The sequence below is a fragment of the Streptomyces sp. NPDC060028 genome (assembly GCF_042736725.1).
GTDB lineage: Bacteria > Actinomycetota > Actinomycetes > Streptomycetales > Streptomycetaceae > Streptomyces.
On record NZ_JBHWVJ010000016.1, the window covers coordinates 1 to 56,441 of the forward strand.

Sequence of the window (56,441 nt, forward strand, 5' to 3'; positions counted from 1 at the left end):
GCTCACCCTCGCCGCGTGATCAACGAAGCGTGTCCACCACCACGGGGGAAGGCCCCAGGGCACTCAGGAGGTGGGTGGCGCGGGTGGGGTCGGTCCGGAGTTTGGTGAGGTTCCGCCAGTTCTTGAGGTGCGCGAAACCACCTTCGACCGGGGCGATCAATGAACCCGGGATGCTCTCTCTTTGGTCATCAGTACGCACCCAGGGGGAGCAGTGAATCATCGCTCAGGCCGTCTACTCGGTATGACTGTCGCCGCGTTAATCGGCTAGTCGGCTGCGGCAGCGGTAAGCCCTTCGACGGCCCTGCGCCCGAGTCCCGATCGTCTGCCGTACCTGAGTACGTTGCCGCCTACCGTGACGGATACACCGCGGGCAAGGCCGTTTACGACTCCTTGGGGAAGGGGGCGGCCGTGCGCGAGACCGTATGGGGCGGCTGTACGCGCCGGGCCCTGCAGGCCGGCAGCGCCGCCGAGATGGATCGTGGCTCCTGGGTGCGAGGCTGCCTCAACGGCGTCGCCAACGCCCCTGAGCAGTTGCCCACCGGCTCCGTGACCACGCGGACCACGGATGCAGAAATGCTGGAGCGGTTCCGAGCCTGGGCTCGCACCAAGGGTGAGGCGGAGCAAGTCGACCACGTCCGCATGCTGGCCATAGTCCAACTGACCGAACAGGACTATGACGTTGAGTTGAGTACGGACTACTCGGCAGGGTCCGGAAACCCTGGATCTGAATCGCTTGCCCTGAGTTTCGTCGAGTGGTTGGACGGCGATCATGGCCGGGAAGGTACCGCCAGGAACATTCTGGTCCTTGGCGCAGTTGGAGAGAGGCTGACCGCACAGCGCATCTGAGGAGCGTCAACGGACCCGTAGCGCTGGCTCTCCGAAAGTGCCGAAGAGCCGGTCCTGCGCGCTGTACCCGGGTTCAAAAAGATTGACGCACCGGGGGTCCGGTCGCTCTGCGTAGCGGAGGGGCGGGAAGAGGAGCCAGACTCGTACTGATGAGCAGCTGGCCGGGCTTGCCGTGCGGCGAGCCGTCGGTGTCCGGGGGGCTGCTGGCATGCCGGCGGCGCTGTCAGCCTCCCGAGGCGCGTGTCAGCTAGTGCTGTGGCCGGGAAGGTTCACCGGGTTGAGCGGTCAGGCCGCGATGGGTAGTGGTCGTCCGCCCCAGCGGATGCCTTTCTCGCTGCGGATACGGGCGCGTTCGCGTCGTTGTGCTGCGAGGACGTCGGGGTGGCGGGCGTTCTTGTTGCGCCAGCGCAGGTATGCGTGCAGGGCTCGGGTCTGGACGGTGTGGTTGGGATGGTTCGAGTTGGCCAGGGTGAACTGCCGTAGCGGTCCGAAGTGGGCCTCGATCGGGTTGGCCCAGGACGCGTAGGTCGGGGTGAAGCACAGCTCGACCTTGTTCCGGGCTGCCCACCTGCGGATTCTCCAGTTCAGGTGGGCGGAGAGGTTGTCGAGGATCACGTAGATCGGGGCGCCGTCCGGTCGGGCCGCCCGGATCGTTCTCAAGGCGGCCCAGGTGTGGTCGATGCTCTTGCGGCGCCGGTTGATCCCCCACATCTGATCGTCGCCGATGGAGTAGCAGCCGTGGAAGTAGGTGATGCCGTGGGTGCGCCGGTAGGTGGCCGGCAGACGGTTCGGCCTTGTCTTCTCGGCCCAGCAGGAGCCGGCGGTGGGGCGGATTCCCAAGGGGCCGAACTCGTCGAACGCGAAGGTGCGGTCCGGCCGCTCGTTGATCGCGTAGTCGATCCGGGCGAGCTTGGCGTCGAAGTCGGGGTCCGGGGACTCCTTCCAGGTTTTCGTGCGCTGGAAGGAGACCCCGCGGCGGGCGAGTAAGCACCGCAGTGCCTCCCGGCCGATGAGGACGGGGCGGGCACGGTTGCGCCGCAGGTGATCGGCGAGCTTGCGGATCGACCAGCGAGTGAAGGGCTTGCCCAACACGGTCGGGCGGGTGGTGGCCGTCTGGACGACGAAGTCCTCGTCGTCACGATCGAGAAGGCGGGGACGGCCTCCCGCCCATCGAGGGTTCAGGCATGCGAGCCAGATCTCGTTGAACTTGTGAATCACATCGCGGACGGTGTCCTCGTCCGCCTGGACCAGGCGGGCCATGACCGGGACCGTGCTTCCACCAGCCGAGGCCAGTAACATCATCGCCCGCCGAAACCGCACCGAACTCGTACTACCCCGCCGGACGATGTGCTGGAGTTTCTGGCCCTCCTGCTCGGTCAGCCCGCGAGCCCGGACCGGTTGCGCCATCCCGCCTCCCCACGCTGGTTGGAGAAGTCATTTCCAACCAGCACAACGAGCAACCCGGTGAACCTTCCCGGTCACAGCACTAGTCGATGTTGATGTTGAAGGTGGACGTGCTGCCATCCGCAGCGGTCAGGGTGACCGGCCCGAACGTGATGATCGCGACGGAGTTGCCTCCCGGGCCCTGATAGAAGCCGGTTGCCCTGGTGATCCGGACGGCCAGAGCCGCGAGGGTTGCCGCGGCCTGCTCGTCGGCGTCGACCTTCGGTTGGGCCAGAGCGTGATGGCCATGTGCTTCTGCCCAGTCCCGAACTGTTAGGGCGTCGCGACTCATCTCCGAGAGGATGCTCTCGTTCGCCCAGGCCCACAGCCACGAGCCCGACGAAGGGCTGAAGCTGGCCAGGATCTGCGCGGGCGCCGTCGCGGTCTTCTCGGGGAAGGTCCACGTGATGAGGCCCGTCCTCTGATCCAGGCCCCAGCGGTCCGCAGAGCCCAGCCCCCAGGACACGTGCGCCCGAGCCAGCTGGTCGATGATGTCTTCGCCCTGCAGCAGCAGCGTGCTCAGGTCCGCCGGATCCACTCCCTGAGCAGGGCTCTCCGACTTCCTGGCCCGCTTGAACAATCCCATGCGGCGAAGTCTGCCAGAGGCCGCTGATCAGCCGACGACCCCCTCATGCCCAGGCCCCCCGCCAGCCGACCAGGTGGGGAATTACGTGAACTTACCCCTGGGGAATTACGCGATCGTCCACAACGTGGTCGTGGAGTGCGACACGCTGACCGGCAGCACCTCGTGGCGCTGGTCGGCCCCGCCTGATGGTGGGCCGACGCAGCAATACCGGCCCCTCAGAACCAGCGGCTCTCTGACAGCCTCGCTGCCGCCAAGCACGCGACGGCCGAGGCGGCGGCGGTGCGCAGCGAATCGGCGAGGCGGTTGGGTTTGACCGTGCCCAGGTTCAGGAGTTCGCTCAGGTCCCCGCCCAGGCGCCCTGCGTCCAGCTCCTCCCTGGCTCCGAGGGTGAGCAGCGCGTCCACGGCCCGTAGCCGGTCCTCGGGGTGGTGGGCGCCGAGGCTGGTGGCTACGACGAGGTGCAGGGCTGGACCGGCCGGCCCGCCGACGGCGGCAAGCCCCGGGAGCGCGGCGAGGCCGCCGCGCGCTTCGTGGATGGCACAGGCTGTGACCTCGGGGAACCGCCATGCGGCCACTGGCGGCCGGCACCAGCTGGTCGTCAGCCCCTTCACGGATGGCTACGTGACCGTGCCGCCGACCGAACACTTTGCCAATAGGACGGCCCCCTCGGCTCCACAATGGTCATTTTGCCGTGCGATCTGAGCATTTTTTCCCATGATCGGTCATATGTGACGGTCGTCCAAGGCTCGGCCCTCTGGCCTACCAACTGTTCTCCCGGTCCCGCCGTGATCGGTCACGGGCTCAAAGGGTCTCGGTGTCTGACGCCGACTTTTCCTGCTTCTCCTCGCTCAGGGCATGGAGTTCGCGCATCCGACGGTGAACGGCCTCACGCAGGCTTTCCCCGCGAGGCCCTGTCGGCGCGGGAGCATCAGGGGAGGCCGCACCGGCTGCGAGCTGGTCGATTACCTCATGCAGCTGATCAGCGCGGTCCTTGCCGCCCTTCTCTTCTTCGGCCATGGTGCGCCTCCTTTCGTGGGGTGAGCTGAGACAGATGCTGCTCCCCATTGTCCTACTCGCTGTCCTCCCAGGTTCCCTCGATGACCGGCTCGGCCTGCAACTGCTCGATGCGACTGCGCCACCCGTTGGCCCGGGATGACGTGGATTCTTTGACTGCGGCGGTGAGGGTGCGGGCGGCGGCGAAGCGCTCGGACTGCGGGCCGCTGTTGGCGATGCGCGAGATAGTGCCTGTGCGAGAGTCGATGGCCGCGCGCAGGCTGCCGACACGAGCGGTCAGCTGGCCCAGGTCGATGAACTCGGGCTCATCGGTGCCGAACCAGACCTGTTGCCACCAGTGGTCGCTGACCGGGTCGTGCCAGCTGATGTAGCCGCCTGGAAGGATCTTGCGTGGGCCGTCCAGCTTGCCGGTGAAGCTGTAGCGCACGCCAGGGGAGGCGACTGGGTCGTAGAAGTGGGGAGTGAAGAAGTCCGACATCAGCAGCCCGTTGATGGTGTAGCCGTACTCCGGGGCCTCGGACGGGTCGGCGACCTCGACGAGGAACTCCACCACTCCCTGGTCGGGCTTGGGGGACTGGCCGGCGACCAGGCGGTTGCCTCCGGGGTCACCGAGCATCTCAAGCATTTCGTGGCTGGCGGTCAGCGACCAGCTGTCGCTGTACTCGATCAGGGAGAAGGGCTGTCCGTTTTTGTCGAGGTGGACGCCGGCGGCTCCTGCCTGCTGAATGTCGTCCATGACGATCAGGGGCCAGTAGCCGACCGGGACGTCGTTGAGGTTGTCGAAGGCGTCGATGGTGGCCGGAATCTTCCAGATGGGGGAGAAATCCCGCAAGGCCTGTTTCTGCAGGGCGGCGGCCACCCGGTTGAGCTGGGACGGGGTGATCTGGCGAGTCTCAGAGACGAGAGCGAGCTGAGTAGGGAGCATGCCAAGTTCCTGTTCTGTCGTTGCGGGTGCTCGAAACGGTTGCACCGGATGGCAAGGTCGGGTCAGTAGCTGGGCGCGGAGTCGGGCAGGTCGCCTTCCTGGGCCAGCGCGGCCAGGAAGGCGGTTCGGCGCTGGCTGTCAGGCTGCCGAGCACGAGGGGAGCGAGGGTGCCGACTGCCGCTGTGAGCGGCTCCAGGTCGGGGCCGGTGGGATGGGCTCGCCCGGCAGTCAGCAGAGGCAATCGTGGGCGCTGCTCGGCGCCGGTCGGGGCGAGTTCGTCCAGGGCCAACTGCCAGCGCACGCTGCCCGCGGCAGCTCCGGTCAGGGACTGTCTGGCACGGGCTGCGAGAGCCGGCAGATCAGCCAGTGCAGTGGCCAGCCGATCGGTCGCTTCGGCCAGGGACAGCCCGGCCACGATCGGGTCGGCCACGGCATCGTGCAGGTTGACGACCCGCTCGTCTGCTCCGATCGAAGACAGCTCTCCCAGAGTTGCGTCGGACGAGATGGCCTGGACGAGGTGGCGGATGCCGTAGCGGGCAATGCCGTCGATGACGACCAACCGGATGTCGGTGTCTACAGCCTCGACGAGACCCGTGTAGGGGTCGCTGGCCGTGCCGGCGGTGACCAGTAGGTCGGCGCGCAGCCCCGGCTGGAGCGAGCCCGGGGCTTGGTCCCAGCGCAGAATCCGCGCGGCATCCCGGGCAACCATGGCCACCAACTCACGGTTGCTGAGGTCCACTTCGCTGGCATTGGCAGCCAGCCGGGCGGCTTTGAGCTCACTCAGCAGCCCCTTGCTACCCGAGACCGACCAGTGCGAGCCCAACCCGATGAGCTCGCCGACTCGGCCGGCGGCGGCAATGTCGGCGGTCTGCCCGTACAGCAGCAGGTTAGACAACGGTGACCACACCATCGAGCCGCCGTGGTCGGCCAGGACCTTGAAGTCCTGGCCCTTGAGCCCAGTGCAGTGAATGCCTACCAGGTTTTCCGTAATCGCCCACCGGCCACGCCCGATCTTGAGGGCGAGCAAATGATCCCGAGCTGCTTTGTCCGTACCCTCCGCCAGGTGGAGGAGTAGCCGGTGCGGCTGCTTGAGACGGGCCAGGAACTTCTCAGTGTTCTTGGCCTCCCGTCGGCGATCCTGGAGGCGGCCTCTGGCAGCTCGGGGTCGTCGGTCTCCTCCACGTTGCGGACGATCCCCCGGTGCATCCGGTGCATCCGGCGCGCCCCGGCGTTGCTGAACAGCGCAATCCCCTGCGTGGTCGTGGTGCCGTTGGGCAAAGCCTTGGCCTCGGCATACCGCACCACGGCCGGCATCAGCTGCGGATCTTGCCCGAGCATGCGAATCGGTCCGGTGACCAGGGCGCGGTAGGCGGGATTTCGAATGCCGCCCCACTGCGAGCGGTTGCCATATTTCTCCGGCACGGCCCACAACGGAAGGACGTCGTACGGCAGGTGATTGTGGAGTTCAATCAGCCCCGGATACACCGTGCCCTCGGTGGCAATCGGCATGACATCCTCGAAGCCGGGCGGGGCCAGCTCAGCGGCACGGAGCACCGCGGCATTGCGGCCGCCATCGACGTACAGCACACCGTCGTCGATCACTCGGTTGGCTGCGTCAAGGGTGACCAGGCGGCACCGCTGCGCGAAGGACTCCGTCCTCGGCTTGTCGATTGCAGGCGGCATCAGCGTCCCCTCGCCCAGCCTTACAGAGGCCCGTTGACCGGTGAACGCCACCTAACAGGCTTAATGACGTAAAGTCATCTCCCGACTACCGTGAGTCATTGGTGATCGCTCGCCTGGAGTAGGGACCCGCATGCATTTTCGACCCCGGCTACGCCCACACCCCATACGCCACTCTGGTCAGCGAATACCCCGGCCCAGAGACCTACCCGGCCAAACACTTCCGCACCGAATGGGGTCCGATCTTCCACCGCGGCCGGCTCGACGGCACGGCCCGGGTTCTCGTTCTTGACCAGGATCCCGCCGCCCACGAAAGCATCGCTCGCCGAACCTTGGCCGGTACCGCCGGCCGCCGGTTTCAGGGGTTCCTCAACAAGCTCGGCATCGACATCAGCTACGTGTTGGTCAACACCTACGTGTACAGCGTCTACGGCCAACATGGCGGCACCGCCAACGCTCATGACCCTCACATCGCCCGTTGCTGGTGGAGCGTTGCACACCGCCTCGGCGCCGATCCCGCGATAGTCCCCGGAACCCTGCTGCGCGACTACGCGGACGAGATCGACGGGGTACGCGTCATTTACCTCATTGACCGCTGCGGATCTCGTCGATGCGCTTCGCCAGAGCCTGTGTCTCCGCGACCAGCCGCCCGTGCGCCTTCTTCTGCTCCTCGGCACCCTGGGCCCTGAACGCCCCGCTGAAGTGGGGTTGGAGCTGGGTCCACCAGCCGTAGTCCAGCATTGCCCACGCCTGTGGGCAGAGGGGGGCGCGGGTCTTCGGGAGATAGCCGCTGTCGACCAGGGACTGCTGGTACTTCTTCGGGTCGCTGCCCTCCAGGTAGCACAGGAAGTTGAAGGCCCGCTGCTGGGTAACGGGGTGGTCGCTCGACATGCCCTCCAGGGTCGGCGTGCCTTCCTTGCGTGCGATCTCGTCGAAGAGGATCGCGGCGGCCAGCGACGGGCCCGGCCCGACCTCGTTGACGGTATAGAAGGACGCGAAGCCGTCCGCCGCGTCCTCTTCGAGACCGAGGTTGGCCAGGAGGAGCTGGCGCTGCAGGGCATGGCCCATCTCGTGGCCGAAGATGAATTCGGTCGACAGCACGGTCAGGCCGTCGGTGTTGTACTCGGACGCGGGGAACGGGGCGGGCCGTTCGACGGTCTTCACGACGTCGGCGAGGGCCTTCTCGATCTCGGTCAGGAACGGTGGCGGGACGAAGATCGTCCTGCCGTCGGGCTGGGTGACGGCGTCGGTGACGCCGGGCGGCACGGCGGCGGTGACCTTCACGACCATGTCGTGCGGGAGGGTGAGTGATCTGTTCACCCAGTCGGCCGTACGCTCCAGCACGCGGGAGTTCCGGATCAGTGCCACGGCCTCCCGGTCCTCCGGTTTGACCGTTTGGGCCTCGTAGACGACGGTGACCCTGCCGGAGCGCGCCGCCTGGGGGCGGGGCCCTGCTCCAGGCCCCTGCGCGGCGTCGCGGGCCTCGCCGCTGCACCCGGTCGAGACGACCCCGGCGAGGAGCAGCACACCTGACAGGACGATGCGCGCCCTCTTCGAGCGACCGGCGGTGTTCGGCATCCTTGATCGGCTCCCGTCGCGTGTCCCCGCACTGATCCTCCGGCCGTCCGGAGGCGGGTGCCCGTCGAGCCGCCCGTACGGGGGACCGTTCGCTGTGTGGGCGACCTTCGGGAGGCCGCCTGGTTCGACCCGTTCGACAACCGCAGCATCAGGGATCCCCGACGAGGACGACCAGGTACGCGCCGTCGCAGTGAGCGACATCATTCCTGGATGGTGTCAGCAATCAGCCCAGGCAGATGTTCCATGGCCCGTTCGAGGATCTTCTCGATGGGCACCGCGTGTCGGCTGCCGTCCACGTTGATGTGGTTCGCCCACTGGGCGGGCTGGTATCGGGCGAGCATCGACAGCGCGTACAGCACTGCCCACCACGCCATCAGCGGGTGGAGTTCACGCGGCAGGTCCGCGACGGCGGGGAAGAAGTAGCGATGCCCGGCGTACTTCCGGGTCATGGCGGATAGGCGTCCAGGCGCTCCTCTCGGGTGCCTGTCTCCGCTGGCATCTTCCAGTGCATGGCCAGCCAGCCGGCGTCCGGGTGGTGCCGCTCGTAGTCCGGCAGGGCTGATTCATAGTCCTGGCGGCTTCGAGAACCAGCAGGTCACAGGGATGTGTCGAACCTTCACTACGAAAGTTCCGCACGCAACGAAGCTCCGATGATCAAGGGGACCTCCAAGTCGCCCGACCACCGGAGCCCCGATGTGCCGCCCGTCTGCCACCGTCTGTCTGGTCAAGCCGCCCTCGCGTGAACACCGTGAACTTCCCGGCGCGGCGGCCCGGCTGGCTGTGCTGCCCGATCCCCGTGACCGGCGGGGACGGCGTCATACCCTCGCCTCGGTGTTGTTGACTGCCGCCTGCGCCGTCCTGGCCGGTGCCCGTTCCTACCTGGCCATCGGGCAGTGGGCCCGCCACGCACGCCAGGACACCCTCTACCGCCTGGGATTTCACGCACGAGGGCCCCTCGGGGTACGCCGTCCGGCCTCGCCCTCGACCGTGCGCCGGGTGCTGGTTCTGGTGTGTCCTGGCGGGCTCGCCGACCTTCTCGGCCACGACCCGGCCGGGACGGAGTCGGTCGCGGTCGACGGCAAGACCGCCCGCGGCTCACGAACCGAAACCGCCCCGGCCGCCCACCTCCTGTCCGCTGTCACGGCCGCCGGCCGGACCGTCAGCCAGCTCCGGGTACCGGATAAAACCAACGAGATCACCGCGTTCACCGCCCTGCTGGCCCCCTTCGACCTGACCGGCGCCGTGGTGACCGCCGACGCCCTCCACACCCAACGCGAGCACGCGAAATGGCTGGTGGAGAGGAAGAACGCCCACTACCTGATGGTCGTCAAGGGCAACCAGCCGAAACTGCACGCGGCGCTCAAAGCCCTGCCGTGGAAGGAGGTTACCGCCCGCCGCTACGACCGCGAGGCCGGGCATGGCCGGCGCGAGACCCGCTCGGTGCGCACACTCACGGTCACCGGCCTCGGCCTGGACTTCCCGTACCTGGTCCAGGCCGTGAAGATCCACCGGCACCGCACCGATCTGAAGACCGGCAAGGTCACCCGGCAGACCGTCCACGCCATCACCGACATGACGTCGTCTGAGGCATCACCCCAGCTCATCGGCCGCATCGACTCCGAGAGGTCTCCTACGCGCCGTTCACCCGGCGACTCGACCTACTCGCACTGCCCCTGACCTGCACCGGGACATGATCAACCAGACTATGAATCAGCCCTGCCCCGGGTCCCGGTCCGGGGTGCTCACATGCGTTCCGTCCGCATCGTCGTATCGAAGCGGCCCTCCGATGAGGCAGATTCGGTCGATTCCCCGCAGCTGTCCCTTGGGTGCGAGATCGTCTATCCAGGGGCGGGGATCCCGCCCACGGTGCGGTGTGGAGGTGCTGGTGGAGAAGGACGAGATCTGGACGTCCGAGGAGTACGGGAAGTGGCACGAGGGCCGGGTCGGGACGCTCCTGGAAGACGGAAGCAGTCCCAAGCCGGTGTACTTCGACTCGAACTCCGGCGGCTTCGGTTGGGAGGTCCGCCACTGGTCCGTCTACGACGGCGGTGCCTACCCGCAGCGCCCCCAGACGCATGCCCTGCAGGGGGAGTGCTCGTGCGGCTGGCGGGCCAGCCCCGCATCCTGGACCGGACGACGGCCGGTAATCTGCCCTTCCGTGAGTACGGCTGGGAGACAGCCGGGGAGTGCCAGGACGATTGGGACCGGCACGTCACAGCTGTCAGAGCCACCACCGTCCCCCTGCCCGCCGAACTGGAGACCCTTCTCCGGGACGTCGCCGAGGCGGTCGAGCACTCGGCCAGGACGCACCGACCGCCGCCCTGAAAGCTGCCCGCTCCCTGGAACTCATCGCCGGACGCACCGCGCACGGTCCTGCCCACGACGCTCGTGGGCAGGACCCGGAGAAGGTGGCCGCGGCCTTGGGGCTGAACGTCGACGACTCCCGGACCCTCCTGGCCCGCTACGGCGGCTGGAGCCACTACGGCTGACCACCGCGCCCGCGGCGGGCGGTCAGCCGTAGGCGAGCACGGCCCGCCCCGGGCGGGCTGTGCTCGCCTACGGCGAAGCGCTGGAAGGCCCGAGCACCTCAGTCTTGGTCGAAGAAGGGTTACAGGGCGGGCTCGTAGACGACGGCGGTGGTGGGGCAGTCCTCGGCGAGCCCGAGGAGCGCCTGGCGCTCGTTCTCGTCGACGGCCAGATCCCAGCGCAGCTTCGTGCCGACCCACGTCGCGGCGTACGTGCAGTGGTAGGAGCCGTCCGACGGCATCCACTGCGCCGGATCCTTGTCGCTTTTGCTCCTGTTGGAGGCGGCGGAGGCGGCGATCAGGGTGCCGGGGGACGCCTGGTCGTTCGCGTACGCCTCACGGCGGGCCGCATCCCACGCGTAGCCGCCAGCCGGCGGGGAGCGTCACTCCAGTTGTGCCGTATTCCCGCTGACGGCCCTGTGGGGCGGGGGCGCCGGGTGCCGTGGCTCGTCACTCGGGGCCGTCCGTGTCAGGCGACCAGCTCGTACATGCTCCGGGCCGTCAGCCACAGGCCGGCGAGCAGGGAGAGCGTGACGATCAGCTGCTCCTGGTGCTGCTCCAGCCAGCTCCGCAGGGCGTTCAGCCGGGCGTCCGCGGCCGCGGGCGCCCAGAGCGCGTACATCTCCATGACGATCAGGCTGAGCGTGGCCAGCAGGCAGTAGCCTGTCAGTGCGAGCCAGTCGGTGGGGGTGGAGAGGTTCGCGTCGATGGCGGTCGCGGCGCCGGCGCCGACCAGTGCCCAGGGTTGCAACAGCCATGCCAGGCCGGCTGCGGTGGCCGGGGAGGCGTTGTCGATCCGGGCGGTCCAGCGCGGTGAGCCGTGCGGGCGGGGCGGTCGGCGGTGCCGGTGGGCGCCGTACAGCACCAGAGCCACGCCGATGGCGAGTTTCGCAGCGATCGCGGCGGTCGAGGGCGCGCTGTGACGGGCCGGGGGCTGTCCGCCGGTCAGCAGCACCACGCAGGCGATGACCGCGATCAGGTTGGCCAGCCACGACAACAGGAACGCCAGGCCCTGGCGGACGCCGCGCCGTGAGGAGAGAAGCAGGATGAAGGCGCTGTTGTGCAAAGGCCCCAAGGTGACGGCCGTACCGATCACCACCAGGTCAAGGACCATAGGATCAGCCGCTCCTGGGTGTCAGGACCGTCAGCCACGTGTGGATGGGCGGGACCGGTCAACAGAGTCGGGCGGCGCTGCGGTGCTGCATCCCGACTCTGCAGGTGGCGGCCCGGCTGGTCAAGCAGGCCACGCCCGCATCCTCGCCCGCGTCAATCCGGTCCTCAGACCTGCTTTCGACGGCCATGGGGCAAGGCCGCGCACGACACGGTCGGCGACCGGCTGACCGGCTGACCTCTCAGGCTCCCGGTCCGCTCGGCCTCTCGGTGGCGGCGGAGGCGGAGGCGGAGTCCTCGGTGTAGTAGCGCCGTAGGAGTTCCCGCTCGGCGTCCCGGTGCGGGAACATGAAGAAGATCAGCAGCGCACTCAGGGCGATCGCGGCCAGGCCGACCGTGTACGCCCAGTCGTCGCCGTGGAGGAACGACTGGCGTGCTGCCGCGATGATCTGGTCGGCGTACCGGGGGTGCTGCTGGGCGACCTGCCCGGCGGAGGCGAACGACTTCGTCAGCTCGCTCTGGACCTGGTCCGACACGTCCTTGCTCTCGGGGGAAGCGGCGATCGCCGCGCTGAAGGCCGAGGCATAGCCGGCGGTGAGGAGCACACCCATGATGGACTGCATGATGGCCCCGCCGAGGTCCCGTTGCAGGTCGGCGGTGCCTGAGGCCATGCCAGCCCGTCGCACGGGCACCGATCCGGTCAGCGAGTGGGATGCGGGCGTCCCGGCGAAGCCGGCGCCGATACCGATGAGCACGTAGGCGAAGCCGATCTGCCAGTAGCTGCTGTCCTCGCCCCAGAACAGCAGCATCCAGGCGAAGGCAAGGAAGAGGAATGCGTAACCGATCAGCAGGGTCGTGCGGGCGCCGCGTGTCTCGACCAGCTTCGCGGACCGTGGCGCCACGAGCACCATCATCACGACGAGGGGGAGGATGGCGGCGCCGGCTTCGACGGGGTTGTACTCGAGCACGTTCTGCAGGTACTGCTGACTGATGAATGCCGACCCCATCATGGAGCCGAACACGATGATTCCCGCGCAGGCGGCGACCCAGAATGTGCGCCGGCCGGCGATGTGGAGGTCGTACAACGGGTTGGGAGCCCGGCGCTGACGCCAGAAGAACGCCGCTCCGGCAGCCAGGGCGATCACCACGAGGCTGACGACCAGTGCCCCCTGGTCGGGGACGACGGCGAAATTGATCGCCAGCACCAGTCCCGCGACCAAGAGGACGGACAGGATGCCGCCGAGGTTGTCCACCGGTTCGGCCGACTCGTTGGCGTGCGCGGGGACGAACAGCAGGGCCATGGCCAGCGCGACCACGGCGAGGGGCAGGGTGACCAGGAACACCGACCCCCAGTAGAAGCGTTCGAGCAGCGCGCCCGAGATCACCGGACCGAGCATGGAGATACCGCCGCCCAGAGCTGACCACAGCGCGATCGACTTCGTCCGCCCCGGCCCCGTCCACAGGGCGGTGATCAGCGCCAGGGTGGTCGGGTAGGCCATGCCGGCCGAGAGCCCGCCGAGGACCCGGGCCACCACGAGGACGGTGTCGTTCGGCGCGTACGCGGCGAGCAGGCAGGCGGGGATGGACAGAGCGATGCCGAGGAGCAGCAGCAGCTTGCGCCCGTGACGGTCGCCGACCGCACCCAGATAGAGCACCGATGCGGCCAGGCCGAGGGAGTACCCCACGGCGATCAGGTTCAGCGCAGTCTGGGAGGAGTCGAAGGCCTTCCCGATCGCGGGCAGCGCCACGTTGGCCACCGACAGGTTCAAGTTGGCCACCGCGGCAACGATGATCAGGGACGCCAGAACGAGCGACGCCCGCGCCGGGGCCTCACGCGGAACGTCGATGCGAGGCGCGCCGCTTTTCGACATGGAACCTCCGGGGCGAAGTTGGGCTTCGCGAGAGTCTTGCCTGATCCGCCGTGCCGCACATCGCCCCATTGGGATGACACGCCCACCGTCGCTGACGCGGTCCGCCCGCCCCGCCGGTGCCCGCCGCGGTTTTCGGACCGCAGCGGGTTGTTGACCGGTATCGCGGCCGGTTCCTGTGTCAGCGGTCGAGCAGGCCAGAACGCGCCAACAGCGCCCATCGGCCGAGGACCGGAACGAGGGGACACCGGACGCCCGGTGACGGCCGGCGCATATCCCCTCAGCTCCCGGCCTCGGCCGTGACGCGGCGGGCCAGCTCAAAGCCCTCGTGCTGCGGCCCGCCCGGTGCGGCGGACCGCGACGACACCTCTCGGGTCCCTGCCCACGGCTTGGCCACCTCGTGGGTCCGCGGCGTTCCGCCCGGCGACGTCTTCGACGCCGATACGGCCCACCGCATCGGTCTGCTCCACCGGACCGCCCCGCTCGACCAGCTGGACGAGGTGATCGATTCCTGGACCAGGCCCCCGTCTGACGCTCGCCCGAAGCATTCGTCCTGACCAAACGGATGCCGGCCGGCTACGCGCGGGCGGACAGGACGGCGGACGTCTCCTGCTCGACTCCCATCTCCTGGCAGCCGCCCTCCACCAGCACCCAAGGGGTTGAGCTCCCGGGCTGATGCGACGTCCGGCCCGCCACGGGCTGCCGGGGCACGGGACGGCCGGGTGCCCGGCGCGTGTGGCGGCCACAGTCGGCGCAGCGACGTACCCGATCGATCACGGTCGGGTCGGGCACCTCGTGCCAGGGCTCAACGACCGGGTGCGGTCCTCGTGCTGGAGCGGACGACGAGCCGTGGTTCGACCGAGCGCGGCTCGGGGACGGCGCCGGGGGCGTCGATCTGGCGGAGCAGGTGGGTCACCGCGAGGGCTCCCATGTGCTGGAACGGCTGGGCGATGGTTGTGAGGGAGGGCGAGCAGTACTCGGCGAGCTCGATGTCGTCGAATCCGACGACCGAGATGTCGTCCGGTACGCGCCGGCCCACCTCGTGTAGGGCCCTGATCACCCCGAAGGCCATCTCGTCGCTCGCGACGAAGATGGCGGTGGCGTCCGGGATCCGCGCGAGCACCAGGCCGTTGCGGTAGCCGGAGGCGGGTGACCAGTCCCCTTCCAGTGGTGGCGGAACGGCACGGCCCGCGCTTTCGAGGGCGGATCGCCACCCGTCGCGGCGGTGGGCCGATTCCAGCCACTCCGCGGGGCCGGCGATGTGCCAGACCGTCTCGTGTCCGAGGTCCAGCAGGTGCTGGGTGGCGATGCGGGCGGCCTGGACCTGGTCGAGGGCGAGGACCTCGGTCGCGTCGGTGCGCGAGCCGTCGATGGTGACGGTAGGAGTGGTGCGGGTCAGCTGCTCGATCCTGCTGCTGGTGTGGATGAGGGGCACCGAGAGGATGATCCCTTCGACGTCCTGGTCGGCGAGTCGGGAGAGTGCGTTCTCGATGGCGGAGGTGTCCAGCGAGGCGGTGGTGGCGGCGCTGACGGCGTAGCCGGCCTCGTGGGCGGCCTTCTCGATGCCGGACGTGACAGCGGCCCTGGAGTAGAAGCTCGTCTGGAGGGTGACGACGCCGATGGTCCGGCTCCGGCCCGACGAGAGCATCCGGGCGGCGTTGTTGCGGCGGTAGCCGAGCTGGTCGACCGCCGCCAGGACCTTGGCGCGCGTCTTCTCCTGCACGTTGGGGTGCCCGGCGAGCGCGCGCGAGACGGTCTGGGCGGACACGCCGGCGACCCGGGCGACGTCCAGCATGCCCGGGGGGCGCGCTCCGCCGTTGGTGTCACCGCTCTTCGCCATGGGGTCCTTTTCTCCTGTCCGACCTGGTCAATGATATCGCTCACATGACGGCCCACGTGCCCTTTCCCCTGGCCGGATGCCGCCTCCTGCCCACTATTGGCATCGATAACATTCTCTGCCATAGTTTCGGCAATCAGCACGCCGGACGGACGACTCCGCCGGTGTACGCCGCCGGACACGTGGCTCCCGTGCAGGACGACTCCGTTGCCTGCCGCGGCACTCAGGAGGAGCTGTGAAGCGTAGATTCATCCACCTCGCGGGAGCGGCGGGGGCTCCCGGCCTCGTCCCTGCGGCCCGCGGGTGCGCGGGTCCGGGCTCGCGTGCGGGCTCGACCTCCGGATCGGCCCGAGAAAAGGCATCGATAACATTCCGGGGAGGGCCGCCGGGCCACGAGGACTCACTGGGCCTCGCGCCGCGGCGCCTGCGGCGCGCGGGCACGACCGCCGGAGCCGTCAAGTGACCCCTCCCGCCCTCACTGCCGAGTCCGTCCGCACCGCCCGCCGCGCCCCCGTCGCCGACGCGCTGGTCACGCAGCCCGTACTGAGCTGGGCCGACGACGGCACCTTCCTGCGCCACAGGCGGCCCCACCGGATCCTGTCCGGCTCCCTGCACTACTTCCGCGTCCACCCGGAGCAGTGGGCCGACCGCCTCCAGCGCGTCGCCGCGCTCGGCCTGAACACCGTGGACACCTACGTGCCGTGGAACTTCCACGAGCGCAGACGCGGTGACATCCGCTTCGACGGCTGGCGTGACCTGCCCCGGTTCCTGCGGCTAGCGGAGGAAGCCGGCCTGGACGTCATCGTCCGCCCCGGCCCGTACATCTGCGCCGAATGGGACAACGGCGGCCTGCCCGCCTGGCTGACCGGACGCCCCGGCATGCGGCCCAGGAGCAGCCACCGCGAGTTCCTCGACGAGGTCGGACTCTGGTTCGACGTACTGATCCCGCTCGTCGCCGCCCACCAGGCGGCGCAGGACGGCCCGGTCGTGGCCGTGCAGATCGAGAACGAGTACGGCAGCTACGGCGACGACCACACCTACATGCGCTGGCTGCGCGACGCCCTGGTGGCACGCGGCGTCCGCGAGCTGCTGTTCACGGCGGACGGGCCCACACCACTGATGCTCGACGGCGGCACCCTTCCCGGCGAACTGGCGGCAGCCACGTTCGGCTCACGCCCCGACCAGGCCGCCGGGCTGCTGCGCTCACGGCGCGCCGGCGAGCCCTTCCTCTGCGCCGAGTTCTGGAACGGCTGGTTCGACCACTGGGGCGAGCCCCACCACGTCCGTTCCCCGTCGAGCGCCGCCGACGACGTCGACGGCGTCCTGGCCCTAGGCGGGTCGCTGAGCCTGTACATGGCGCACGGCGGCACCAACTTCGGGCTGTGGGCCGGCGCGAACCACGACGGCACGGCCCTCCAGCCGACCATCACCAGCTACGACTCCGACGCCCCCGTGGCCGAGCACGGCGCGCTCACCCCCAAGTTCCACGCGCTGCGCGACAAGCTCGCCCCCCACAGCACCCGCCCCGTCCCCGAGCCGCCGGACGACCCGCTCCTGCTGGAGCCCGCCACCCTCTGCGTGCACCGCGGGTCCGCGCTGCTGGACGCGTTGAGGTCGGTGTCGACCCCCGTGCACGCCGCCAACCCGCTCAGTTTCGAGGAACTCGGACAAGCCTCCGGCCTCGTGCTCTACACCGCGCACCCGGTCGTACCGCCCGGCACCCACGAGGTGACGGTCACCGGCCTCCACGACCGCGCACAGGTCTTCGTCGACGGCACCCTCGTCACCGTCCTGGACCGGCCGACGGTGTCCTTCGGCGTCACCGGCACGGGCGCGGCGATCCGGCTCGAACTGCTGGTGGAGAACCAGGGGCGCATCAACTACGGCCCGCTGCTCGGACAGGGCAAGGGCATCCTGGGCGGGGTCCGCGTGGAGCGGCGGCTCGTCCACGGATGGTCCATGCACCCCCTTCCGCTCGACGAATGGACCGCCGAGGACCTCACGCGCGCCAGCACGGCCGCCGAGCCCTCTGACGGCCGCGGCATCGCCACCGCGCGCCTGCGGGTCGAGGAGCCCGCCGACACCTTCCTGCGCCTGCCCGGCTTCGGCAAGGGCTTCGTCTGGGTCAACGACACCCTGCTCGGCCGCTACTGGGACGTGGGCCCGCAGACGACCCTCTACGTTCCCCGTCCGCTGCTGCGCACAGGGGACAACGTCCTGACGGTCCTCGAACTCGACCACTTCGGCCACCGCGTCGACCTCGTGGCCGCGCCCGACCTCGGGCCCTGCGAGGAGTACGTCGAGACGTTCGACTGACGCGCCGGACTCAGGCCGTGTCACAGCGGTCCCGAGCACGAACCGACGTCCCGCAGGACGACGGACCATCAAAGGAGCCGGCCCCCACGGCTCCGCCGATCAAGGAGTACCCGTGATCGCTCCTCGAAGCAGACTGGCCGGCGCACTCGCCGCCGCCGCGCTGGTCCTCTCCGGCGGCACCACGCTGCTGATGCCCACGGCATCCGCGGCGCCGGCCGCCCCCGCCCCCGCCTACACCGTCACGGTCGGCGCCAAGGGCTCCTGGACGCACCCCGACGACACCCCCGCCGGCACGTACGTCGACAAGGACGGCACGTTCTACTTCCAGCAGGCCCACGCGCTCTACGGCGCCGACGACCCCCGCAAGTGGACGTTCTTCACGGGGACCAACCTGGACACCGCCACCCGGTCCGGTGCCATCAGCGACGCGGTCAACCCGGCCAACTCCAACGACCGCAACAATGACACCACTTGGCGCTGCGACAACAGCCCGACCGGTCTCGAATCGACACCCGCTCCGGCGGGCTCGGGCTACGCACACCGGAACTACTGCGACCTCGCCGGCGTCTGGGTCGACCCGGACACCGGCGACTGGTACGGACTCGTGCACAACGAGTTCACCCCGCAGCCGTTCGCCGACGGCTTGCACTACGACGGCATCGACTACGCCGTCTCCAAGGACCAGGGCCGCACGTGGACCATCAAGGACCACGTCATCACCTCGCCCTACAGCACCGAGCGCGGCGACAACGCCGCCTTCCCGCAGCAGACCTTCCACTACGGCACCGGTGACCAGCGGCTGTTCGTCGACACCGGATCCGGCTACTTCTACGCCTTCTACGGCTCCCGGATCGTGAACAAGGGCGGTGGCTGGGCCGCGTTCTACGGGCATGTGGCCCGCGCTCCGATCTCGGCGAAGCTGGCGCCGGGCTCCTGGCAGAAGTGGTACGACGGAGCCTGGTCCGAGCCCGGCCTCGGCGGCCGCGAGAGCAACATGGTTCCCGTCGGCTCCGGCAGCGCGACCGGATACACCCCGCCGTCCAAGGAGTACGCCCCGGCCAACAGCGGCTCGGTGAGCCAGCAGGTCGCCGCCGGCCTGATGCCCCCGACGTCCCCGCTGTTCGTCATGGACATCACCTACAACGCCCACCTCGGCCTGTACATCGGCCAGCCCCAGGCGGTCGACCAGAGCGGCAACGCTTCCCAGGAGATCTACGCCACCGCCGACCTGACCACCCAGAAGTGGTTCCGTCTCGGCGATACGGGCAGCTACAAGAACGCCTCCTGGTACCGCTGGTTCCTCGACAGCGGCAACAAGACCAGCTCGACGATCGTCGGCAAGAACTTCCGCTCGTACTGCTCCTTCGGTTGCTCGGGCGGAGCGAGCAGCGAGTACGTCAACCTCGCGATCGACACGACCGCGCCCGCCGCGCCGGTCGACACCTCCAAGGCCTACCGCATCAGCAGCGCCGGCGGCCGGGTCCTGGCCCAGGTCTCCGGCAGCCCGGCCACCACCTCGCGCGCCGCCGCCACCGGCTCCAGCCTCGAGTCGTGGACCTTCGCCTCGAACGGCGACGGCTCCTACCGCATCGCCAACTCCGGCACCGGTCAGCTCCTCGGAGTGGGCACCACCTCCATGGCCACCCGCGCCTGGGGCACCAAGCCCACCGCCACCGCGGCCGGAACCGGCGGGCCCACCGTCGGCCAGCAGTGGTTCGTCATCCGCGGCACCTCACCCGCCAACGGCACCCCGACCGGCACGTACAAGATCGTCAACCGGTACAGCGGCCTCGTCATCGGTCTCTCTGCGGACTCCGCCCGCCCGTCCGAGACCACGCCCGTCCGCAGCTGGACCAACACCACCGGCAACACGGTCGGCGGCACCCGCACGGCTGCCGAGCAGACCCTGACACTGGCCCCGATCGCCCCGGCACCCGAGACGGTGACGGTCGCCAACCCGGGCAACCAGACCGGCACCCTGAGCAAGGCCGTCTCCCTCCAGCTCGCGGCGACCGACTCCGCCGGCAAGCCCGTGACCTTCTCGGCGACGGGCCTGCCCGCCGGACTGAGCATCAGCTCCAGCGGCCTGATCACCGGCACCCCCACCGCCGCCGGCACCTCGGCCGTGACGGTCACCGCGGCCTCCTCCTCCGCCACCGGCACGGCCACGTTCACGTGGGCGGTCACGGCCTTCCTCGACGGAGTCCACACCCTCACCGCCGGGGGTAAGGCACTCGACAACCCCGGCCACAGCACCACCCCCGGCACCCAGCTCATCACCTGGGCTCCCAACGGCGGCGCCAACCAGCGCTGGGCCTTCACCCAACAGCCCGACGGCACGTACCAGTTGAAGAACAGCGAGTCCGGCCTGTGCGCCGACGTCGAGGGAGGCTCCACCAGCCGCGGCGCGAAGATCATCCAGTGGACCTGCGGCAACGGCGCCAACCAGCGCTGGACCATCACGCGCCAGGCCAACGGCACCCACACGGTCGCCTCCGCGGCGAGCGGACTGCTCCTCACCACCGCGTCCTCCACCGATGGCGCACCGATCACCCAGCAGCCTGACACCGGCGCCGCGCTCCAGAGGTGGACCGTCGGCTGAGTCCACGGCGGGCCTCTTCGGTACCGGCTCCGGATCGGGTTAACCAACGGACCGCGAGGCCGCAGTGTCCGGCCGCAGCCACGGAGTGACGTCGGCAGCCAGGACCAGACGGCCGTCCGCGGCTTGCGGCAATGGCAGCCCGGCCGGAGACCGCCGTAACCGGGACACCGCCAGACGGCCTCGGTTGAGAGCACCGTAGGGGGCCCCGTGACCACGGCGGTGTTCGGGAGTGCGGACCCGTCCGACTGGCCGGCCGGCGCAGCGCCTCGCCATCCCGTGGGGGTGGCGGGACGTTTGAGTGTGCGCTGGTTGTTTTGAGGGGTGTGGCCTTGGTCGGCGGGGCGGGGTGTCACATGAGGTTGAAGAGGCGGTGTCCTTGTCGGTAGTCGAAGAGCATGCCGACGATGACGAGGAGGGAGGTGCCGACGATGACGTTCACGACGGGGTCGGGGAGGTCGAGTTTGCTGGCGGTGACTGCGACGAGGACAAAGACGATGGTGGCGATGAGGAGGCGCAGCCAGTCCCAGGAGCGGGTGGGTTCGAGTCCGTTGGTGTGAGTGGGCGGGAGGAGGGCGCCGATGTGTTCGGCGGCGGCGTTGTCGGCGACGGTCATCAGGAGTTGGGCGAGGTCGGCGAGGGCCTGGTGGGGGTCAGCTTCGTCGAGCTGGGCTTCTTGTTGGCGGATCGCGGTGATGACGAGTGCCGCGTGGCGGCGGAGACGCTTCCTGCGGTGGGACAGGAGGGGGACGGAGCCGGAGCGGTGGGCTTGACGCCGTACGGCTCGTTCGACGCCGCGGCACGCGCGGCCGACTTTATGGAAGGCGTCGGCGCGCAGCCAGAAGTCGGTTTGATGGGCGTTCGCGCACAGGGCGACGGTTCGTGTGCAGGCCAGTGTGACGGACAGTCGGCTGCCGGGTGAGGCGGCGAGGCGGACCACGATGGTTGTGCCGAGCACGAGGAGCAGCGACAGGACGGGTATCTCCCAGTTGCCGCGGAGGGACGCGATTCCGTCTCGGAGCCCGAAGGCTAAGTAGAGCGTGGACAGGCCGACGCAGATGAACCTGATGAGCTCCATGGCGCCGAGGGCGGACGACATCCTGGCTATGCGGCTGTAGGCGAGACGAATCTGGGGGGTGAGGGTGCTTTGGCGCAGGTTCAGCCGGACCAGGGCGTCGGCTAGGTCGGCTGTCTCGCCGTCTTCGATGAAGCTTGGAGTCATGAGGGGGATGGGCACTCGGTCCTCCTTCGTGCTGCGGGCCGGGTGGTTGTGTCGCCGTGATGGGGAGAGCGTAGGGGCAGGGCGTGGGGGTTGTGACCGGTTCGGAAATCCGATCCGGCGGGGCTTCGACTCGGTCGTCGGAGTACCGCGGGGTGCTTTGGGCGGGATCGGCCGGGAGTACGAGAACGCCCCGTCATCCGTTGGGATGGCGAGGCGTCTGCGTCTGCGAGGCCGGTGCGGGCGGAAGGGGTCAGGATGCGAACCGCATGGCAGTCCAGCCGATCGTGCTGCGGGCTTCGTCGCCGCAGTCCCGGCGATGCTAAGAGCTCGTAACAGGATCTTGTTGAGATGCCTTGGTTGGGCGTAACCAGTGTGACGATTCGGCCGTTCGTGAGTGCGTGAGCACTCGGCCGTGGATCGTGGACGACGACTTGTGGGCACTGATCGAGCCTCTGCTGCCGCCCTGGCCGACGAGGTCGCCAGGGCCGCGGCCGGTGGCAGACCGGTTGTGTCTGCAAGGCATCCTGTACGTCCTCTACAACGACATCGCCTGGCAATTCCTACCCCCTGAGCTGGGGTTCGGCTCGGGACAGACCTGCTGGCGGCGCCTGGGGCCGGTGGCAGCAGACCGGGGTCTTCGACCAGCTGCACCGGATCCTGCTCGCCGAGCTGAACGCGGCCGGCCGCCTCGACTGGTCCAGGGCTTGCGTGGACGGCTCCCACATCCGGGCGAAAAAGTGCCCCTATGCTTTTCGTCAAGCCGCAGAGGCGGTCGGTGGTTGGTAGAAGGTGCCGTCGCGGAGCATCGCGAAGAGCACGTCGATGCGTCGTCGGGCGAGAGCGACCAGGGCCGCAACGTGGTGTTTCCCTTCGCGGCGTTTCTTGTCGTAGTAAGCGCGTGACTCCGGCTGGGCCAGAGACGCGAATGCGGCCAGGTAGAAGGCCCGTTTGAGCTGCTTGTTGCCGCGCCGTGAGGGGTGCTCGCCGCGGATGGACGACCCTGAACTTCTGGTCACCGGCGCGAGTCCGGCGTAGGCGGCCAGGTGCCCGGCGGTGGGAAAGGCGGTGCCGTCGCCGACGTCGATGAGGATGCGGGCTGCGGTCCTGACCCCGATACCGGGCATGGAGGTCAGGACCTGGGAAAGAGGGTGAGCGTCCAGAAGTTGCTCGATCCTGGCTGCCAGCAGCTTGCGCTGGTGCAGAACCGAGCTCAGCGAGGAGGCCAGGCTGGGGACGACCAGCGCGGCGGCGTCCGTGCCGGGCACAACCACAGTCTGCTCGTCGAGCGCTGTGAAGATGTCCTCGACCAGGCGCTCTGCCATACGGGGTGCTTTGGACCGCAGCAGTGTGACCAGTCGACGGCGGCCGGCCTTTCGGAGCTGGGCGGGAGAGCCGAAGCGTTCGAGCATGGCCAGGACGGCAGGATGGTCGAGCCGCGGGCCCAAGACCTTCTCCAGCGAGGGGTGGATCTGTGTGAGCAGGCCGCGGAGCCGATTCTTGGTCCGGGTCGACTCGGTGGCGAGATCGTCGTCGAAGCCCGCGATCATTTCCAGTTCAGCGACAGTCTCGTCTGCGCCCTCGACGGCCCGAAGGGTGTGCGGCATGGTGCGGGCAGCGTCGGCAATGACGAACGCGTCGCGGGCGTCGGTCTTCGCCTCTCCTGGGTAGAGGTCCGCGATGCGGCGCATCGTCAGGCCAGGCAGGTATGCGACGCGACAGCCCAGCGCGCGGGCCACTGCCAGCGGCAGCGCGCCTATGGAGGCGGGCTGGTCGACGACCACCAGCACGGTCCCGTGCTTGGCCTGCAGCTTCGCGAACACCTCGCGCAGTTTCGGCTCGGTGTTCGGCAGGCGCTTGTCCAGGACCGTTTTGCCCGCGGGGGTGAGCGCGGTGGCGTGGTGTTCGCCTTTGCCCACGTCCAGGCCGAGGTAGACGTCGATGCCGTCGTTGGTCACGTCCCAGCTCCAGTGCTCGAACTTTTCCCCGGCCCCAACTGCGGCATCAGCGTGCCGGCATCCACGTTACGAAGAGACTGCCTCACCCAGGTTCGGGATCAGCGCTCGTGCCCCTAATCAGCGGTCTGCCAATGCCTTCGCGCCCGGTGACACCACTTTTTCGATCATGATCGACAAGGGGGAGCAGTCATGCCGGGCCCGAAGGCCGGGAGCCCCGTTGCAGGGCCACGAAGACGGTAACGGGGGCGCCGACACCGGTCCGTCGCCGGTCGACCGGCGGAAGACGGGCAGCAAACACCATCTGATCTGCGACGGACGCGGCACCCCGCTCAAAGTCATCACGACCGCGGCGAACGTCAACGATGTCACGCAGACCCTCGCCCTGGTCGACGGCATCCCACCAGTGGCAGGTCGTCCCGGCCGGCCCCGCCGACGTCCCGAGGCTCTGCTCGGGGACAAGGGCTACGACTCCAACCCCAACCGCGATGAACTGCGCAAACGCCGGATCCTGCCCGTCATCTCCCGCAAAGGAGCCCCGAACATCAAGGACATGGGCAAGCTCCGCTACGTCGTGGAGCAGACCTTCGCCCTGCTCCACCAGTTCAAGCGACTCGCCGTCCGATGGGAACGCCGCACCGAGCTCCACGACGCGTTCGTCTCCCTCGCCTGCAGCCTCATCTGCTGGCGACGCCTCAACAAGCCCGACTCATGATCGTGTTACGAGCTCTTACATTCGGATGAGGAAATGGGAGCCCGTCGTCCAATTTTGTGGCGGCGGGCTGTCACTCCCGGTTTATGGCAGGGCTGAATTCATCGTGCCCAGAAGGCGATATGGAGCCGCATGGCGTCCACGATGTCCGGCCTGGATGCGATCAACAGTTCGGCGGTCGGGAGCAGGTCGCACGACGCTGTCCAGCGGGCTGAGTTGCCGGGTTCGCTGGTGCCGAAAAGTCGCGCCGTCGAACAGATGACTGCTTGCATCCGGCCAGGGCTGGCCTGCGTCCGCGAGGGGTCTGGCCGTGGATCTGGGCGTGCCGTACCGTCCACGGCGTGGCGAGGACATTGCGGTTGGCGGTCGCGCAGAGCACGGTGCCGGAGGACCCCGCTGAGCGAGGAGCGTTGCGGGCGGCCGGGGAGGAGATCCGGGCTCTGATGGTCGAGGCCGCCGGGGCGGGTGCGCGGCTGGTGCAGTTCCCCGAGGGGGCGATCGTCTATCCGAGCAAGCACGTGATGGCGGCCGGAGCTGATGGAGAGCTGGTCCCGGCCGACTGGAGCCGTGCTGCGTGGGATGTCCTGCGAGAGGAAGCGGAGTCGGTCGCCGCGCTGGCCGGGCAGCTCGGCTTGTGGACGGCTTTCGGGGCGATTCACCCGCTGACGCCGCCGCACCGGCCGCACAACAGCCTCTACATCGGGCGCCACCCATTCTTGATGAATGCCGTTGAAGTAAAGATCATCCGGTGGAAGAGGATCTCACGTCGATCTCTGATGCTGCTGTTCTGTGGCCCGCCCACCGCCCTGCGCATATCGCTTCATAGCCGTACGGCAGGGATCAGGAATCGGCAGGACTCCTCGAGGTGTGTGCAAGTTTAGTTCAACCCTGGTAGTAATTTCCGTGCCGGATATGCGGTGTACGACTGGTCGCTCGTGCGTTCTGATTGCGGGGATGGAGTATAAGCTTTGCCGGTTTACGCGATTTCTGTGGTGGTTCGCTTAGGCCGCTGAGACCCTCCAGGTATTTCTCGATCAGTCCGAGCGCGTCGTCTACTTCGGTTCGGTCCGGTTCCTCGGCGCCGAGTCGCAGGAGGCAACTTCTGACATCCTCACCCAGGCCGCGGGCCTCTTTGGAACGTCCCTGGCCGGCCGTGGCCTCGACCAGCGATACCCGTGCCTGGATCATGTCGAACTTGCTTTGCCATGTGTGTTTATCGATGGCCTCGTAGAGCTTGAGCGAGTCCTTCGCTGCCGCCTCGGCCGGTTTGAAAGCCCGGCTGGGCCGTGCCGGGTGGAAGCGCTTGTCGATGTTTCCCCGGGTCGCCAAGTTCTCGGCTTTCAGTCGACGGGCTGAAGCTTCATCAATGTTTCCCTGGGTCACCAAAATTTCGGCTCTCAGCCGGTGGGCTGAAGCCTCGGATAGACGGTTCGCCAGTCTGTCGTCAGGCCGCATACTCTTGTACAGCGTCAGCGCTTGATCGATTCTATCCCGAGCGTCGTCGAGATCCGCCTCGAGATCCGCCATAGCCTGTTCGCTAGGCATCAGGCTCTCGGGAGTGGATACCTGCGGCAGTTGATGACGTGCCCGCCCTAGATGCCCAGCCGCCAAGTGCCTCAGCGCGTTTGCGTGATGGGGGCGGACAGCTTCGCGATATTGCTGTTCCAGTGTCTTGTAATGTGTGTCCACGGCCTCTTTGTGTAGTTCAATGCTGTCGTTCCACTCCTCTTTAGCTTCATGTTGGGATCCGCAGATGGACAGGGCCAGGGCGTAGTGGCGCCGCCAATGGCCGGGGTTCCGGCCAAATAGATCCCTGTACTTTGCACAGGCATCCTTCGCTGTGGTCAAAGCTTCGTCCTTGACGCCGCTCTTGCCTAGTTGCCAGGCCAAGCCCCGCAGGGCGAACGCTTGTTTTCCCTTAATATCGTCTTCTTCGACTTCGGTAGCTCTTGGCAGTTGTTGGGTCAGCTTGCATGCGCGTATTGCCGCTTGGAGGGCTTCCCGATGCCGGCCGATGTCGTTGGCGGCCGTCGCGTGCGTGCACAAAGCCTTGGCAAGACGGAACGAGTCCACTTGTGGCGGGCTCTGCTGGTGCAGCTCGTCGAACAGTCTCACGGCCTCCCGAGCGTGGTCGTGAGCCTCCTCGAACCGGCCGACGTCGTCGAGGCGGTCGGCAAGATCGCTGTGTGCCTCGGCCAGCCCGAGTTTGTGTTCTGGCGATGGTGCTTGCTGCGCCAGTGCATGGTGGGTGTACACAGCCTCGTAGGCGACGTCGCATGCGCGGTTCCGGAGACCGGAGTTTGCCAGGTACAGGGACCACCGCTGAAGAGCAGTGGCAAGTCCCGCTCTGTTTTCTTCGGTGTGCGGCGAGTCGCTGCGTTGGTAATAGGCAACTGCATGATCCGCTATGGTCGTGGCCAGTTCTAGGAGGACATCCGGACAGGACTCGTCGAGCTCGGTGAGTACCTCCGCAGCGACGGCCTGGGCCGCCCCTTTCTGCAAGGTCGTGTTGAGCGCTACAGCCAGTGAGGCGCCGATGGCTTGGGCGGTTCCGTCCTCATCGTTCATGGCGACCTTCTTCACCAACCGAAGCAAAGCGGTGGCGTGTGCACGGAGTGCATGCTCGAGAACGCCACGGGCGTCCTTCTGAGCCTGTGAACTCGTCCCCGCGATATCGCCGCACGTATCGTGGTTCTCCGTCTCGTTTCCCGCGGTGAGCTGCAGCAGCTGCAACACGTTGAGCACCTGGTGTGACTGGTCAACTGGGCGGTCCGGGATTCCCGGTCCGGTCCCTTCGACATCGAGCAGCTGCGAAACCAACTCGGGGAATGTTGCGAGCACCCTGGCCCCGAGGCGCTCAGCCAGGCGCAGTGGCTGGAGCGGACGCAGGTAGCCCTCGCCAGTGAACTGTGTGTGCTGCCACCGGGCGAATGCGCGTCGGCGCCACTCCGGCTCATCGGCGAGGTCGGGGACGAGCCGCAGCCGGCGGGACGCATCTGTTTCACCGCTCCCGTCTGTCGGACCGGTGGCCACGGCCATGCCCGCAATGGCGATGACACGTTCGAGAAGCACGGCGTCGTCGGGCAGACCGGAAGATCTTGCCGATTCCTGCCACCTCTGCCGCTCCACATCGATGGCATAGTCGAGCAGAGCATCTACCCGAGAGCGCAATGCCGGAGCGGTGGCGATAGCTGGGCCCTTGTCGAGTCTGGCGCGAGCATCGACCAGCGCCTGGATCAAGATCAGAAGATAGCTGTCGAAATCGCGGCTACTGAAGTCCAGCAGAGGACAGGCGCCCGTTGTGTCGGTGGGCCCTTCCTTGCTGGTGGGCGCGGCCTTCTTCTCCGTCTCCGTCGTGTCTTCCTGTGCCTTCTGCTGATACCAAAGGTCCTTCTGCTGGTACCAGAGTCGGAAGGCCTCAACGGCAGCGTCGTAGACTTCCTTTCGACCGATGTGGGCTGGTGGGGTAAGCGGCGGGGGATCACCGCTGTCCATACGAGACTCGTGCCGACGCCGGAGGGCTTGCCACCAGGGTCCCCCGCTGTGTCCCACGACGAGGATCCGCAGCCTATGTGGGCGCTCGGCTTGCCTATCGACTTCGGTAAGGAGAGCCTCCAACTGGCCGACATGCGCGTCGGCGTCGTCGACAACCAGCAGACGGTTCTCGTCCAAAGCGCACACCTGAGCGAAGTCAACGCTCAGAGGGTCGATGATGCCGACGACCCAGCCTTCAGCGCCCATGAGGCGGCACACCTCGCGAGCGAGGCGGGACTTGCCAACGGCGCCACCTCCCGAGAGCAGCCGCATGCGGATCTTCCCTGACGTTCGGCACCAGTCGGTCAACTGGTCGCGTTCACGTTTACGTTCGTCACCACAGAACGGCACGACGTTGTATCGGGCCTGTAGGAGATCGGCCTCCGACCACTGGTCCGGGGGAGGTAGAGGACTGTAGGGCGGCTTGAGCACTCCGTGTCCCGCCCATACCGGATCGGTCAGAGAGTCGTCGATTCTCCGGGTCTGGTGTCGGCGCAAGCATGCCTTCGCCTCCTCATGACCGCGCTCGCCGAAGATCCGCTCCACCGGAACGGCCTGGAGTCGCCCCTCGACCGTCGGGCGATCCTCCACGATCACGCCGAGCAAGTGGTCACCGCTGAACAGAGCCGCACCGGACATGCCGCCCCACAGTGACGCGGCCACACTTCTTACCGGAGTCCCAGTGCTGATCTGGAAGTGCAAGCGCTCCGTTGGCGCTTCGGCGTCCTGAGCAGTCCGGCTGCCGGTAAGGGGGAGTACGAATCCCCGGGCATCTTCGACGTTCATGTACTGCTGGGTGTCCACTTGGGACGTAGGAAAGCCGAGGGCCTGCGCCGGAACTTGGTCCTCGCCTACGAGTCGGCCCAACCGGACCTCGCCTCGCCCCTTGCCGCCCAGAGCCAGAGGATCAGAGGTGGGCCCTTCATGGGTCAGGAGGGCAAAGTCGAGAGCATTCGGGCCGCTCTTCACCGCTACCTTGAAGGCGGAACTCGCGGCCAGGTCGTATCGCCCGTGCTCGTCACGACTGAACCTGAGCACCTCTACCTCGGACCCTTCAGACTCCACGCAGTGCCCAGCGGTCAGAACCAAGTTGGGCGCAAGTAGGTAGCCCGATCCGCGGGTCTTATCCAGCAAAATCGATACCAGGCGCTCTGCATCCGCACCGATCATTTTGCGCGTTCACCTGTGACGAGGGTTCCGGGAGGAACATCGAGATTGAGCTTGATCCGCTGCGTGGTTGCCTTGCTTCGATCCATGCCGGCGGTGGCTTCGATGACCCAAAACCTGACGCCCCCTTTGCCTCCGCCCTCCACCGTCACCTGGACCGTGGCCTCAAGCTCCACCCCAGACACGCCAAAGCGCAGCTGCTTCTCTGAGCTTTCCTGCTGGGCGGTCTCTAGTTCCGTACGGAGCGCCGAGATCATCTGGTGGAGCTGCAGTCCGTTCCGCTGCTCCATGTCACGTTCGCGCGTCATCGCGTATCTCCTCATGCAATGGCGGTCCTAGCACTGTCCGACTGCGCTCTCACCGATAGAACGGGCGTGTAAGGCCACTTGGCAATGGGCGCACGGGGCCGTGCGGGATCTCGTCATGAGCTAGATCTGGCAACCGGAGACTGGGCTGCCGCGGCCATGCACGGTCCAACTGGAGACGCACCCGGCGCCTCACGAATGACCGGGACCTGCGGAAATGTCCTATTTCCCAGTCTTCACTCTTTACTGGGCACTGCAACTCGATCACGAGCCGTGTCGATGCACTCGGTGGCGGCCCAATTGCGCTGTGGGCGGTACATCGACGCTGCACGTGCCGGAAGCGCCATCCTCCCTCATGAAAGTGGATATTCGGGTGACGCGTGTGGGGGGGGTGAAGTAGCCAAGCAGTAATTCACCCAACTGGGCACTCGCTAATTCCAGCACGGGTGTCAGTTACTGACCTTGAAGTCGTCTTGTCGTAGGGGCTGACGGTTGGTGATCGTTGCGGTATGCCGGGTGTATGAGGTATCCGCAGGGTGGGGGTCTGACCGCGGAGAGGCAAGCCTTCCGTGAGCGGGTCCGGATGGAAGCGGTCGGGATGTTCGCCGAGGGGCGGGGCAGTACGGAGATCGCGAAGGAGTTACGGGTCAGCGTCCGGTCGGTTCAGCGGTGGCGGCGGTCCTGGCTCGAGGCCGGCCAGGACGGGGTCCGTTCTCAAGGCCCGGCGTCGCGTCCGAAGCTGAGCGAGGTGCTGTTCGCCGTGCTCGAGAAGGAGTTGGCCAAGGGCCCGGTGGCTCACGGCTGGCCGGATCAGCGGTGGACGCTGGCCCGGATCAAGACCCTGATCGGGCGGCGGTTCCACAAGTCCATGACGCTGTCGGGGATCTCGCAGATGCTGCGGAGGCACGGCTGGAGCCATCAGGTTCCGGCCCGTCGTGCCGTCGAGCGGGACGAGGCAGCCGTGGCCGGCTGGGTGAAGGAGGTGTGGCCGCGCCTGGAACCACCGCGGCGGCGCTCGGGGCCTGGATCGTCTTCGAGGACGAAGCCGGCTTCTCGATGACGCCGCCGACCTCCCGAACCTGGGCCCGACGCGGAACCACCCCCGTGATCCGGGTCCGCGGCCGCTCTCAGCGCCGTTTCTCCATCGCGGCCCTGTGCTGCTACAAATCCGGCGAACGCTCCCGCCTGATCTACCGGCCCAAACGGCATACCGATCACAAGAGCGGCGGCCGCAAGAGCTTCGCCTGGACCGAGTACCGCGACCTCCTCATCGCCGCCCACCAGCAGCTCGGCGGCCCGATCGTCCTTGTATGGGACAACTTGAACGTCCACAAAGACCGCCGCATGCGGGCCTTCATCGACGCACAGGACTGGCTCACCGCCCACCACCTGCCGTCTTACGCACCCGACCTCAACCCTGTCGAGGGCATCTGGTCGGTCCTCCGCCGGACCAGCCAGGCCAACACCGCCTTCACCGATCCTGACGACCTCATCCGTCGGCTACGACACGGCCTCCGTCAGATCCAGTACCGCAGCGACATCATCGACGGATGCCTCACGGCGACCGGCCTCACACTCACGACACCACGCCTACAACCTCAGTAACGGGTTAGGCACCCGGCTCTGCCCCTGCGGCCTCGCCACAACTACGCCGTAGACCTTCGTCGTGGCCTCCCAGCCCAAGCTGTCAATACCCGACCGGGAGTTCCCCGCCCTTCCGGGCGGTTGCGCACCGCTGACCAGCCCATATCCACCGGATTGGAGCTGGCAAGAACTCAAGAGGCGTAACAACGCCGGTTCCTCGCGTATACCTTCCCGTCTCGCTCACCGGGCCCGACCCATCCGGCAGTGCTGGGCCGACCCGACTTTGTCGAGGCTGCTCTCGCCCTCCCCGGCGATCCCCGGTTCAGGCTGCCTCCAGCTTCACCTCGCCGCTACGACGGCGAGGCGACGGTGGTCTTCCACCTCCGTCCGAAGCAACAGCGCCTCGTGGCGCACTGACACGGTTCTTACCGGCACCCCGACACCTACGGCGTCGTCCTGCCCGCCCCGTCCCACCTCGGGCCGAAGACGATAACCGGCTCCCGGCAGACCCGGATCACCGTCTCCGGCGCCCAGCTGCTGTTCCTCCGCGGCCCCCACACCCCCGCTCGGCCGCCACCGGCCCCGCCAGGGCCGCGTCTGAACGTGCCCGCCGCCCGCAGTCCCGGATCCACCCCCGCCCCGGACCACGACACATGAGGCCTCCATGCCTGAAGCGACGCAGAGGTTCTTCGACCACCAGCCCGAATCGGTCCAGGCCGCACGCGACTTCGCCACCCGCACGCTCACTGCCTGGGGCCTGCATGACACCGGCGACATCGGCTGGGGGGCTTGTCTGGGGTTTCCTGGAGGGGTTGGGAGCCGGGGTGGTGTGGGTGTGGGCGGCCCTGGGGGTTGGGGTCGCCTGGCTGGCTGCGTCAGTGACCTGGTGGGGTCGCTGCCGGATGTGTATGTCCCGGATTGTTCGGTGGAGACCGGCAGGTGGTCCTGGATCTTGTCGTGGCGAGGGGTCGGAAGTGTCAGTATTCCGAAGGCGAGACGGTGCTTCCGGTGCCCCGGGCGGAGCCCGTGCTGTCCCGCCCGCCGGACGCTGAGTGCCCGGACCTGCGCGTCTGGCGACTCCCGATGTGCTGGCTATCTTCTTCCTTGACGACGAGGTCCTCGACTTCGACGTCGACCTGCGGGAGTTGCAGGGCCAGGCAGTTCCTCGGCAAGAGGTCGGCAGCAGGGGCGGGGGCCGGCAACGTGCATGACCAGCCCCTTCATCCCTGGCGCGATGGCTGATGGTGCCGCGCGGCCCTATCGCGCGCCACCACCTACTTCCGCAGGAATGTGAAGCGCTGGTCCAGGAGGGCAACACACTCTTTGAAGTCAGGCCGCGGCAGCCCGGCGCGCTCGCGAATCACCGCGATGGCCTGCACGTTGCGCCTGATGCCAACGAGGTGGTCCACCTCTGCTCGCGCTTCGACCGAGAGCCTGTTCCACAGAGAATCATTCACTCGCACATCCAACCGTCCGAGCAGCGCGAACACCACAGCGCCCCCTCTCCAGAGGTCAGTACCCCCCTCGCTTTGAGCAAACTGCAGGCAATGTGCGGTGCCGAGAGCGGGCAGGCCGGGTGGTGAGGGGGTGAGCCACATTTGGGCAGAGCCGTATGGCCGACGTGCCCAGAATTCTTGTGACCCGTGAGGTAGACGGCGGCGGTGGTGGTGTCGACCGTGTACCGGGTGAGGGTCTGGGAGTCGGGGTCGTAGCCATAGGCCCGGCAGTCGCCGGCCCAGGCGACCCAGGGCTTGCGCCCAGGCTGGAGGCGGGCGACGACGGCGACTGCGTTGGGTGCAGCACCGTCGTGTGCGGGGTCGGAGAGCATGCGTCCGGCGGTGAGCAGCCCGGCCGGCGGGAAGGCGAGGGCGGCCAGGCGCGCGGCGGTCACGGCGAGGGCCGGGAGCAGGGAGTGCAGGACGTCGGAGTGGCCGATGCCGTCGATGACCGCGGCCCCGGTGGCGCCGTCCAGGCGCGGGCGGCAACGGCGCTGGTGCCGACGGTGCCGGTGCGCGAGGCAACACCGATGGCAGGCGTGATCAGCATGGTGAGCATTTCGGGTACGCATGTCAGGCTATGAGGAATTGCCCGGCCGTGGTCTGAAGCGGGGGCGCGTCTAGCTGGTGGGGCAGGGAGAGCGGGGTGGCGGATTCGGCTCTCACCGCCTGATTGCCGCCAGATGGGATGCCCGACCAGTTGCTCTGGTCGGTGTACGTGAGGAGCAGGGACAGGAGCAGGCTGGTGGAACGGCCGCCGAGCTTTCGGACGGCGTCGCCGAGGCGGGCGTGGTCGACGGTGGGGAGGGAGAGCGCGACGCATCCGGTCCGGCCGGGCAGGATCAGGGGTACCGCAGCACATTTTTCGCTGTCGTTGTACTCCTTGAGGTCGTACTGGATGCCGCGCTCACCACTGGTGTCCAAACTGTGCAGAAGCCTTTGGGTGTCGGTGATGGTCCTGGGTGTCAGGGAAAAGGGACGGTGCCGGGTGAGGTGGTCCATCCTGCCCTGTGCGTCCAGTTGGGCCAGGTGGGCCTTGCCGACGGCATTGGCGTGTGCCGTGTCGGTGAAAGGCACGTCTTCAAGAACGGGCGGGGTGTCAGGGCCATGGCTGGAATGGGTGATGGTGACTTCGCCGCCTACGTAGGAGCTGAGATAAACGGCGGCCCCGGCGTCGGTGCGCAACTGTTCGAGGAGTTGCGGCAGAACGTTCTCTCCGCTGCGGAGGCCGCGCAGCAGGGAGCCGGGGAGGTACGTCCCGTCAGGCAGGGGGGTGGTGAGACCAACCTGCGCCAGCCAGTCCATCAGCCGTCGGCCTGTTTCGGGCACGAGGCCTGCAGTGCGCAGAGCCCCTTGGGCGGTGATGGGCGAAGGGGCTTCCACGACGAGGTGCATCACGGCAAGGACACGCAGAACCCATTCCGTTTGGCTGTGTCGCGGCGGCCGCACGGCGTCCCGGTCGAACCAGGGCGCGCTGCGTAGCGGTCCGGTATGGCGTGAGGCGCCCACGGGTGACGGTGCTCGGCTTGTGACGGGCGCCTGTGGCACCTTCTTGATCCCGAGGGGCGGGGCCGACCTTGTTCGTGCGCCGGTCGCGATAGACACCGATCCTGATGCTCTCAGCTGCTCCCACAGTGCGCGCAGGTCGTCCGGACTGCCACGCAGCGCGGTGGCGAGACGGGCTACGAACGGCCACTCCGTGAAGTAGGCGGCGGGTTCTTCCGATCCCAAAGCCCCCGCGACCTGCTCGGGGGGGAAGTGGCCATCCCGACAAAGGCTCTCCACGTCCGGCGAGCCGGCGGCCAGCCACATCCCTCGCAGTGTTGTTTGCAGGGCCCGGGCGGCGTGGGGGTAGTCCTCGGGGCTCGGCGGTGGTGACACACGAACGCCACGCGCCTTGTCCCATAGGGGACGCAGATCTGCCGGGTCAGCCCCGCACAGTTCCGCGAACCCTCTGACTACACGCCACTTGGGGGTGCGGTTGCCCAGCAGGATGCGCGACAACAGGGAAGGGGAGATGCACAACTCGTCGGCGATCTTGCGGCCGGTTAAGCCCGAAGACCTCTGGAGGTGCGACAGGGCCGTCGCCAGCGGGTAGCCCGGGTGGCTTGTCAGCGAGACGTCACCCGGTGGCCCTTCATCCTCGTCCATGCGGGGTCCGCGACCCATAGGAGTATGAGCCGGGTCGGAGTGGGGGGGGAGCACGCCGTCCCTGCGACGGGCCCGGTTGGTGACGGCCCGGGCGACCCTGTCATTGCTGAACAAGGTCCGTGTGTGAGCAGGGTGGAGGGAAAGAGCCTCGCCGATGGCGCTCCACGCCGCTCCGTATTCATGGGCTTGCCGCACAGCGACAGCCTTGAGGTCTATCAGGTCGCGCTCCATCCTCTGTACTTCCGCGACGAGGTCCAGAGGATGAGCCGGGATCGGGTGTCGACTCAGTCGCACGGCGCTTGTCGCCCGCGCCTGCAGAGTTTCAGCGATCTGACGGACATCGTCATCGTGCGCGGCGGGGGACCTGCGAGCAGGCGCCTGGCGTCCCCGGTAGGCGGCTGAACGGCAGGAGGGCGAGCAGTACGACGGCGGTCGGCCGGTCCGCTTCGGACGGGCGAACCGGTCTTTGCAGTGGCCGCAGACCAGGGAAAGCGCGGCGGTATCCGACATCGAAAATCCTCGGCAGAGAAGGGGCGTCTACGCCCGGACCGAGGACCCGGCACTCAAACGTTTTGTGACCTGGGCCCATACATCACGGTGCTCCGGACGGACGAAGAAAGGGCTCCCGGCTACGGTGAAACGAACTGTAGCCGGGAGCAGAAGTGCAGACGTTAGAGAGCAGCCGCTGCGGTCGTGCGCCCGCGCGTCTAGCGGTGCGTTCGCACAGTGCTCCAGGTAGAGCGGCGTCCGGCCACCAGCATCGGAGGCACCAGAAGGACGAGATGCTCAGCTTGCTGCGGCGCGTAGATCAGAACCACCCCCGCGAAAAGGACCACGAGAAACGGCATCATGTGCACGTTGACACGACTGTCAATCCTCTTCGAGGACCGGGTGGCCGCAGGCGAGGTCATGTTACGGTCGAAACCGCTGCTCAGCGCCGTGAGGCCCTGAGTCGGGATTCGGATAGAGGACATAGTTTTCCTTTGTTCGAATTTTGCTGGAACAGCAGCCCCTCGGCCTTGGTTGGAGCCCTGTTCGGGGGGCGGCTGCACCGCCGACACTAACCCGCGCGCTAGCCGGGATCCGGCGTGCCAGCCGAAGAAACGTGTAGATCCAGCGGGTTCGCAGATAAATAGATGATGCGAACAGCGAAACGATCGAATCCTGATCAGAACTGCTCCGAGTGCGTCACTAGGTTCCCCCTCCAGCCCCTCTCCCGCTCGCACGCCCAGCCGTGCAGGTAGGCGGCCCGGCTGCTGGGTACGGCGTTCAGGTTCACGCCGGGGCTCGGGCAGAGCCGGGCTGCAGTCACCCACGTCTCGTACTCAGCAGGCACTGCGCCGCCGCCCACGGCCTCTGCCGCAGAGGCACGCCGACGCAGCTGCGCCGCTGGCGCACCGGACGGGCCCTGGGGGAGATCCGGATGGCGACCTCGGTGTCGGTGAGCGAGGACGGCCTGCGCACGATGCTGGCCGAACGCAGCGGCCTGGACAGGGACTCGCTCTGGTATCCCGTCCACGACGTACCGCGCGCTCTTGGCCTGTCCTGGCCCCACACTTCGTCATGCCGGGGGGCGAGGTGGCGGTGGCGCGCCGCGCGTGCTCATCGCAGGGGTCTCCTCAAAACGGGGCCGGGGAGCCGGGGGCAGGTACGAGGCGGCAGGGAGCCGGCCCGCTTCGCCGCGCCGGTGCCTGCGGGGCGACTGTCATGCACAGTCCCAATCCGGCAGCCGCTGCCCTCCCCGCCGCCGAGCAGGGCCATCACCTGGTGCTCATCTCCGGGAGATCGTGAGAGGAGCGTCGGTCGACTGTTGCTCGTAGAAGCCCGTGGCGGGGGAGTTGCCCTGGCTGAGCGGGGTGGTTCACCGGGGAAACGACACTGCGCCGCCGGTCGACGACCTGTGTTCGGCTTGCAGCAGGGGGGCGGTGCCAGGGTATGTGGGTTGGTCACGGGTGGGCGGTCTCACTCACCGGAGGGAACCCGGCCGGGTCTTGGAGGCGAACCGACGCAGCGAGCCCGACGATCTTCTGTAGGATTCTTCTCGCTCTTCTGCCCCTTCGTTCTGCCGCCGGCGTCTCCTGCGGAACGCTCTCGCCGCCGCGGGAGCTGGTGTCGTGCTGGCTCCCGGCGCACGTGCCATGGCTGCCGTCCCCGGCGCCGCACGAGACCTGCCTGCGATCGGGCAGACCGTCAGAAGCCGTATCTCAACCGAACATAATCGTTTGATTTCCGCTGGTCAGGCACGGTTTCGGTCGGGGTGAGGGAGGGTTCCGGCGTCCGGTTGCTGCTTGATCGTCAGGGGTGTCGTGGTGGCGTCGATGCTGGGTTTGCTGGAGGCGCGGGAGGCGGGGGCCCGTGAGCGGGTCGAGGATCTGCGGGAGGAGGCGGCCCGGGCGGCTGCGGCACTGGAGGTGGCCGAGATCGAGCTGGACCGGCGGGTGATCGCGCGGGAAGAGCTCGTCGAGGCTCTGGCCGCGTCCGCTGCCGAGACCACCGCCGTGACAGAGTCCGGGGGCGAGGAGAAGGCCGTGCCCGTGCCCGCGCCGTTGCCGGGGACGACCGTGCCGACCTGGCGGGAAGGGCTGCCCACGACGGTTCTCGCGCTGGACTACCAGCGGATCCTAGGCGTGCTCGTGGGCCGGCCGGGCCAACAGCCGGTGCGGGCCAAGGAGATCGCGGTGGTGCTGGGGCTGGAGCCGACGCCGGCGAAGGTCGAGGGGGTTCGGTCGAAGGCCAGACGCCTGGCGGAGCGCGGGTGGCTGGTCCAGGAGGTGTCGGGGATGTTCAGCGCCGGCCGGAAGCCGGCGGCCGGGCCAGGCGGCGGCCCATCCGCGTGATCATCGAGAGCAGGATCATCGCCTCGCTGGTGGCGGTCAGGGTCTCGTAGTCACGGGCCAGACGGCGCGAGTGTATCAGCCACGCGAACGTGCGCTCCACCACCCAACGGCGGGACAGCACCACGAACCCCTCCATGTCGTCGGTGCGTTTGACGACCTCCAAGGTGAGCGCGAGTCTCTCCTTCGCCCAGTCGACGAGGCCGCCGGTGTAGCCGCCGTCGGCCCAGATGAGAATGATCTCCCGGTGCAGCGACCGCAGCCGCTGGAGCAGCCCGACGGCCGCGTCGCGATCGCCGACGTTCGCGGCGGTCACCGCGACGACCAGGAGCAGGCCGAGGGTGTCGGTGATGATGTGCCGCTTGTGGCCTGGGACTTTCTTGCCGCCGTCGTAGCCGCGTGAGGCGGACGGCACTGACGCGGCGGCCCGTACCGGCTGCGCGTCGATTGTCCCCCCGCTCGGTTCTGCGTCGCGCCCCTCGCGCTCACGGACCCTGCCGCGCAGCCGGTGGTGGAACTCCGCGATCAGCCCATGCTCGCGCCACCGGCGGAAGAAGGCATAGACCCGGCCCCAGGCGGGGAAGTCCGCGGGCATCGCCCGCCAGGAGATCCCGCCCGCGACCAGGTAGCGGATCGCGTCGAGCATCTGGCGGTGGCAGTAGCCCTCGGGCTGCCCACCCCGCCCCTCCAGCCAGGCCGGCACCGGCAACAGCGGCCGCACCGCAGCCCACTCCGCGTCCGTCATATTCGAGGGATACCGGCGCACCCGGTCCGGATGATCAGCCGCGTTCCCGTACACGGGCGCGAGGCAATCACACGATGGTGCGGCCGAGTTGAAGTGAACGGGCGCGGGCGCGTACAACAGCGACAACAGGGCCTCCTGGAGCTGCTCGGATTGGTTCGCACCCCCGAGCTACCAAGAGGCCCTGCCTTCATGCACGTACAACCGGAACATCACCCGACCAGGAGCCCTGTTCACCTGCACGTTCCAAGATCGGTTGAGATGTGGCTTCTGACACCCAACCTGCACATCGCAGGTGATCGTCGAGTAGTGGACCGGTAAGGAGGCACTCGACCTCCACTTCAGTAGGGACCGCCGGAGAACCGAGGCGGTCAGCCGAACTGGACCAGGCCGAGCAGGTTCACCTCGCTGTCCTTGAAGTACCCGGCGCGGCCCACGCCCTCAACCCGGCAGACGCCGTCAACCGTTCGGTAGCCCGGCAGGTCGTACTCCTCGAAGGTGACGCCACGCGACTTGAGGGCCGCAACCTCGGCATCGATGTCGTCGACCACCCAGGATGCTTGGGTCCCCCCGTCGCTCTTGCCGTAGCTGGTGGTGAGGACGAAGTGGGTGCTGCCCGACTCGTACGTCAGGGTGCTGCTGATCTCCTGGGCCGGCGTGAGCCCAGGCGGTCGTGGTAGAAGGCCCTGGCCCGGTCCAGATCGGCGGCGGGCAGGATGGCGAGAACCGGATGTCCGCCCAACATCTCTCTCGGCCTCCATCCCTCCTTGAGGGAAGATTTATATCATTTCTTGACAGTTTAGCGTGAATTGGAGTACTGTCAACGTGCCATGAAAGAGAAGCGCGCGTACGAGAGTCCGCTGCGTGCCGGGCAGCTTGAGCAGACCCGGCAGCTGATCCTCGCCGCGCTCACCGAGGCCATCGCCGACGAAAGCGTCCAGGAGCTGACCATCCCGCTCGTGGCGGAGCGCGCAGGCGTCGCCGTCCGCACCGTCTACCGGCACTTCCCGACCAGGGAGGCGCTCTTCGCGGCCTGGAGCGGGTGGGCCCAGGAGAATCTGCACGTGCTCATGCAGTCCTATCCGGACACCTTGGACGGGCTGCGCCGCGTGGCGCCGGAGCTCTACCGCTCGTACGACGAGCACGCGCCACTGATCCTCGCCATGCTGAACTCCAAAGCGGCCCGGCCGCTGCGGGAGCAGGGCCGCAGGCACCGGTTCCACTCGGTGGAGGCGGCGCTGGCCGAGCTCACGGCGGAGGCCGACCCGGTAGCCCGCCGCCGCGCGGTCGCCGTGGTGTACCTGCTGGTGAGCGCCCCGGCCTGGCAGGCCATGCGGCTGCAGGCGGGGCTCGACGGGGCGGAGGCCGGCAAGGCCGCCGCCTGGGCGGTGCGGGTGCTCACAGACGAGCTGCGGCGAGACCCGGACGGCCCGCTACGCGACCCGGGCAGATGACCGGCGAGGAGGAGAGCCATGAGCATCGCCACGGAACGCACTTTCGCTCCACCGGGGCCGGGTACCTGGTTCCTGGACCCGACCCACTTCACCCGCCCGGTGACCAGGTTCCACGCCGAGATCTTCATCGAGGAGCTGCACCGCGGCTTCGGAGAGAGCCTCCGCCGGTACGGGTCGCTGCTCGAACGGCTGGACTGGGCCTTCGTCAACGGTTTCTGCTACTACCATCCCCAGCCGCTGGGAGCCCCGCCGGACGCCACAGACCACCCGCCGACAGAGGTCTGGGAACGCCTTGCCGCCGATCATCCCGAGATCCGCACCAGGCTCGCGACCAGCGCGACCGTCTTCGAGCGCAAGCTGTGGCGCGAGGACCTGCGCCGCTGGGACGAGGAGGTCAGACCCGGGCTACAGCGCGAGCGGCGCGAACTACAGCAGGTCGAGCCCACTCTCCTCGATACCGGCGGTCTGCTCGCGTACCTCGACCGGTGCCGGGAGCACCAGCGCCGAGCCGGCTACCTGCACCACCTGTTCAACATGCCGGCACTGCTGCCGATGGGCGATCTGCTCGCACACTGTCAGGAGTGGACCGGGCGCACCACCGGCGAGATCCTGGCCCCGCTGGCCGGATCGAGCCCCGACCCGCTAGCGGACCGGGAGGAACTGGCCGAGCTGGCCGCTGCCGTAGCAGCGGACCCCCGGGCGAGCGAGCTGCTCGCCTCCCCGGCGCGACCCCAGGAGCTGCTGGCGGCGCTGGGGGCCGTCGCGGGACGTACGAGTACCGCCCTCGCCGAGTACCTGGAGACGGCGGGCTGGCGCCCCGTCAATGGCGAGGACGTGGGCGATCCCTGCGTGGCGGAGTTGCCCGCCGTCGTGCTCGCGGCCATTCGCTCGGCGGTCTCCTGCTCGACGAGGCCCCAGGCGGACGCCCGCGCCGACCAGCGCGCCGACGCGGCGGCCGACCTTCGCGACGCCGTACCCGCACCGCACCGCTCCCACTTCGACGACCTGCTCGCCGAGGCGCGGTTGGTCTCCCGGCTGCGCGACGAGCGCGGGTCGTGCGCGGACCTGCCGGCCATCGGCCTCACCCGGCGCGCCATCCTGGCGGCCGGGCGGCGGCTCACCCAGCAGGGCCGGATCCACGCACCCGCCCACCTGGCCGAGGCGGGCTACGCCGAGCTGCGCGCCCTGGTCCGTACGGGCTCCGGGCCCGACGCCGCAGAACTCGCCGCCCGGGCGCACTACCGCGACCACGCCCGGTACGCGGACGCGCCGCCGATGCTGGGTCCGCCGCCGGGCGACCCGCTGCCGCCCGATTGGCTGCCGCCCGCCGCGGCACGCCTGGAACGCGCCCTCGGGGCCGTCGTCCTTGCCATGTTCACCAACCCGGCAGCCCGGACCGAGGGGCGGACCGTGCACGGGCTCGGCGCGAGCCCGGGCGTGTACGAGGGCACGGCACGGGTGATCAGCGGCGTGCCCGAGTTCGACCGCATCCAGCCCGGCGACGTCCTGGTCACCGACGCGACCACCACGGCCTTCAACATCGTCCTGCCACTGCTCGGCGCGATCGTCACCGATCGCGGCGGGGCGCTCTCCCACGCCGCCATCGTCGCCCGGGAGTTCGCCATCCCCGGCGTCGTCGGATGCACGGATGCAACGGCGGTGATACCCGACGGCGCCTGGGTGCGGGTCGACGGCCGGGCCGGAGAGGCGGCGGTGGTCCGATGACGGGTCCGCTGTCGCCGAGCACGTGGTCCGCCCCCGTGCCGCTCCGCCTGGCCACCGACGAGAGCCGGTACGGCGGCAAAACCTCGCAGCTCGCGGCCGCCACCCGGGCGGGTCTACCGGTACCGGAAGGAATCGCCCTGGAATGGCTGTTCGTCGACGCCGTCGCAGCAGGCGACGACGAGGCGCTCGCCGCCCTGCACGTGTCGACCGCCGACTTGCAGGGCGGCGGACTGGCCGTGCGTTCATCCGCGCTGGGCGAGGACTCGGCCGCGGCGAGCTTCGCCGGACAGCACCTCACCTGTCTCAACGTACGGGGTCCGGACGGGCTGACCGAGGCGGTCCGAATGGTGAGAGATTCGGCGCACTCGGCCGCCGCGCTCGCCTACCGTGAGCGGCTCGGGCTGCCCGGCCGGCCCAGAGTGGCAGTGGTCGTACAGGAGTTGGTGGTACCCGAGTGCGCCGGAGTCCTGTTCTCCCGAGACCCCCTCGACGGCTCCGACGTCCTGGTGATCGAGGCGAGTTGGGGCCTGGGCGAAGCCGTGGTCAGCGGCCTGGTCGTACCGGATCACTACCGGGTCCGCCGCGACGGCCGGGTGATCGAGCGCGCGGCGGGCATGAAGGACCTGGCCGTGGAGCCCGCGCCGGCCGGCGGAACGAGCCAGGTCCCGGTCCCCGCCGACCGAATCCACCGACTCTGCCTCGACGACACGCGGTTGGAGAGCCTGCGGGAACTCACCGCCCGCTGCGAGCAGGTCTTCGGCGGGACGCAGGACCTGGAGTGGGCCTTCGTCGCCGACGGTCTCCGTCTGCTCCAGCGCCGGCCGATGACCGGGGCCGTGCCCCCGCACTGACCCCTGCGTAGCCGACCACCTCAGCTCGGGACGATCACGGACTGCTTGTGGTTGAAGATGTCGCCGACGTCCCAGATGGGGCATGACCAGAGAGGGTCTGTCAATCGATCGAACGGTGTAACCAGGGTGGTTGGGCCACTGACGGGCCGCTGAGAGTCGGCCGTCGAAGGTGATCAAGGACCCTGTTCGACCTACACGTTCCAAGATCGGTTGAGATACGGCTTCTTAGCGCACGATCTGACATGGATGTTCCTCAAGCCCCATGAGGCCCGTGGGTTCACGGAAACTGAAGGGCCTTTCGCGGGAACTCGAGGACGGACGGTCGTGCTCTAGGGGTTCACGCCTTGGGTTCAGGCGAACACGCGGGGTGGGTGCGGAGTCGACCCACCCCTGGGTGCCTCCCGGAAACGGTGCTGACACCGTAGGAGTCATGAGAGCAGAAGGAACGACACCGGAACCGGAAACCTCCGTCCAGAGTGGACTCACGTCCCTGGGTGAGGTGGCGTGTCGATATCAGGCGGATGAGATACGCCCGGAGGAGCTACCGATGATCGCTGCTGAGGCGCTCGCAGCCGGACTGGACACCCCGACGTTGTGCGAGCTCGCCGGTTGGCCTCGCAACGCGGATGCCCGCGACATTCGCGAAGCGTTCGAGCAAGCACTTGCCGAGGCCGGGATCGGGCTGCCGGATCGGGGTTTGGCACGGCGCCACGCTTTGCGGCGGATGGCGGCGAGACTCATCGCCGGAGAGATGACTCCCGCCGAGGTGGCGACGGACGACTGGTGGGAGACGGAGGCCGAGACTGCGGCGGAGCAAGCCTTCGTGGCGCTGATCCCGCAGTGCGATTGCTGCATCGAGTACACGTTGGGGCTTGACCAGCAGACGTGGGCGGCCCAGCTGCGGAACGCTGCCCTCGCCTTGACGTCGTCTCCGCCGATCGGCCCCGGATGCTGACTCTGCCTCGCGTGCTCATCCTCAGCAAAAGCGTGGACCGGCAAGCAGGTTTCACTGAAGTGGCTGTTCAGCGGCCTGGTGCAGCAGTGCCCGTGCGGAGTCCGCGTAGCGCATCGCGGTCTTCTCGTCGAGCCCGAACACCTCGGCGAGGTGGAGCGGGTCGGGCCCGTGGGTCAGGGCCTCTTCGAGTTGGCGGTCGACGCGGAGCCGTTCCAGCGTCGCGTCCTGCCCGCGCATCGCGGCGCTGATCCAGTGGTTGCTGGCGCGGCTGGCCTTCGTGGCGGTCTGGTTGTTGATCAGTAGGTGGAGGTTCGCGGTGTTCGGCCACCGGTTTCGCCGGTGCTCCAGCCAGTCCAGCAGCAGCTTCAGGGTGAGATCGTCGAGCGGGCGGACACGTCCGGCGATGGTCAGCCGACGGTTGCCGATGTCGAGGTCGTCGAGCATGAGGTTGGCGATCTGGGCGACCCGGGCGGCGTGGACCGCTGCGAGGGCGAGGATGAGTCGCGTCGCCGGGGTGGTGGCCGCCGCGACGGAGCGGTCGACCTGCTCTGGGACGAGCGGTTGCAGCACGGCGTACTCGTATTGCCCGACCTTGATCCGACTGGTGGGGTTGCGGAAGATCAGCCCGTTCCGCTTGGCCCAGGTGAACAGCGAGCGCAGGGCGACGAGTTGGTCGTGGCGCTGGTGGCCGTGCAGTGTCTTGATGTAGGTGAGGACGTCGTCGCGGGTCACCTCCCGCAGGTGGTCGTAGGGGTTCGACCATTCCAGCAGAGCCGGGCGGACTCGGTTGAGGTAGAGCCAGACCGTTCCTTCCCGTCGCGGGAGGCTGCGGGGGCCGCCGTCGCGCAGGACGCGGGTCCAGCGCTCGGCCTCCGAGCGGATGCCGGGTGTGAGACCCTCCAGCCTCTCGGCGAGCCAGCGTTCGAAGGAGGGTTCGCTGTCGTCCTCGAAGATCCCCATCTCGTCCAGGACCGTGACGGTGTGGCCGACCGGCAGGTCCAGGGCCCGCAGCGGGGCGAAGATCTCCGTGTGCCGGATGACGTCGTTCTCGACGTAGCCGGTGAGGACGAGGGCCAGGCCGCGGTTGACGGCGAAGCGGATGTTGCGTCCCCAGCCGCGGGTCTCGGCGAGCCGGTGGGCGAGATACTTTGGCCAGGCCAACCACGGGCTGGCCAGGTCGGCGTCGGCCAGGGCGAGCCGGCTGTAGTCACGGGGGATCTGTGCGAACAGCGGTAGCTGTCTCCGGTCGGCATTTGGCCGCCAGGCTGGCGCGGGCGGCGGCTTTCGAGGGGCGCCCCGCCGTCCGCCGCGCCGCCGATGGGCGGATGCCGATCCGTTCCGGTGGTGCATGCCCATGAAGAACAGCTGGTGGTGTTGGGCCGCGTTGAGGCGGGCCCTCACGTCGGCCTCGGCGGCCGACCGGTCGATAGCGGCCTGGGTGCCCAGCCGGGCCTGGCACCAGCACAGACGGCAGTAATCCCACTTCAGAGGCTGGGTGCGGCGACAGCCGGCGCAGACTGCCGTCGCGTGGCTGCGGCCGAACATGTAGCAGGCAGGGCAGAGCCGTCCGCTGAAGTTGCCCCAGGCCAGGCAGCCGTCGCAGGAGTCGGTGGGCTTGCGGCCCTTCGGATACCGGCTCATGCAGGCGGCAGCGACCGGCCGTCGCGGCGCTTGGGCACCACCGCCGGAACCGGTCCGGCGGCTCCGACAGCGGTCTGGGTGACGTTCTCCTCGCCGGGGCGGATGACCTTCTGCGGTTCCGGGATCAGCAGGTCGCCGATCTCGCAGCCGAGCACGACGCAGATCACGTCCAGGTCCTCCAGCTTGAGCGAGACCGGCTGGCCGCACCACAGGCCGGACATCTTCCCGGCCGAGATCACCAGGCCGTGCTCGGCCAGGCTCCGCTGGAGCTCGGACGCCTTCCAGATACCTTTGTTCGCGGCAGTCAGCCGCAGGTTCCACCTCATCGGGCCAGTCCTTCCAGCCGCTTCGCGGCCCGTTCCATCCCGGCGACCCAGGCATCCTCGACCCGGGTCTGCTGCACGTGGATATACCGCATCGTCGTGGCGATCCAGGAGTGCCCCAAAACCTCCTGGATCGCGAGCAAGCCCAGCCCATTCCCATAGAGCTGGGACGCGCAGAAGTGCCGCAAAACATGCGGCGTCAACTTGTCCATCCAGCCCGGCAGATGAGCCTCGACCGCGTTGTCGAGACCGTTGCGCAGGGCGTCGTCGCCGACCCGACGGGCGGAACCGTCGGCATTCTTCCGCTCGCTCGGGAACAACGGGGCGCCGGGCCGGGTGTGATCGTCGTCGAACTGGCCCCACACGTCCTCGATGAACCACCGCAGCGTCCGGTCGGCACCGTTGATCAGCGGCACCATCCGCTCACGAGGCCCCGAGCCGCGGGCGCCCTTGCCGTGGCGAACGTGGAGCTTGCCGAAGCGGCCCAGGTCCCACTTGATGTCGCCCAGGTCGAGGCCACATGCCTCGCTCACCCGCAGGCCGACCTGGGACATCAGCTTCGAAGCGGTGTAGTTCCGGGCAGTCGGGGCGAACTTCCGGCAGGTCGCCAGCTCGCCGCCCCAGCCCGTGAACAGCGTTCCGATCTCCGGCTCACTCGGCGGGATCCGCAGTTGGGCGTCCTTTGCCCCGCGCGGCCGGTTCATCTCGTCGATCGGGCACTCGACCACCCGGCCGGTCATCCGGTGCAGTTCGACTTTGTGCCGCAGCTCCAGGAACACGAAGTACGTGCTCAACGCCTGCGACCGGCCCAGCCGGGTGCCGCTGGGCGAGTGTCGCAGCACCTTTCCGAAGTATGCGTCCGCGTCGGCGGGCTCCATGTCCCACAGCGGCCGACCGAACCAAGACCGGATCTGATCCAGGTGCCCGACGTCCCCGCGGATCGTGCCGTCCGCCAGCCCTGCCGAGGCCCGCGCCAGGACGAACCCGGACAGCACGTCAGTCTCGAACCGCTCCAGCTCCTCCGCCGATGCGGGCGCCCAGTGCTCACGCAGGTCCCGTACGACTGCCAGCGCCGCCAACCCGAGCCTCCTCGCCTTCGGCCCGACTGCGGAACGGTCGGACGAGATGAGAACGCTTCAAGAATCCCGAAGTTACGTCACAGGCCGACAGAACACACGAAGGAGGAAGAACGCCCTGGCCACGGGGTCAGCGACTCAGCTGAGCTCAGGGGAACTCACGGGATGTCGCACATCCCGTCAGCGTACGGAGCGGCGTGTAAAGCCGGAGGAGCCCCTCGTCATGATGAGAGGCCCCTCCGCGTCACGGATTCCCCGATCGCGAAAAGCACCCGCCAGCCAGCTCAAGCAGGGCGTCGAAGGATTGCCGCCACCGTCGATACCCTTGAGCAGCCAGGGAAGAGCTGCTCCGTATCGGCTACACCAAGCAGCACCTCCTGGCTGCCGGGGTGATCGGCTGGCGCGTAGGGGCGGCCGCGTGGACGACGACATGCGCAGCACGCGGCGGCCTGACGCTTCGCCGACTCACTTGCAGAACTGCGCCAGTGCGGCTGCCGCGCCTGCGTTGTAGCCCTTCTCGTAGTTCGGGTCCAGCGGGGCAAGACCATGCTTAGGCGGCTCAGCCTTGCAGTCCGCCTTCGTATCGGCAACTCCCTGCCTGTAGCCCTTGCGGTACTCGTCCTGAGCGCCTTTCTGCTCCGCCTCCTTGACCGTGCCGCACGTGATCTTGGGCCCATCGCCCTGCTTCATAGTGAATGGACTGGCCTCCTTAGGGATCCCGGCGATCGAGACCGTCCCGTCAGCCGTCGCGGTCAATCTGAGCCCTTCACCATTCTGGGCCTGGATGACCACGCGTTCTCCTGGCGTGAACCCCTCACCCTTGACATCGAAGCCATCCGGCTTCTGGGGATTCTGTGACACGCTGCACGAAGCGCTGGGCACCGCGGACTGGGCTGGTTCCCCCAGGAATGCCACTGAGCCCAGCGCCAGCGACGACACCATTACAGGCGCCAGCACAGCGAGGCTGACACGTCGGTTCATTGTTCTCTCTCCCGTCCGGCAGCTCACAGACAATTCGCGCGGGGAGGGCCGGGCCGTTTCATGGGCCGGGGCCCCGCATCCTCGACTGGCCCCGCCCCGCCGGTGGCAGCCCAGGGTGACCTCGATCGGTCCTTCCATCGTCCCGCCAACCGCTTTACCTGGCGACCGGGAAGGAAACATGGAGGTGTCCCGGGTACGCGCATCCGGCTCTGACCATCAGTCGGTCAAGCCGGGGAGACAGCACGCAAGCCACCGGCCGCCGCATGGACGCACCCTCTCGTCACCAGGTGTTCAGTCATGGGGATAGCGTCGCTGATCTGCTGGGTGCCACCGCTTGATTTTGTTGCGCGAGCACGCTCTCCCGCTGGTCGATGATGGAATGACCTTGCCGTGGCTGGCGTGTGATCACAGCGTTGGAGCCGTCTTGGATACCCGCCGAACCGGTCCCGCAGGTTGCGCGCGACGACCTCGAGAGAGTCCACCGGAGCGGCAGCCTCTGCCGCCGCAAGCACCTCCGCCAGCCCGATCCGATCACGTGTCACATCAGCCTCCGGGGGTTGCGGGCTTACCCCGCGAGATGACCGAACCACAAGTGTGGCAGTCCCGGACGTCTCGGCGAGAGGCGCGATCGGTCGAGCGCACCGGGGTCCGCACCGGAAGACTCGTTTTGTCTCCAGAGCAGGACCGACCGACTTGGCGAGGGGTCCCCGGCGCGGAGGGGCCCTTCAGCGTGCCTACGAGACGGATCGTGCACGCCACCGGACAACAGGCCAGGACAGCGATCCTGACCGGGGTGTGGGGTGACGTCGGAGCAGCCCACTTCGGGGCTCGCTCTCCCCGCCCCGGGGGGCCGGCGACGTGACGGCAAGCCCAGGGGGCGGGGGGCGGTAAGGCGCAGCCGCCCTTCCCGGGGCGACCAGGCCGGACCAGAACACACCCGATGTCCTTCGTCCGGGTACCCGCCACACCGGCGGAGCGGCGCCCGACACTCGTATGCGCTGGATCTGCTGGAAACCCGCGGTGACTTGCGGGCCCGTGTCCTTTGCGGGGCAGGATCTCGGGGCGATAGCGTGGTCACCAGGAGCAGTCGTGGTTCCGAGCCGTTGCCGGCCCGGGCTCGCGGTCACGGGCGTCTCACCGTCCGGGACTGCAATCGGGCGAGGCCGGTCGGGCACGGCGGTCGCGCAGTGCGGGCGCCAGCGGCTGCGCACGTCGAGGAGAACAGCATGGCTACGGGCATCGTGAAGTGGTTCAACGCCGAGAAGGGCTTCGGTTTCATCGAGCAGGACGGTGGCGGCGCCGACGTCTTCGCCCACTACTCCAATATCGCCGCCCAAGGCTTCCGCGAACTCCAGGAGGGCCAGAAGGTCGAGTTCGACGTCACCCAGGGCCAGAAGGGCCCGCAAGCGGAGAACATCCGCCCGGTCTGAGCCGCCCACATCCGACGCCCCGCAGGCGGCCCTCAGCCGCTGGCGGGGCGTCGTCGCGTTCATCGGTGACGGTCGGGATCCGGTTGTCACCTACGGAGCAGGCGGTCCCACCAGCCTACGGCGCTCCCCATCCCGCCTTGCCGGCCTTCGCGAGAGCCTGTTCAAGCAGGCTCTAGACCTTGTCGAAGCCCGTGCCGCGGGGGCCGAGGTAGTACGTCTTCTCGAAGAAGATCGGGTCCCCCTTGGAGAGGTCGACGAACCCGGTGATGTCCAGGGAGCGGGAGCGGCCCGGGGCGATCTCGTCCAGCTCCTTCGGCTCGACCAGGACGTACTCGCCGCCGACGTCGTAGCCCTTCACGATGTCGTCCAGCTCGACCTCGTCCCCCGTCCGCTCGTTCACGCGGCGGTTGCGAATCCGGTCGGAGGTGCCGCGCTGGAATCGGTCTGGCGCAGCCAGCCTCCAGAAGGACTCGGGCGTCACCGCCTCTTGCCATCATCCCTCTTTGGTCCTTGCCCGGCCGATCGCAGTCGGTCTGAGCCCCCGTAGGCCAGGCTGGGGGCAGGCCACCCGGTTCCGGGCATACAGCGGCGCAGTGGCCGCGCTCTTGCGCCAGCGCTTCGGCGACTTCCGCCCACACACCCAGAACCGGTCGAACGGCCGCTGTGCCGGGCGGGGTCAGACCTGGCCGCGCCAGGCGCCGGACTCGGTGCCGCGCTCCTCGATGAACTTCTTGAATCGCTTGAGGTCGCCGGTGACCTGGCGGTCGATGAATCCGAGCTTGTCGGCGATGTTCTCCGCCATTCCTTCGGGGTCGAAGTCCATGCGCAGGGTGACCTCGGTGTGGGTGGGATCGATGGGTTGGAAGGTGACGACGCCCGACTGCTCGGTCTCCCCGCCCACAGTGACCCAGGCGACTCGCTCGTCCGGGACCTGCTCGGTGATCTCGGCATCGAACTCCCGGTCCACCCCACCGATCTTGGTCACCCAGTGGGTGAGGGTGTCGTCGACCTGCTCGACGCGCTGCACACCGTCCATGAACAGCGGGAACGTCTCGAACTGGGTCCACTGGTTGTAGGCGGTGCGGACGGGGACGTCAACCTTGATGGATTCCTTGACCTGGGACATGGCGCAGGGTTCCTTCCGGTGGGGACCGCGGGATGCCGCCCGCTCATTGGGACGGGTGGATACCTGCCCGCTCGCGGCGGCTACCTGACGGCATACCCTTTGATGCCCCTCGGACGGCCGCGAGCCGCCGACCCACCGGCCCCCTCCGATGTAGGGGAGTAGCCGTCGAAGGTTCCGGCACGCTCCCGCGTCCGGCGCCGACCGGTCCTCCTGCTGGCCGGCACGGTCCTCAGTGCGCTACGTGCCAGTGGTGGCCGTTGCTCATGTGCGGGGCCAGTGTGCGGGCCCGCTGCCACATCCCGTGGAGCTGCTCGGCGGGGCGTTGCTGCTCGCCGTGGAGGGCGTTGAGGACCAAGAGGGCGCCAGTGAGGGCCGGTACCGCCCACTGGGCATAGGACAGGTGGCGTTCGGCCTGGCCGGTGTCGACCGGATGGCGGTCGGCCTTCTCGGCGTCCTGGGGGTCCCCGGAGGAGGCAAGCTCGATCTTCTTGCCCAGCATGCGGGCGTAGGCCGTGGCGGCCAGCGCGGCGCCGGTCAGGACGGTCTTGGCCAGGGTGGAGGCGGCGACGCCCTGCTGGGTGGCGACGCGTGCGGCGTTGGCGCCGAGCAGGCCGCTGGAGCCCGCCAGGTGCGCGCCGATCGCGACGGCGTTGACCGGCGTCCACTTGGCCCAGCCCGAGCTTGCGATCCGGGCGCCGGCCTCCCAGCTGTCGCCCTGGGCCTTCGCCGCGCCGTTGAGACCGATCGCCCCCATCAGGGAGCCGCCGAACCAGGCGGCCAGACCCACATCGTGCAGGCTGCGCAGGACGGTGTTGCGTTCGGACATGGGTGTGGCTCCTCTTGCCGGGGCAGCGGAGCGCCGACAGGCCCGTCGGCGCTTCCGTCACGGTCACCCGAGGGGTTGAGCATCGCCATCTGGGCTGGTCCGAACGGCCCGCCGGGAGAGGATGCCGGGGCGGGCGGCCCGGGAAGGTTGCCGCTCCGGCCGATGCCTAACGGCGTATATATGCGTCAGGTCACTATCGGGGCCGCGTCGGGAGCCATGCGCTGGCGTCTCGCGGTGACGGTAGCTCCTCGCGATTGGGAGGTCTTGTCGGTCCACGCTGACACGGTCAGTAACGGTGCGCATCATTTGGTCGCTCAGTGCCGCAAGGGTGAAAGACGAGTCCGGTCGCGGGCGCGTCCGGATGAGGCGAACACAGTCCCCTATCGTCAGGAGCCCTTCCGTGTTGGAGCGCAAGCAGCTCAAGGACCGTACCCAGGTCACCTTCGTCCTGCCCGCCGAGACCCCGCCCGGCCCGCTGCTGATCAGTGGGAATGGCCCTTCCTGGCGCTCCCTGGGCCGGATTGGTCCGGGAATGGTCCGGATCTCGGTCCATCCTCACGAGGTGGCCGCCGCCAACAACCGGGATCTGGAGCAAGGTGCGGGCCCTGAGGCAGGCTTTGAGGCCGTGGTGGGTCGGACGGGGCGCGGTGGGACGTCTCGCAACGGTGTTCAGGGCCGGATCTTCAATGTTGCGTGAGTTCCATCACCATGTCGACTGAGTCTCGGCACCGGTCATCGAGTTCGATGGAACCCGGGTCGCGGGGACTACGTCCCATCCGTGGCCGGTGCTGCGGTGCGGGGAGATCGTGGGATGCGGGTATGGACGGGAATGGTCGTGACGGCGCTGCTGCTCACGGCTGGTTGCGGCTCGGGCGTCATGCCCTCGGGGTCGAACCCGAGGGATACGGCTCCGCCATCCGCCGGCGTCGACTGTGGGACCGCCACGGCGGTGAACGGCACCGAGGTGACCGTCACTGCGGCGGACAACGGCCATCGCGTCTGCCTGGCGAGGCCGGGTACGGTCCGGGTGTCGCTGCCGGGGACGCCCGCCGCCCCGGTGACCGTGTCGGGGACGGCGTTGGTCGAAGTCTCGGACTATGTCTTCCGGGGTGCGTCGGCCGGTACGGCCGTTCTGGCATCCGCCGTTCCGGCCTGTTCGTCGCCTGCTCCGCCCGGCGGGGTGCGCTGCCTCGCGGTGGTGGCCTGGCAGGTCACCGTGGTGGTCCGTTGAACGCCTCATGGGCGGACGGGCCCGGACCGATGCCTGCGGTCCGGGCCCGTCCTTCACGTACGGGTCAGCTGGTGCTGACCGCGGTGTCGTCGATCACGAACGAGGTCTGCAGGGTGGAGTCCTCGGTGCCGGTGAACTTGATGGCCACCGTCTGCCCCGCGTACGAGGACAGGTCGAAGGTCTTCTGCGCGTAGCCGGTGTTCTTGTTGAGGTTGGAGTAGCTCGCCAGGGTCGTGGAGTTCGCCTGGACCGTCAGCTTGTCGTAGGCGGTCGCGGTGGTCGTCTCCGCGGTGTCGATGTGAAGGTAGTAGCTGAGGGTGGCGTGGCAGCCGGCCGGGATGGTCACTGTCTGGGAGAGCGAGTCGGTGTGGGTGGAGCCGTAGCCGTTGAGCCAGGCCTTCCAGGAGCCGGAGTGAGCGGCCTCGCCGCTGCCGTTGTCGACCACGCCGGTGGTGGCGGTCCAGGGACTGGCGCTGCCGGTTTCGAAGCCCTGGTTGCCCAGGAGCTGGGCCGGGGTGCAGCCGCCGCCGGTCGGGGTGACGGTCCAGGTGAAGGAGGTGCTGCCGCTCGCGTTGGTGGTGTCCTTGGCCGCGACCGTCACGTTGTAGCTGCCCGCGGTGGTCGGCGTACCGCTGATCAGGCCGGTGGAGGCGTTGATCGACAGGCCGGGCGGGAGCCCGGTGGCGCTGTAGGTGAGCGTCTGGCCACTGGCGGAGTCGGTGGCCTGGATCTGCAGGGAGGCGGCCGTGTTGACGGTGGTGGACCGGCTGCCGGGGTTGGTCACGGTGACGGTGTTCCCGCCGGTGGAGCCGCCTGCGAAGGCGGCGGTGCCGTTGGGGGTGCCCAGACCGGTCGGGCCGTCGTAGCCGGACTTGGCGGTGCAGAGGTAGCTGCCGCTGCAGGAGCCGTTGGCGCCGCTGGTCACGTCGTTGAGCGAGGAGGTGTGGGCGTACGGGTACGCCGACGGGTAGGTGCCCGCGGCCGGGGTGCCCGCCAGGGCGTAGACGGAGGCGATGATCGGCGCCGAGGCGCTGGTGCCGCCGTAGACGTTCCAGCCGCTCGCCTGGTAGCTGTCGTAGACGGCGAGCCCGGTGGCCGGGTCGGCGACGGCGGAGACGTCGGAGACGGTGCGCTTGGCGCAGCCGCTGTCGGTCTGCCAGGACGGCTTGGTGGTGTAGGCCGAGCAGCCGGAGCCCGCACCGTTGCCGCCGGAGCTGGCGCCCCAGACGGACTCGGACCAGCCGCGGGAGGTGCCGCCGGCGCGGGTCAGGGACGTGCCGCCGACGGAGGTGACGTACTGGGAGGCCGCCGGGTACTCGACTCCGTAGCCGCTGTCACCGGAGCTGACGGTGATGGCGACGCCCGGGTGGTTGAAGTACGAGGCGTCGGAGCTCGGGTCGGTGGAGTCCTCGCCGCCGCCGTAACTGTTGGAGACGTACTTCGCCCCCATGGTCACCGCACGGTTGACGGCTGCGCCCAGGTCGGCCATGGAGGGCTGGTTCGCCTCGACGAGCAGGATGTGGCACTGCGGGCAGACGGCGCTGACCATGTCCACGTCGAGGGAGATCTCGCCGGCCCAGCCGGAGTCGGCGGTCGGGTAGTTGGTGCCGCCGTTCTGGTCGACCTTCTTGAAGCAGCCGTTGGCGGTCGTGCAGGCCGGGAGGCCGTACTGGGAGCGGTACGTCGCCAGGTCGGACTCGGCGTTCGGGTCGTCGTAGGCGTCGATGATGGCGACCGTCGCCCCGGCGCCGGCCGAGGCCGGAAGGGCGTACGCACCCTGCAGGTCGGTGGGGCCGTAGCCGGACGGCAGGATGTTCGGGGCGAGGCTGAGCTGCTGCTTGAGGTCGGTGCGGGCGAGCGCGTGGCAGGACATGTACCCGGGCTTCGTCGGCTCCGAGCAGAGCCGCTGGGTGTGGGCGGTGGAGGCGGCGGGCGTGGCGGGCGCCGTCGAGGCCGCCGACGGGGAGGCGACGGCGAGTAAGCCGCCGGATATCAGGGCCGCGGCCCCGAGTACGGACGTCGCGGCGCGGCGGGTCAGTCTTCCGGCGCGGCTGGTGGATTTCGATTGCAATGAACTGCCCTCCATGGGGGGTCGGATCCCCGCGGCGTGGGATTGGCCCACACACGTAATGACCTGTCCATGACATGTCTTCGCGTGTGCGGGAACGCCGCGGACTACGAGTGGCACTGGTTCATTGATCTGGCTGTCACCACGTTCAGTGGTGGCCACCGCAGAACGTAGTGAGAATCAGGCCCAAGGGGATACCCGCTAAAAGCAAAGGATTGCTTTCGGTCAGTGATCTACGGGTATACCGTGTGCTGTCATGGAGTTGGAGGACGGCGCGGTCAACGACCTTGTCGCGCTAGGGCTTTCACGCTACGAGGCACGGGTCTACCTCGCGTTGGTGACGAGGGAGTCGTACACCGCGGCGGAGGTGGCGCGCGCGGCACAAGTCCCCCGCCAGCGGGTCTATGACGTACTCGACGCACTGATACGAAGGCGCCTCGCCATCCCGCGTCCCGGACGGGTCGCGGCGTTCTCGGCCGTGTCACCCGAGCTGGCCCTCACCCGGCTGATGGCCCTTCAGAGGGAGTCGCTGGAACGACTGGACCAGGCATCGGCGGCCCTCGCCACGGCGCTGACCCCGGTCTGGACCGCCGGGCAGACCCACACCGACCCGCTCGACTACATCGAGGTATTGCGCGACCCCAAGGCGATCGCCGAACGGTTCGCGAGCATCCAGGAGCATGCCGCACATGAGCTGCTCAGCTTCTGCAAACCGCCCTTCGTCGCCCCCGCAGCCAATACGGAAGGCATCAGGACCGTCCGCAGGCTGCGCCGGGCCGGGGGCACCGCCCGCGCCGTCTACACCCATGACGCACTCGGCGACGCGGATGTGCTGGAGAACGTACGCCGGTTCGGCGAGGCGGGCGAGGAGTCCCGGTTCGCGCCGGACCTTCCGCTGAAGCTGATCGTCGCCGATGCCTCGCTGGTCCTGTGCGACATGCCCGACCCGATGGCCGGCACCGGAGCCACCACCGCTCTGTTCATCGAACACCCGGCGCTGGCCGCTTGTTTGAGGATGTCGTTCCTGACCGTCTGGGACCAGGCCGAGGCGGTGGCCGAGCTGAGCCACCCGGGACACCCCTGAGGGGCCGGTTGTTCGGTTGAAGGGCGTGAGTCTGTGGTGTGGTTCAGCGGATGGCGACCACGACGTGGCTGTGGCCGAACTGCCAGACGGACCCTGCCTGACTGAATCCGGCCCCGCGAAGCAGCCTCAAATGGCCTGACAGCGTCAGGTCATTGCCTTCGCACTGCGGATGCCGGCCGTGGTCGTGCCGGGCAAGGAGTGGGGGCCGGCTCCGGGTCGCAGGCCGCATCCGACCACCAGGACTCCCAGTCCTCGGCGGTGTCCAGGTGGCGCTCGGTGCGGCGCTGTCCGATGTGGAGGGCGAGTTCGGAGACGCGTCGCGTCCGGGCTGATGTGGTCCCCGTTAGCGTTCGAGCGTGTCGATCAGGTCGACCAGGAACTTTGGCGAAGTGCCGAAGCGGCTGCGGCGGGACGGGGTCCTCGTGCCGGCCACCGCCGTCCAGCAGTCGATGAGTTCCCGCCTCAGCTCCGCGGTGACTGCCCCTCGACGGGTGATCTGGAAGAACTCGGGAGCCTTGTGCAGCGTCATGTTCAGCAGCCTCTCCGAGCATCGTCGAGGGGGAGTCACCAGGAGAAAGTCTCGAATCCCTATCGGCTGCTTCCGTAGGGGAGCAATGCCATCTCGCGGGCGTTCTTGATCGCCGCGGCGAGTCGTCGCTGCTGCTGCGACGTGACGCGCGTGACGCGGCGGCTGCGGATCTTCCCGCGGTCGGAGATGAACTTCCTCAGCAGGTCAGTGTCCTTGTAGTCGATGTAGGTGATCTTCGCAGCGTCAAGGGGGTTGGGGCGGGATTTCACCGGCTTGTGAGTGATCTGGCGACGGGCCATGAGGATTCCTTGGAGGTCGTGGAGGAGGGAGATTCTCGGTCCCGGAGGGTCAGGAAACCGGGTCGAGGAGGGAGTCGAAGGTGGCGGGGAGCGTCTTCCAGGCCTCGCGTCCCGCCGCGTACTCGGCGTCGGTCAGCAGGCAGGACTCCAGTAGTTGTTCCAGGCCGTGCCGGTCGAGGCCGGGGGAAGTGAAGACGAGGTGCTGACAGCAGTCGCCGTGGTCCGGGTGCCAGTCGAGTGAGGCTGCCGCTCTGCGCATCGGCGGCACCAATTCCCACGCGGCGTCCGGGAGGGAGGCCAGCCAGGGGCCGGCGTTCTCCACGCACAGGGCACCGCCGGCGGCGTCCCAGGCCAGCAGGGTGTCGGGGCGGTCCGCGAGCCAGAAACGGCCGCGGCTGCGGGCGGCGGCGCAGCAAAGGTCTTCCAGGGCCTCGTAGAGGCGTTCGGGGTGGAAGGGGCGGCACCGGTGCCAGACGAAGGTGGTGACTCCCGCTTCCTCTGCCTCCTGGGGGAGCAGCGCGCACGCCGGGTGCTGGGCGGCAGCTGCCGCTTCCATGTCGAAGCCGGCGAACGCCAGCTCGGCGAGTTCTCCGGACCCGGCGGGCACCTGGCGGGCGGTTGGGTGGAGCTGGGCCAGGAGGGCTCGGTCCTCGTCGTCGGCGTCATCGCTGTCGACGAGGGCGAGTACGGGCGCGTACTCAAGCTGCCGTGCCCAGGTATCCCCGACGGTGCGCTGGTCGGAGGCCGCCGCTGCGAGCCCTACGTCGGCCAGGTCGTCGCCGTTGACGAGGTACGGGAGCACGAGCGCGGGGTCGA

General features: G+C 68.4%; 50 protein-coding genes and 4 pseudogenes (1 of these 54 running past the window's edge). 21 read left to right on the plus strand and 33 right to left on the minus strand.

The window, feature by feature from the left end; all coding sequences use genetic code 11:
• The first annotated feature begins 408 nt into the window (after positions 1-408).
• Positions 409-846: a hypothetical protein gene (locus tag ACFWBF_RS11020; RefSeq protein WP_385598567.1), complete on the plus strand. Its 438-nt coding sequence runs from the start codon at positions 409-411 to the stop codon at positions 844-846.
• A gap of 285 nt (positions 847-1,131) precedes the next feature.
• Here the strand turns inward: ACFWBF_RS11020 and ACFWBF_RS11025 are convergent, their stop codons facing one another.
• The 9 genes from ACFWBF_RS11025 to ACFWBF_RS11065 all read right to left on the minus strand — a co-directional run bounded on the left by ACFWBF_RS11025 (position 1,132) and on the right by ACFWBF_RS11065 (position 8,521).
• Positions 1,132-2,253 carry an IS630 family transposase gene (locus tag ACFWBF_RS11025; RefSeq protein WP_385598570.1) on the minus strand — a complete coding sequence of 374 codons (1,122 nt, stop codon included), beginning with the start codon at positions 2,251-2,253 and terminating at the stop codon, positions 1,132-1,134.
• Between the two features lie 79 nt (positions 2,254-2,332).
• Positions 2,333-2,875, minus strand: coding sequence for a DUF6882 domain-containing protein (locus tag ACFWBF_RS11030; protein ID WP_385598573.1), 543 nt, complete (start codon positions 2,873-2,875; stop codon positions 2,333-2,335).
• A 215-nt stretch (positions 2,876-3,090) separates the two neighbouring features.
• Positions 3,091-3,450, minus strand: a complete 360-nt coding sequence (locus ACFWBF_RS11035) for a hypothetical protein (RefSeq protein WP_385598576.1) — start codon at positions 3,448-3,450, stop codon at positions 3,091-3,093.
• 226 nt (positions 3,451-3,676) lie between these two features.
• Positions 3,677-3,892, minus strand: a complete 216-nt coding sequence (locus ACFWBF_RS11040) for a hypothetical protein (RefSeq protein WP_385598579.1) — start codon at positions 3,890-3,892, stop codon at positions 3,677-3,679.
• Between the two features lie 52 nt (positions 3,893-3,944).
• The gene (locus tag ACFWBF_RS11045) at positions 3,945-4,748 is read right to left on the minus strand and encodes a hypothetical protein (protein WP_385598582.1); all 804 of its coding nucleotides are present in this window, start codon (positions 4,746-4,748) and stop codon (positions 3,945-3,947) included.
• A 34-nt stretch (positions 4,749-4,782) separates the two neighbouring features.
• Positions 4,783-5,841: an amidohydrolase family protein gene (locus ACFWBF_RS11050; protein WP_385598585.1), complete on the minus strand. Its 1,059-nt coding sequence runs from the start codon at positions 5,839-5,841 to the stop codon at positions 4,783-4,785.
• Complete coding sequence (locus ACFWBF_RS11055; protein WP_385598588.1) at positions 5,787-6,548, minus strand: hypothetical protein; 762 nt, start codon at positions 6,546-6,548, stop codon at positions 5,787-5,789. Before ACFWBF_RS11055 ends, ACFWBF_RS11050 begins: the two co-directional genes overlap by 55 nt.
• Before the next feature lie 531 nt (positions 6,549-7,079).
• A complete protein-coding gene (locus ACFWBF_RS11060) occupies positions 7,080-8,072 on the minus strand; it encodes a DUF4344 domain-containing metallopeptidase (RefSeq protein ID WP_385598591.1) in 993 nt (330 codons plus the stop codon).
• Positions 8,073-8,272: 200 nt separating this feature from the next.
• Positions 8,273-8,521 carry a YaaC family protein gene (locus tag ACFWBF_RS11065; RefSeq protein ID WP_385598594.1) on the minus strand — a complete coding sequence of 83 codons (249 nt, stop codon included), beginning with the start codon at positions 8,519-8,521 and terminating at the stop codon, positions 8,273-8,275.
• 382 nt (positions 8,522-8,903) lie between these two features.
• On the opposite strand from ACFWBF_RS11065, the gene ACFWBF_RS11070 reads away from it, so the two are divergent.
• Positions 8,904-9,749, plus strand: a complete 846-nt coding sequence (locus tag ACFWBF_RS11070) for an ISAs1 family transposase (protein ID WP_385598597.1) — start codon at positions 8,904-8,906, stop codon at positions 9,747-9,749.
• A gap of 420 nt (positions 9,750-10,169) precedes the next feature.
• A complete protein-coding gene (locus ACFWBF_RS11075) occupies positions 10,170-10,397 on the plus strand; it encodes a hypothetical protein (RefSeq protein WP_385598600.1) in 228 nt (75 codons plus the stop codon).
• Between the two features lie 283 nt (positions 10,398-10,680).
• On the opposite strand, the pseudogene ACFWBF_RS11080 reads toward ACFWBF_RS11075, so the two are convergent.
• The 4 genes and pseudogenes from ACFWBF_RS11080 to ACFWBF_RS11095 form a co-directional block, all read right to left on the minus strand.
• Positions 10,681-10,944 (minus strand): annotated as a pseudogene (locus ACFWBF_RS11080) (HNH endonuclease); the annotation flags it as partial.
• Positions 10,945-11,066: 122 nt separating this feature from the next.
• Positions 11,067-11,711 (minus strand): GAP family protein, encoded by a 645-nt coding sequence (locus tag ACFWBF_RS11085; protein WP_385598603.1) that lies wholly within the window; start codon positions 11,709-11,711, stop codon positions 11,067-11,069.
• A 238-nt stretch (positions 11,712-11,949) separates the two neighbouring features.
• The gene (locus tag ACFWBF_RS11090; RefSeq protein WP_385598606.1) at positions 11,950-13,578 is read right to left on the minus strand and encodes an MFS transporter; all 1,629 of its coding nucleotides are present in this window, start codon (positions 13,576-13,578) and stop codon (positions 11,950-11,952) included.
• A gap of 802 nt (positions 13,579-14,380) precedes the next feature.
• Entirely contained in the window at positions 14,381-15,415 is a 1,035-nt protein-coding gene (locus tag ACFWBF_RS11095; protein WP_385598609.1) for a LacI family DNA-binding transcriptional regulator, read from the minus strand.
• Positions 15,416-15,937: 522 nt separating this feature from the next.
• Between ACFWBF_RS11095 and ACFWBF_RS11100 the strand changes: the two genes are divergently transcribed.
• Together ACFWBF_RS11100 and ACFWBF_RS11105 are read left to right on the plus strand one after the other, a co-directional pair.
• Positions 15,938-17,728 (plus strand): glycoside hydrolase family 35 protein, encoded by a 1,791-nt coding sequence (locus tag ACFWBF_RS11100; protein ID WP_385598841.1) that lies wholly within the window; start codon positions 15,938-15,940, stop codon positions 17,726-17,728.
• A 112-nt stretch (positions 17,729-17,840) separates the two neighbouring features.
• Entirely contained in the window at positions 17,841-20,330 is a 2,490-nt protein-coding gene (locus ACFWBF_RS11105; RefSeq protein ID WP_385598611.1) for an RICIN domain-containing protein, read from the plus strand.
• Positions 20,331-20,384: 54 nt separating this feature from the next.
• Here the strand turns inward: ACFWBF_RS11105 and ACFWBF_RS11110 are convergent.
• Positions 20,385-20,561: pseudogene (locus ACFWBF_RS11110) on the minus strand (transposase); the annotation flags it as partial.
• A gap of 118 nt (positions 20,562-20,679) precedes the next feature.
• Positions 20,680-21,549, minus strand: coding sequence for a hypothetical protein (locus ACFWBF_RS11115; RefSeq protein ID WP_385598614.1), 870 nt, complete (start codon positions 21,547-21,549; stop codon positions 20,680-20,682).
• A 419-nt stretch (positions 21,550-21,968) separates the two neighbouring features.
• On the opposite strand from ACFWBF_RS11115, the pseudogene ACFWBF_RS11120 reads away from it, so the two are divergent.
• Positions 21,969-22,148: pseudogene (locus tag ACFWBF_RS11120) on the plus strand (transposase); the annotation flags it as partial.
• Between the two features lie 156 nt (positions 22,149-22,304).
• Here the strand turns inward: ACFWBF_RS11120 and ACFWBF_RS11125 are convergent.
• Positions 22,305-23,504 carry an IS110 family transposase gene (locus ACFWBF_RS11125; RefSeq protein WP_385598617.1) on the minus strand — a complete coding sequence of 400 codons (1,200 nt, stop codon included), beginning with the start codon at positions 23,502-23,504 and terminating at the stop codon, positions 22,305-22,307.
• Positions 23,505-23,721: 217 nt separating this feature from the next.
• Here ACFWBF_RS11125 and ACFWBF_RS11130 point away from each other — a divergent pair, with 217 nt between their 5' ends.
• Positions 23,722-24,216 (plus strand): IS5 family transposase, encoded by a 495-nt coding sequence (locus tag ACFWBF_RS11130; protein ID WP_385598620.1) that lies wholly within the window; start codon positions 23,722-23,724, stop codon positions 24,214-24,216.
• 338 nt (positions 24,217-24,554) lie between these two features.
• A complete protein-coding gene (locus ACFWBF_RS11135; protein ID WP_385598623.1) occupies positions 24,555-25,094 on the plus strand; it encodes a hypothetical protein in 540 nt (179 codons plus the stop codon).
• Position 25,095: 1 nt separating this feature from the next.
• On the opposite strand, the gene ACFWBF_RS11140 is transcribed toward ACFWBF_RS11135, so the two are convergent.
• Both ACFWBF_RS11140 and ACFWBF_RS11145 read right to left on the minus strand, forming a co-directional pair.
• Positions 25,096-28,917: a trypsin-like peptidase domain-containing protein gene (locus ACFWBF_RS11140; RefSeq protein WP_385598625.1), complete on the minus strand. Its 3,822-nt coding sequence runs from the start codon at positions 28,915-28,917 to the stop codon at positions 25,096-25,098.
• The gene (locus tag ACFWBF_RS11145) at positions 28,914-29,222 is read right to left on the minus strand and encodes a trypco2 family protein (protein ID WP_385598628.1); all 309 of its coding nucleotides are present in this window, start codon (positions 29,220-29,222) and stop codon (positions 28,914-28,916) included. The genes ACFWBF_RS11140 and ACFWBF_RS11145 overlap by 4 nt, the downstream gene beginning before the upstream one ends.
• A gap of 517 nt (positions 29,223-29,739) precedes the next feature.
• Here ACFWBF_RS11145 and ACFWBF_RS11150 point away from each other — a divergent pair.
• From ACFWBF_RS11150 to ACFWBF_RS11160, 3 genes and pseudogenes are all read left to right on the plus strand, one after another.
• On the plus strand, positions 29,740-30,279 hold the full coding sequence (locus ACFWBF_RS11150) for a winged helix-turn-helix domain-containing protein (protein ID WP_385598631.1): 540 nt from the start codon (positions 29,740-29,742) through the stop codon (positions 30,277-30,279).
• On the plus strand, positions 30,276-30,824 hold the full coding sequence (locus ACFWBF_RS11155) for a transposase (RefSeq protein ID WP_385598844.1): 549 nt from the start codon (positions 30,276-30,278) through the stop codon (positions 30,822-30,824). Before ACFWBF_RS11150 ends, ACFWBF_RS11155 begins: the two co-directional genes overlap by 4 nt.
• 814 nt (positions 30,825-31,638) lie before the next feature.
• A pseudogene (locus ACFWBF_RS11160) lies at positions 31,639-31,960 on the plus strand (hypothetical protein); the annotation flags it as partial.
• A 117-nt stretch (positions 31,961-32,077) separates the two neighbouring features.
• Here ACFWBF_RS11160 and ACFWBF_RS11165 read toward each other — a convergent pair.
• Positions 32,078-32,293 carry a hypothetical protein gene (locus ACFWBF_RS11165; RefSeq protein WP_385598634.1) on the minus strand — a complete coding sequence of 72 codons (216 nt, stop codon included), beginning with the start codon at positions 32,291-32,293 and terminating at the stop codon, positions 32,078-32,080.
• Between the two features lie 122 nt (positions 32,294-32,415).
• On the opposite strand from ACFWBF_RS11165, the gene ACFWBF_RS11170 reads away from it, so the two are divergent.
• Positions 32,416-32,883 (plus strand): hypothetical protein, encoded by a 468-nt coding sequence (locus ACFWBF_RS11170; protein ID WP_385598636.1) that lies wholly within the window; start codon positions 32,416-32,418, stop codon positions 32,881-32,883.
• Here the strand turns inward: ACFWBF_RS11170 and ACFWBF_RS11175 are convergent.
• Positions 32,873-34,450, minus strand: a complete 1,578-nt coding sequence (locus tag ACFWBF_RS11175; protein WP_385598639.1) for a helix-turn-helix domain-containing protein — start codon at positions 34,448-34,450, stop codon at positions 32,873-32,875. The two genes, ACFWBF_RS11170 and ACFWBF_RS11175, sit on opposite strands and share 11 nt — an antisense overlap.
• A 2,288-nt stretch (positions 34,451-36,738) precedes the next feature.
• Here ACFWBF_RS11175 and ACFWBF_RS11180 point away from each other — a divergent pair.
• Positions 36,739-37,287 (plus strand): hypothetical protein, encoded by a 549-nt coding sequence (locus tag ACFWBF_RS11180; protein WP_385598642.1) that lies wholly within the window; start codon positions 36,739-36,741, stop codon positions 37,285-37,287.
• Here ACFWBF_RS11180 and ACFWBF_RS11185 read toward each other — a convergent pair.
• Both ACFWBF_RS11185 and ACFWBF_RS11190 read right to left on the minus strand, forming a co-directional pair.
• A complete protein-coding gene (locus ACFWBF_RS11185) occupies positions 37,235-38,029 on the minus strand; it encodes an IS5 family transposase (protein ID WP_385598645.1) in 795 nt (264 codons plus the stop codon). The genes ACFWBF_RS11180 and ACFWBF_RS11185 overlap by 53 nt on opposite strands.
• Positions 38,030-38,397: 368 nt before the next feature.
• Positions 38,398-38,577 carry a VOC family protein gene (locus ACFWBF_RS11190; RefSeq protein WP_385598648.1) on the minus strand — a complete coding sequence of 60 codons (180 nt, stop codon included), beginning with the start codon at positions 38,575-38,577 and terminating at the stop codon, positions 38,398-38,400.
• Positions 38,578-38,856: 279 nt separating this feature from the next.
• On the opposite strand from ACFWBF_RS11190, the gene ACFWBF_RS11195 reads away from it, so the two are divergent.
• The 4 genes from ACFWBF_RS11195 to ACFWBF_RS11210 all read left to right on the plus strand — a co-directional run bounded on the left by ACFWBF_RS11195 (position 38,857) and on the right by ACFWBF_RS11210 (position 43,011).
• Positions 38,857-39,480, plus strand: a complete 624-nt coding sequence (locus ACFWBF_RS11195; RefSeq protein ID WP_385598651.1) for a TetR/AcrR family transcriptional regulator — start codon at positions 38,857-38,859, stop codon at positions 39,478-39,480.
• An 18-nt stretch (positions 39,481-39,498) separates the two neighbouring features.
• Positions 39,499-41,205, plus strand: a complete 1,707-nt coding sequence (locus ACFWBF_RS11200; RefSeq protein ID WP_385598654.1) for a PEP-utilizing enzyme — start codon at positions 39,499-39,501, stop codon at positions 41,203-41,205.
• The gene (locus ACFWBF_RS11205; RefSeq protein WP_385598657.1) at positions 41,202-42,056 is read left to right on the plus strand and encodes a PEP/pyruvate-binding domain-containing protein; all 855 of its coding nucleotides are present in this window, start codon (positions 41,202-41,204) and stop codon (positions 42,054-42,056) included. Before ACFWBF_RS11200 ends, ACFWBF_RS11205 begins: the two co-directional genes overlap by 4 nt.
• Positions 42,057-42,603: 547 nt before the next feature.
• Positions 42,604-43,011 carry a hypothetical protein gene (locus tag ACFWBF_RS11210; protein ID WP_385598660.1) on the plus strand — a complete coding sequence of 136 codons (408 nt, stop codon included), beginning with the start codon at positions 42,604-42,606 and terminating at the stop codon, positions 43,009-43,011.
• 51 nt (positions 43,012-43,062) lie between these two features.
• Here ACFWBF_RS11210 and ACFWBF_RS11215 read toward each other — a convergent pair whose 3' ends face one another.
• The 4 genes from ACFWBF_RS11215 to ACFWBF_RS11230 all read right to left on the minus strand — a co-directional run bounded on the left by ACFWBF_RS11215 (position 43,063) and on the right by ACFWBF_RS11230 (position 47,032).
• On the minus strand, positions 43,063-44,652 hold the full coding sequence (locus ACFWBF_RS11215; protein WP_385598663.1) for a hypothetical protein: 1,590 nt from the start codon (positions 44,650-44,652) through the stop codon (positions 43,063-43,065).
• The gene (locus tag ACFWBF_RS11220; RefSeq protein WP_385598666.1) at positions 44,649-44,978 is read right to left on the minus strand and encodes a helix-turn-helix domain-containing protein; all 330 of its coding nucleotides are present in this window, start codon (positions 44,976-44,978) and stop codon (positions 44,649-44,651) included. The genes ACFWBF_RS11215 and ACFWBF_RS11220 overlap by 4 nt, the downstream gene beginning before the upstream one ends.
• Positions 44,975-46,054: a tyrosine-type recombinase/integrase gene (locus ACFWBF_RS11225; protein ID WP_385551825.1), complete on the minus strand. Its 1,080-nt coding sequence runs from the start codon at positions 46,052-46,054 to the stop codon at positions 44,975-44,977. The genes ACFWBF_RS11220 and ACFWBF_RS11225 overlap by 4 nt, the downstream gene beginning before the upstream one ends.
• A 462-nt stretch (positions 46,055-46,516) precedes the next feature.
• On the minus strand, positions 46,517-47,032 hold the full coding sequence (locus ACFWBF_RS11230) for a hypothetical protein (protein ID WP_385598670.1): 516 nt from the start codon (positions 47,030-47,032) through the stop codon (positions 46,517-46,519).
• A gap of 1,226 nt (positions 47,033-48,258) precedes the next feature.
• Here ACFWBF_RS11230 and ACFWBF_RS11235 point away from each other — a divergent pair.
• Entirely contained in the window at positions 48,259-48,462 is a 204-nt protein-coding gene (locus ACFWBF_RS11235) for a cold-shock protein (RefSeq protein ID WP_383803288.1), read from the plus strand.
• A gap of 172 nt (positions 48,463-48,634) precedes the next feature.
• Here the strand turns inward: ACFWBF_RS11235 and ACFWBF_RS11240 are convergent, their stop codons facing one another.
• From ACFWBF_RS11240 to ACFWBF_RS11250, 3 genes are all read right to left on the minus strand, one after another.
• A complete protein-coding gene (locus ACFWBF_RS11240; RefSeq protein ID WP_385598674.1) occupies positions 48,635-48,943 on the minus strand; it encodes a Ku protein in 309 nt (102 codons plus the stop codon).
• Between the two features lie 195 nt (positions 48,944-49,138).
• A complete protein-coding gene (locus ACFWBF_RS11245) occupies positions 49,139-49,588 on the minus strand; it encodes an SRPBCC family protein (protein WP_385598677.1) in 450 nt (149 codons plus the stop codon).
• Positions 49,589-49,817: 229 nt separating this feature from the next.
• Positions 49,818-50,414 (minus strand): hypothetical protein, encoded by a 597-nt coding sequence (locus ACFWBF_RS11250; RefSeq protein ID WP_385598679.1) that lies wholly within the window; start codon positions 50,412-50,414, stop codon positions 49,818-49,820.
• A 400-nt stretch (positions 50,415-50,814) separates the two neighbouring features.
• Here ACFWBF_RS11250 and ACFWBF_RS11255 point away from each other — a divergent pair, with 400 nt between their 5' ends.
• Positions 50,815-51,111 carry a hypothetical protein gene (locus ACFWBF_RS11255; protein WP_385598681.1) on the plus strand — a complete coding sequence of 99 codons (297 nt, stop codon included), beginning with the start codon at positions 50,815-50,817 and terminating at the stop codon, positions 51,109-51,111.
• A gap of 252 nt (positions 51,112-51,363) precedes the next feature.
• Positions 51,364-51,645, plus strand: coding sequence for a hypothetical protein (locus tag ACFWBF_RS11260; RefSeq protein WP_385598684.1), 282 nt, complete (start codon positions 51,364-51,366; stop codon positions 51,643-51,645).
• A 64-nt stretch (positions 51,646-51,709) separates the two neighbouring features.
• Here ACFWBF_RS11260 and ACFWBF_RS11265 read toward each other — a convergent pair whose 3' ends face one another.
• Positions 51,710-53,716, minus strand: coding sequence for a putative Ig domain-containing protein (locus ACFWBF_RS11265; RefSeq protein ID WP_385598686.1), 2,007 nt, complete (start codon positions 53,714-53,716; stop codon positions 51,710-51,712).
• Between the two features lie 253 nt (positions 53,717-53,969).
• Here ACFWBF_RS11265 and ACFWBF_RS11270 point away from each other — a divergent pair, with 253 nt between their 5' ends.
• A complete protein-coding gene (locus ACFWBF_RS11270; protein ID WP_385598689.1) occupies positions 53,970-54,797 on the plus strand; it encodes a TrmB family transcriptional regulator in 828 nt (275 codons plus the stop codon).
• Positions 54,798-55,140: 343 nt separating this feature from the next.
• Here ACFWBF_RS11270 and ACFWBF_RS11275 read toward each other — a convergent pair whose 3' ends face one another.
• The 3 genes in view from ACFWBF_RS11275 to ACFWBF_RS11285 are tightly spaced (at most 59 nt apart) and all read right to left on the minus strand, a layout consistent with a single transcriptional unit that may run on beyond the window.
• Positions 55,141-55,326 (minus strand): hypothetical protein, encoded by a 186-nt coding sequence (locus ACFWBF_RS11275; RefSeq protein ID WP_385598692.1) that lies wholly within the window; start codon positions 55,324-55,326, stop codon positions 55,141-55,143.
• 59 nt (positions 55,327-55,385) lie between these two features.
• Positions 55,386-55,625 carry a 30S ribosomal protein S18 gene (rpsR, locus tag ACFWBF_RS11280; protein ID WP_385598695.1) on the minus strand — a complete coding sequence of 80 codons (240 nt, stop codon included), beginning with the start codon at positions 55,623-55,625 and terminating at the stop codon, positions 55,386-55,388.
• Between the two features lie 49 nt (positions 55,626-55,674).
• Positions 55,675-56,441 carry the 3' portion of a CobW family GTP-binding protein gene (locus ACFWBF_RS11285; RefSeq protein WP_385598698.1) on the minus strand. 376 nt of this gene lie beyond the right edge of the window, so 767 of the gene's 1,143 nt are visible here — the last part of the coding sequence; its start codon lies beyond the right edge, outside the window — the gene reads right to left on this strand; its stop codon occupies positions 55,675-55,677.

Coding starts and splice junctions, on each gene's coding strand:
- ACFWBF_RS11025 (WP_385598570.1), bottom strand. CDS start 2,253: ATGGCGCAACCGGTCCGGGCTCGCGGGCTGACCGAGCAGGAGGGCCAG.
- ACFWBF_RS11030 (WP_385598573.1), bottom strand. CDS start 2,875: ATGGGATTGTTCAAGCGGGCCAGGAAGTCGGAGAGCCCTGCTCAGGGA.
- ACFWBF_RS11040 (WP_385598579.1), bottom strand. CDS start 3,892: ATGGCCGAAGAAGAGAAGGGCGGCAAGGACCGCGCTGATCAGCTGCAT.
- ACFWBF_RS11060 (WP_385598591.1), bottom strand. CDS start 8,072: ATGCCGAACACCGCCGGTCGCTCGAAGAGGGCGCGCATCGTCCTGTCA.
- ACFWBF_RS11065 (WP_385598594.1), bottom strand. CDS start 8,521: ATGACCCGGAAGTACGCCGGGCATCGCTACTTCTTCCCCGCCGTCGCG.
- ACFWBF_RS11085 (WP_385598603.1), bottom strand. CDS start 11,711: ATGGTCCTTGACCTGGTGGTGATCGGTACGGCCGTCACCTTGGGGCCT.
- ACFWBF_RS11090 (WP_385598606.1), bottom strand. CDS start 13,578: ATGTCGAAAAGCGGCGCGCCTCGCATCGACGTTCCGCGTGAGGCCCCG.
- ACFWBF_RS11095 (WP_385598609.1), bottom strand. CDS start 15,415: ATGGCGAAGAGCGGTGACACCAACGGCGGAGCGCGCCCCCCGGGCATG.
- ACFWBF_RS11115 (WP_385598614.1), bottom strand. CDS start 21,549: ATGACTCCAAGCTTCATCGAAGACGGCGAGACAGCCGACCTAGCCGAC.
- ACFWBF_RS11140 (WP_385598625.1), bottom strand. CDS start 28,917: ATGATCGGTGCGGATGCAGAGCGCCTGGTATCGATTTTGCTGGATAAG.
- ACFWBF_RS11145 (WP_385598628.1), bottom strand. CDS start 29,222: ATGACGCGCGAACGTGACATGGAGCAGCGGAACGGACTGCAGCTCCAC.
- ACFWBF_RS11150 (WP_385598631.1), top strand. CDS start 29,740: ATGAGGTATCCGCAGGGTGGGGGTCTGACCGCGGAGAGGCAAGCCTTC.
- ACFWBF_RS11155 (WP_385598844.1), top strand. CDS start 30,276: ATGACGCCGCCGACCTCCCGAACCTGGGCCCGACGCGGAACCACCCCC.
- ACFWBF_RS11170 (WP_385598636.1), top strand. CDS start 32,416: ATGGCCGACGTGCCCAGAATTCTTGTGACCCGTGAGGTAGACGGCGGC.
- ACFWBF_RS11175 (WP_385598639.1), bottom strand. CDS start 34,450: ATGGACGAGGATGAAGGGCCACCGGGTGACGTCTCGCTGACAAGCCAC.
- ACFWBF_RS11185 (WP_385598645.1), bottom strand. CDS start 38,029: ATGACGGACGCGGAGTGGGCTGCGGTGCGGCCGCTGTTGCCGGTGCCG.
- ACFWBF_RS11195 (WP_385598651.1), top strand. CDS start 38,857: ATGAAAGAGAAGCGCGCGTACGAGAGTCCGCTGCGTGCCGGGCAGCTT.
- ACFWBF_RS11200 (WP_385598654.1), top strand. CDS start 39,499: ATGAGCATCGCCACGGAACGCACTTTCGCTCCACCGGGGCCGGGTACC.
- ACFWBF_RS11205 (WP_385598657.1), top strand. CDS start 41,202: ATGACGGGTCCGCTGTCGCCGAGCACGTGGTCCGCCCCCGTGCCGCTC.
- ACFWBF_RS11210 (WP_385598660.1), top strand. CDS start 42,604: ATGATCGCTGCTGAGGCGCTCGCAGCCGGACTGGACACCCCGACGTTG.
- ACFWBF_RS11215 (WP_385598663.1), bottom strand. CDS start 44,652: ATGAGCCGGTATCCGAAGGGCCGCAAGCCCACCGACTCCTGCGACGGC.
- ACFWBF_RS11220 (WP_385598666.1), bottom strand. CDS start 44,978: ATGAGGTGGAACCTGCGGCTGACTGCCGCGAACAAAGGTATCTGGAAG.
- ACFWBF_RS11230 (WP_385598670.1), bottom strand. CDS start 47,032: ATGAACCGACGTGTCAGCCTCGCTGTGCTGGCGCCTGTAATGGTGTCG.
- ACFWBF_RS11235 (WP_383803288.1), top strand. CDS start 48,259: ATGGCTACGGGCATCGTGAAGTGGTTCAACGCCGAGAAGGGCTTCGGT.
- ACFWBF_RS11245 (WP_385598677.1), bottom strand. CDS start 49,588: ATGTCCCAGGTCAAGGAATCCATCAAGGTTGACGTCCCCGTCCGCACC.
- ACFWBF_RS11250 (WP_385598679.1), bottom strand. CDS start 50,414: ATGTCCGAACGCAACACCGTCCTGCGCAGCCTGCACGATGTGGGTCTG.
- ACFWBF_RS11270 (WP_385598689.1), top strand. CDS start 53,970: ATGGAGTTGGAGGACGGCGCGGTCAACGACCTTGTCGCGCTAGGGCTT.
- ACFWBF_RS11275 (WP_385598692.1), bottom strand. CDS start 55,326: ATGACGCTGCACAAGGCTCCCGAGTTCTTCCAGATCACCCGTCGAGGG.
- rpsR (WP_385598695.1), bottom strand. CDS start 55,625: ATGGCCCGTCGCCAGATCACTCACAAGCCGGTGAAATCCCGCCCCAAC.